Origin of the sequence: Sphingobium sp. AS12 (assembly GCF_019097845.1) — a bacterium.
Taxonomy (GTDB): domain Bacteria; phylum Pseudomonadota; class Alphaproteobacteria; order Sphingomonadales; family Sphingomonadaceae; genus Sphingobium.
On the sequence record NZ_JAHRGM010000017.1, the window covers coordinates 1 to 56,450 of the forward strand.

56 protein-coding genes (1 of these 56 running past the window's edge) are annotated in these 56,450 nt (G+C 64.3%); 24 read left to right on the forward strand and 32 right to left on the reverse strand.

Features of this window, described 5'->3' with window-relative positions; genetic code table 11:
• Positions 1-106 precede the first annotated feature (106 nt).
• On the reverse strand, positions 107-973 hold the full coding sequence (locus KRZ98_RS06505; RefSeq protein WP_217672855.1) for an IS1595 family transposase: 867 nt from the start codon (positions 971-973) through the stop codon (positions 107-109).
• 259 nt (positions 974-1,232) lie between these two features.
• Between KRZ98_RS06505 and KRZ98_RS06510 the strand changes: the two genes are divergently transcribed.
• Positions 1,233-1,856: a response regulator transcription factor gene (locus KRZ98_RS06510; protein WP_217672856.1), complete on the forward strand. Its 624-nt coding sequence runs from the start codon at positions 1,233-1,235 to the stop codon at positions 1,854-1,856.
• 103 nt (positions 1,857-1,959) lie between these two features.
• Here KRZ98_RS06510 and KRZ98_RS06515 read toward each other — a convergent pair whose 3' ends face one another.
• Genes KRZ98_RS06515 through argH form a run of 4 tightly spaced genes read right to left on the reverse strand, consistent with a single transcriptional unit; the run spans position 1,960 to position 5,638 of the window.
• Positions 1,960-2,730: a bifunctional precorrin-2 dehydrogenase/sirohydrochlorin ferrochelatase gene (locus KRZ98_RS06515; protein ID WP_217672857.1), complete on the reverse strand. Its 771-nt coding sequence runs from the start codon at positions 2,728-2,730 to the stop codon at positions 1,960-1,962.
• The gene (lysA, locus tag KRZ98_RS06520; protein WP_217672858.1) at positions 2,730-3,995 is read right to left on the reverse strand and encodes a diaminopimelate decarboxylase; all 1,266 of its coding nucleotides are present in this window, start codon (positions 3,993-3,995) and stop codon (positions 2,730-2,732) included. The genes KRZ98_RS06515 and lysA overlap by 1 nt, the downstream gene beginning before the upstream one ends.
• Before the next feature lie 21 nt (positions 3,996-4,016).
• Positions 4,017-4,274 carry a hypothetical protein gene (locus KRZ98_RS06525; RefSeq protein WP_217672859.1) on the reverse strand — a complete coding sequence of 86 codons (258 nt, stop codon included), beginning with the start codon at positions 4,272-4,274 and terminating at the stop codon, positions 4,017-4,019.
• On the reverse strand, positions 4,271-5,638 hold the full coding sequence (gene argH, locus KRZ98_RS06530; protein WP_217672860.1) for an argininosuccinate lyase: 1,368 nt from the start codon (positions 5,636-5,638) through the stop codon (positions 4,271-4,273). The genes KRZ98_RS06525 and argH overlap by 4 nt, the downstream gene beginning before the upstream one ends.
• Before the next feature lie 43 nt (positions 5,639-5,681).
• On the opposite strand from argH, the gene KRZ98_RS06535 reads away from it, so the two are divergent.
• The 3 genes from KRZ98_RS06535 (at position 5,682) to KRZ98_RS06545 (ending at position 9,567) form a co-directional block, all read left to right on the forward strand.
• Positions 5,682-6,263 carry a TlpA disulfide reductase family protein gene (locus KRZ98_RS06535; RefSeq protein WP_217672861.1) on the forward strand — a complete coding sequence of 194 codons (582 nt, stop codon included), beginning with the start codon at positions 5,682-5,684 and terminating at the stop codon, positions 6,261-6,263.
• A 190-nt stretch (positions 6,264-6,453) separates the two neighbouring features.
• Positions 6,454-9,066 carry a TonB-dependent siderophore receptor gene (locus KRZ98_RS06540; RefSeq protein ID WP_217672862.1) on the forward strand — a complete coding sequence of 871 codons (2,613 nt, stop codon included), beginning with the start codon at positions 6,454-6,456 and terminating at the stop codon, positions 9,064-9,066.
• Between the two features lie 78 nt (positions 9,067-9,144).
• Positions 9,145-9,567 carry a RidA family protein gene (locus KRZ98_RS06545; protein ID WP_217672863.1) on the forward strand — a complete coding sequence of 141 codons (423 nt, stop codon included), beginning with the start codon at positions 9,145-9,147 and terminating at the stop codon, positions 9,565-9,567.
• Positions 9,568-9,655: 88 nt separating this feature from the next.
• Here the strand turns inward: KRZ98_RS06545 and KRZ98_RS06550 are convergent, their stop codons facing one another.
• The 7 genes from KRZ98_RS06550 to KRZ98_RS06580 all read right to left on the reverse strand — a co-directional run bounded on the left by KRZ98_RS06550 (position 9,656) and on the right by KRZ98_RS06580 (position 14,575).
• Positions 9,656-9,847, reverse strand: a complete 192-nt coding sequence (locus KRZ98_RS06550; protein ID WP_217672864.1) for a Trm112 family protein — start codon at positions 9,845-9,847, stop codon at positions 9,656-9,658.
• A complete protein-coding gene (locus KRZ98_RS06555) occupies positions 9,844-10,458 on the reverse strand; it encodes an LON peptidase substrate-binding domain-containing protein (RefSeq protein WP_217672865.1) in 615 nt (204 codons plus the stop codon). The genes KRZ98_RS06550 and KRZ98_RS06555 overlap by 4 nt, the downstream gene beginning before the upstream one ends.
• Before the next feature lie 11 nt (positions 10,459-10,469).
• Positions 10,470-11,381, reverse strand: a complete 912-nt coding sequence (locus KRZ98_RS06560) for a tetratricopeptide repeat protein (protein WP_217672866.1) — start codon at positions 11,379-11,381, stop codon at positions 10,470-10,472.
• Positions 11,382-11,477: 96 nt separating this feature from the next.
• A complete protein-coding gene (locus KRZ98_RS06565) occupies positions 11,478-12,320 on the reverse strand; it encodes a MipA/OmpV family protein (RefSeq protein WP_217672867.1) in 843 nt (280 codons plus the stop codon).
• A 72-nt stretch (positions 12,321-12,392) separates the two neighbouring features.
• Positions 12,393-12,830, reverse strand: a complete 438-nt coding sequence (locus KRZ98_RS06570) for a DUF2141 domain-containing protein (RefSeq protein ID WP_217672868.1) — start codon at positions 12,828-12,830, stop codon at positions 12,393-12,395.
• On the reverse strand, positions 12,827-13,558 hold the full coding sequence (locus KRZ98_RS06575) for a sterol desaturase family protein (protein WP_217672931.1): 732 nt from the start codon (positions 13,556-13,558) through the stop codon (positions 12,827-12,829). Before KRZ98_RS06575 ends, KRZ98_RS06570 begins: the two co-directional genes overlap by 4 nt.
• A gap of 126 nt (positions 13,559-13,684) precedes the next feature.
• Positions 13,685-14,575, reverse strand: a complete 891-nt coding sequence (locus KRZ98_RS06580) for a prephenate dehydratase (RefSeq protein ID WP_217672869.1) — start codon at positions 14,573-14,575, stop codon at positions 13,685-13,687.
• A gap of 185 nt (positions 14,576-14,760) precedes the next feature.
• On the opposite strand from KRZ98_RS06580, the gene KRZ98_RS06585 reads away from it, so the two are divergent.
• From KRZ98_RS06585 to KRZ98_RS24370, 3 genes are read left to right on the forward strand one after another with little or no spacing between them, the layout of a single operon-like run.
• Complete coding sequence (locus KRZ98_RS06585; protein WP_217672870.1) at positions 14,761-15,381, forward strand: cytochrome c family protein; 621 nt, start codon at positions 14,761-14,763, stop codon at positions 15,379-15,381.
• A 33-nt stretch (positions 15,382-15,414) separates the two neighbouring features.
• A complete protein-coding gene (locus KRZ98_RS06590) occupies positions 15,415-15,987 on the forward strand; it encodes a GNAT family N-acetyltransferase (protein ID WP_217672871.1) in 573 nt (190 codons plus the stop codon).
• A gap of 12 nt (positions 15,988-15,999) precedes the next feature.
• Positions 16,000-16,128, forward strand: a complete 129-nt coding sequence (locus tag KRZ98_RS24370) for a hypothetical protein (RefSeq protein WP_302849078.1) — start codon at positions 16,000-16,002, stop codon at positions 16,126-16,128.
• 200 nt (positions 16,129-16,328) lie between these two features.
• On the opposite strand, the gene KRZ98_RS06595 is transcribed toward KRZ98_RS24370, so the two are convergent.
• Complete coding sequence (locus KRZ98_RS06595) at positions 16,329-17,663, reverse strand: hemolysin family protein (RefSeq protein WP_217672872.1); 1,335 nt, start codon at positions 17,661-17,663, stop codon at positions 16,329-16,331.
• A gap of 152 nt (positions 17,664-17,815) precedes the next feature.
• On the opposite strand from KRZ98_RS06595, the gene KRZ98_RS06600 reads away from it, so the two are divergent.
• Positions 17,816-18,496: an OmpA family protein gene (locus tag KRZ98_RS06600; protein WP_217672873.1), complete on the forward strand. Its 681-nt coding sequence runs from the start codon at positions 17,816-17,818 to the stop codon at positions 18,494-18,496.
• Positions 18,497-18,503: 7 nt separating this feature from the next.
• Here the strand turns inward: KRZ98_RS06600 and KRZ98_RS06605 are convergent, their stop codons facing one another.
• The gene (locus KRZ98_RS06605) at positions 18,504-19,052 is read right to left on the reverse strand and encodes a TetR/AcrR family transcriptional regulator (protein WP_217672874.1); all 549 of its coding nucleotides are present in this window, start codon (positions 19,050-19,052) and stop codon (positions 18,504-18,506) included.
• A 61-nt stretch (positions 19,053-19,113) separates the two neighbouring features.
• On the opposite strand from KRZ98_RS06605, the gene KRZ98_RS06610 reads away from it, so the two are divergent.
• On the forward strand, positions 19,114-19,569 hold the full coding sequence (locus tag KRZ98_RS06610) for a phenylacetaldoxime dehydratase family protein (RefSeq protein ID WP_217672875.1): 456 nt from the start codon (positions 19,114-19,116) through the stop codon (positions 19,567-19,569).
• Here the strand turns inward: KRZ98_RS06610 and KRZ98_RS06615 are convergent.
• Genes KRZ98_RS06615 through KRZ98_RS06635 form a run of 5 tightly spaced genes read right to left on the reverse strand, consistent with a single transcriptional unit; the run spans position 19,566 to position 22,318 of the window.
• Positions 19,566-20,186, reverse strand: a complete 621-nt coding sequence (locus KRZ98_RS06615; RefSeq protein ID WP_217672876.1) for a MarC family protein — start codon at positions 20,184-20,186, stop codon at positions 19,566-19,568. The genes KRZ98_RS06610 and KRZ98_RS06615 overlap by 4 nt on opposite strands.
• The gene (locus KRZ98_RS06620; protein ID WP_217672877.1) at positions 20,183-20,827 is read right to left on the reverse strand and encodes a hypothetical protein; all 645 of its coding nucleotides are present in this window, start codon (positions 20,825-20,827) and stop codon (positions 20,183-20,185) included. Before KRZ98_RS06620 ends, KRZ98_RS06615 begins: the two co-directional genes overlap by 4 nt.
• Positions 20,824-21,717: a bifunctional methylenetetrahydrofolate dehydrogenase/methenyltetrahydrofolate cyclohydrolase FolD gene (gene folD / locus KRZ98_RS06625; RefSeq protein ID WP_217672878.1), complete on the reverse strand. Its 894-nt coding sequence runs from the start codon at positions 21,715-21,717 to the stop codon at positions 20,824-20,826. The genes KRZ98_RS06620 and folD overlap by 4 nt, the downstream gene beginning before the upstream one ends.
• Positions 21,714-22,031, reverse strand: coding sequence for a DUF167 family protein (locus tag KRZ98_RS06630; protein ID WP_217672879.1), 318 nt, complete (start codon positions 22,029-22,031; stop codon positions 21,714-21,716). Before KRZ98_RS06630 ends, folD begins: the two co-directional genes overlap by 4 nt.
• Positions 22,028-22,318, reverse strand: coding sequence for a YggT family protein (locus KRZ98_RS06635; protein ID WP_119746334.1), 291 nt, complete (start codon positions 22,316-22,318; stop codon positions 22,028-22,030). Before KRZ98_RS06635 ends, KRZ98_RS06630 begins: the two co-directional genes overlap by 4 nt.
• Here KRZ98_RS06635 and KRZ98_RS06640 point away from each other — a divergent pair.
• Positions 22,317-22,829 (forward strand): hypothetical protein, encoded by a 513-nt coding sequence (locus tag KRZ98_RS06640; protein WP_217672880.1) that lies wholly within the window; start codon positions 22,317-22,319, stop codon positions 22,827-22,829. The genes KRZ98_RS06635 and KRZ98_RS06640 overlap by 2 nt on opposite strands.
• On the opposite strand, the gene KRZ98_RS06645 is transcribed toward KRZ98_RS06640, so the two are convergent.
• The 8 genes from KRZ98_RS06645 to KRZ98_RS06680 all read right to left on the reverse strand — a co-directional run bounded on the left by KRZ98_RS06645 (position 22,796) and on the right by KRZ98_RS06680 (position 31,388).
• Positions 22,796-23,359 (reverse strand): DUF1993 family protein, encoded by a 564-nt coding sequence (locus KRZ98_RS06645; protein ID WP_217672881.1) that lies wholly within the window; start codon positions 23,357-23,359, stop codon positions 22,796-22,798. The genes KRZ98_RS06640 and KRZ98_RS06645 overlap by 34 nt on opposite strands.
• A gap of 78 nt (positions 23,360-23,437) precedes the next feature.
• The gene (locus KRZ98_RS06650; protein ID WP_217672882.1) at positions 23,438-23,779 is read right to left on the reverse strand and encodes a hypothetical protein; all 342 of its coding nucleotides are present in this window, start codon (positions 23,777-23,779) and stop codon (positions 23,438-23,440) included.
• Positions 23,780-23,786: 7 nt separating this feature from the next.
• A complete protein-coding gene (gene argB / locus KRZ98_RS06655; RefSeq protein ID WP_217672883.1) occupies positions 23,787-24,704 on the reverse strand; it encodes an acetylglutamate kinase in 918 nt (305 codons plus the stop codon).
• 202 nt (positions 24,705-24,906) lie between these two features.
• Positions 24,907-25,584, reverse strand: a complete 678-nt coding sequence (locus KRZ98_RS06660; RefSeq protein ID WP_217672884.1) for a queuosine precursor transporter — start codon at positions 25,582-25,584, stop codon at positions 24,907-24,909.
• A gap of 200 nt (positions 25,585-25,784) precedes the next feature.
• Positions 25,785-27,308 carry a Ppx/GppA family phosphatase gene (locus tag KRZ98_RS06665; protein WP_217672885.1) on the reverse strand — a complete coding sequence of 508 codons (1,524 nt, stop codon included), beginning with the start codon at positions 27,306-27,308 and terminating at the stop codon, positions 25,785-25,787.
• 5 nt (positions 27,309-27,313) lie between these two features.
• A complete protein-coding gene (locus tag KRZ98_RS06670) occupies positions 27,314-29,452 on the reverse strand; it encodes an RNA degradosome polyphosphate kinase (RefSeq protein ID WP_217672932.1) in 2,139 nt (712 codons plus the stop codon).
• Positions 29,453-29,457: 5 nt separating this feature from the next.
• Positions 29,458-30,096, reverse strand: a complete 639-nt coding sequence (locus KRZ98_RS06675) for a chromosomal replication initiator DnaA (RefSeq protein WP_217672886.1) — start codon at positions 30,094-30,096, stop codon at positions 29,458-29,460.
• Positions 30,093-31,388, reverse strand: a complete 1,296-nt coding sequence (locus tag KRZ98_RS06680) for a heavy-metal-associated domain-containing protein (RefSeq protein ID WP_217672887.1) — start codon at positions 31,386-31,388, stop codon at positions 30,093-30,095. The genes KRZ98_RS06675 and KRZ98_RS06680 overlap by 4 nt, the downstream gene beginning before the upstream one ends.
• Before the next feature lie 108 nt (positions 31,389-31,496).
• Here KRZ98_RS06680 and purM point away from each other — a divergent pair, with 108 nt between their 5' ends.
• From purM to nadB, 5 genes are all read left to right on the forward strand, one after another.
• On the forward strand, positions 31,497-32,591 hold the full coding sequence (gene purM / locus KRZ98_RS06685) for a phosphoribosylformylglycinamidine cyclo-ligase (protein ID WP_217672888.1): 1,095 nt from the start codon (positions 31,497-31,499) through the stop codon (positions 32,589-32,591).
• Positions 32,592-32,678: 87 nt separating this feature from the next.
• Positions 32,679-33,629 carry a phosphoribosylglycinamide formyltransferase gene (purN, locus tag KRZ98_RS06690; protein ID WP_217672889.1) on the forward strand — a complete coding sequence of 317 codons (951 nt, stop codon included), beginning with the start codon at positions 32,679-32,681 and terminating at the stop codon, positions 33,627-33,629.
• A gap of 41 nt (positions 33,630-33,670) precedes the next feature.
• Positions 33,671-34,597, forward strand: coding sequence for an ABC transporter ATP-binding protein (locus KRZ98_RS06695; protein ID WP_217672890.1), 927 nt, complete (start codon positions 33,671-33,673; stop codon positions 34,595-34,597).
• The gene (locus KRZ98_RS06700; protein WP_217672891.1) at positions 34,594-35,016 is read left to right on the forward strand and encodes a hypothetical protein; all 423 of its coding nucleotides are present in this window, start codon (positions 34,594-34,596) and stop codon (positions 35,014-35,016) included. Before KRZ98_RS06695 ends, KRZ98_RS06700 begins: the two co-directional genes overlap by 4 nt.
• Before the next feature lie 20 nt (positions 35,017-35,036).
• Positions 35,037-36,641, forward strand: a complete 1,605-nt coding sequence (gene nadB / locus KRZ98_RS06705) for an L-aspartate oxidase (protein ID WP_217672892.1) — start codon at positions 35,037-35,039, stop codon at positions 36,639-36,641.
• Positions 36,642-36,757: 116 nt separating this feature from the next.
• On the opposite strand, the gene KRZ98_RS06710 is transcribed toward nadB, so the two are convergent.
• On the reverse strand, positions 36,758-37,603 hold the full coding sequence (locus KRZ98_RS06710) for an alpha/beta fold hydrolase (protein WP_217672893.1): 846 nt from the start codon (positions 37,601-37,603) through the stop codon (positions 36,758-36,760).
• Positions 37,604-37,773: 170 nt separating this feature from the next.
• On the opposite strand from KRZ98_RS06710, the gene KRZ98_RS06715 reads away from it, so the two are divergent.
• From KRZ98_RS06715 to polA, 3 genes are all read left to right on the forward strand, one after another.
• Positions 37,774-38,907 carry a serine hydrolase gene (locus KRZ98_RS06715; protein ID WP_217672894.1) on the forward strand — a complete coding sequence of 378 codons (1,134 nt, stop codon included), beginning with the start codon at positions 37,774-37,776 and terminating at the stop codon, positions 38,905-38,907.
• Positions 38,908-39,232: 325 nt separating this feature from the next.
• Positions 39,233-40,027: a LytTR family DNA-binding domain-containing protein gene (locus tag KRZ98_RS06720; protein WP_217672895.1), complete on the forward strand. Its 795-nt coding sequence runs from the start codon at positions 39,233-39,235 to the stop codon at positions 40,025-40,027.
• 98 nt (positions 40,028-40,125) lie between these two features.
• Positions 40,126-42,906, forward strand: a complete 2,781-nt coding sequence (gene polA / locus KRZ98_RS06725) for a DNA polymerase I (protein ID WP_217672896.1) — start codon at positions 40,126-40,128, stop codon at positions 42,904-42,906.
• 161 nt (positions 42,907-43,067) lie between these two features.
• Here polA and KRZ98_RS06730 read toward each other — a convergent pair whose 3' ends face one another.
• Positions 43,068-43,361 carry a zf-TFIIB domain-containing protein gene (locus KRZ98_RS06730; protein ID WP_217672897.1) on the reverse strand — a complete coding sequence of 98 codons (294 nt, stop codon included), beginning with the start codon at positions 43,359-43,361 and terminating at the stop codon, positions 43,068-43,070.
• 4 nt (positions 43,362-43,365) lie between these two features.
• Positions 43,366-44,076: a Bax inhibitor-1/YccA family protein gene (locus tag KRZ98_RS06735; protein WP_368389792.1), complete on the reverse strand. Its 711-nt coding sequence runs from the start codon at positions 44,074-44,076 to the stop codon at positions 43,366-43,368.
• Positions 44,077-44,369: 293 nt separating this feature from the next.
• On the opposite strand from KRZ98_RS06735, the gene KRZ98_RS06740 reads away from it, so the two are divergent.
• Entirely contained in the window at positions 44,370-45,887 is a 1,518-nt protein-coding gene (locus tag KRZ98_RS06740) for a cysteine--tRNA ligase (RefSeq protein ID WP_217672898.1), read from the forward strand.
• Between the two features lie 115 nt (positions 45,888-46,002).
• Positions 46,003-48,894 carry a CHAT domain-containing tetratricopeptide repeat protein gene (locus tag KRZ98_RS06745; RefSeq protein WP_217672934.1) on the forward strand — a complete coding sequence of 964 codons (2,892 nt, stop codon included), beginning with the start codon at positions 46,003-46,005 and terminating at the stop codon, positions 48,892-48,894.
• Positions 48,895-48,898: 4 nt separating this feature from the next.
• On the opposite strand, the gene KRZ98_RS06750 is transcribed toward KRZ98_RS06745, so the two are convergent.
• Positions 48,899-50,764: an ABC-F family ATP-binding cassette domain-containing protein gene (locus tag KRZ98_RS06750; protein ID WP_217672899.1), complete on the reverse strand. Its 1,866-nt coding sequence runs from the start codon at positions 50,762-50,764 to the stop codon at positions 48,899-48,901.
• 52 nt (positions 50,765-50,816) lie between these two features.
• Positions 50,817-52,646, reverse strand: coding sequence for a potassium transporter Kup (locus tag KRZ98_RS06755; protein WP_254798159.1), 1,830 nt, complete (start codon positions 52,644-52,646; stop codon positions 50,817-50,819).
• Between the two features lie 320 nt (positions 52,647-52,966).
• Between KRZ98_RS06755 and KRZ98_RS06760 the strand changes: the two genes are divergently transcribed.
• The 4 genes from KRZ98_RS06760 to KRZ98_RS06775 all read left to right on the forward strand — a co-directional run.
• Positions 52,967-53,251, forward strand: coding sequence for a hypothetical protein (locus tag KRZ98_RS06760; protein WP_217672901.1), 285 nt, complete (start codon positions 52,967-52,969; stop codon positions 53,249-53,251).
• Positions 53,252-53,450: 199 nt separating this feature from the next.
• Entirely contained in the window at positions 53,451-54,536 is a 1,086-nt protein-coding gene (locus KRZ98_RS06765; RefSeq protein ID WP_217672902.1) for a glycoside hydrolase family 68 protein, read from the forward strand.
• A complete protein-coding gene (locus KRZ98_RS06770) occupies positions 54,533-55,447 on the forward strand; it encodes an ROK family protein (RefSeq protein ID WP_217672903.1) in 915 nt (304 codons plus the stop codon). Before KRZ98_RS06765 ends, KRZ98_RS06770 begins: the two co-directional genes overlap by 4 nt.
• A 17-nt stretch (positions 55,448-55,464) precedes the next feature.
• A protein-coding gene (locus tag KRZ98_RS06775; RefSeq protein WP_254798149.1) for an alpha-galactosidase crosses the window boundary here: on the forward strand, positions 55,465-56,450 show its beginning. 1,216 nt of this gene lie beyond the right edge of the window; 986 of the gene's 2,202 nt are visible here — the first part of the coding sequence; it begins with the start codon at positions 55,465-55,467; its stop codon lies off the right edge, out of view.

Sequence of the window (56,450 nt, forward strand, 5' to 3'; positions counted from 1 at the left end):
GAAACGGACGGACCCGCTCCCACTGCTCGTCGCTTAATCCGTGTCGATCCAAGATGGCGCTCCCTTCGCCAGTCTTGAATCCGATCTGCGCGGAAAAGGGAATCCCCTAATTGTCCACAGGCCTTAGCATCAGGTGAGGCTCGTGACGCATGTTGTAGCGATATTCGAACTCTCCCAGATACTTTGGAAGATGCTTCGCGCTAACGTGAATGTGGGTGCCGTTGATCCCGCGCTTTAGCTGCGCCCAATAGGCTTCAATAGACTGGACGTGTGCGCCGGTGTCGCTGACATAGCGACCTGCGTTGTGGTTCACCTTGTCGTGCGTGTAACCCATGGCAGTCAGGCGGCGATAAGAGCGCATGAAGTCGGTGTTGATCGTCGCGCCCTTCACAACATGCGTCGTGATCTGCGGCATAAGCGAAGAGATTTTCCAGTTGGCGACAACGGTTGTCGTGACCCGACCACCGCGCTCCAGCATTCCCATAACAACCTTCTTTTTGGCAAGGCTGCGGCCACGCTGGCCGGGTTCGTGTCCGCCAATCTGCGTTTCGTCTATTTCCACTACTGCGCCCGAACCGCCCAGCGGCGAGTCGCCATCGACCATGCCCATGTAGGTGCGGATCATGTGGCACATGCGCCAAGCGGTCTTGTAGGTAACGCCTAGCTGGCGCTCTACTTCCTTTGCCGCAACGCCATTCCGCGACGCACAAAACTGGAACATGACAAAGAACCAATCGCGCAGCGGTGTGCGGGTTTTGTCAAAGGGCGTTCCTGCGGTCGGATAGACCTGAGCGCCACAATACTCGCAGGCAAAGGAGCGTCGAGCCTTCACACGATAGAAGTGGGCATTACGATCGCACTTCGCGCAGTCATGCCGATCGCCAAAACGAACTCGCATAAGATGGTCGAGACAACTTTCCTCCGTTGGGAAGCGGTCTTGAAACTGGCGGAGGGTAGGGGCTTTGTTGCTCATAGATATTGTATGCCATAACCGCCTACTTGTTTCAAGGGGATAATGGCCAATGAATTTAATCGTGGCTAAGGCTCTGTCTCGAAATGCGCCTTCGGCGCATCCGCAACGGCCCTCACCCCCACCCGACCGCCCACAGAGTGTATCCTGAATGGGAGGTAGGGTGGGGGTGAGGGCCGGTGCGGCAACCGACTCAAAGGCGCGTTAACCATTTCTTTGCGCGGCAATCCTATCCTTTTGAACGCAGCAAAAGGGTGGAGCCATGCAGATCTTCAAGCGCAATCGCAGCCGTCGGCCTGACGATCAGGACATGAGCGAGATCGCACGCCCACAGCGCCGCCTGCGTGTGCTGCTGATCGATGAAAACCCCACCGCGCGCGCCGTCGTCGCCCGCCGCCTGTCGCATCTCAACTATGATGTCGCGCTGGCGGAAAACGGCTTCGTCGCGGTCAACCTGCTGGTGACGCGCCCCGCCGACATCATCCTGATCGACATGGGGCTGACGATGTTGCCCGCCGTCGCGACGATGAAGAAGATCCGCGCCGCGAACCTGGCCCTGTCCGCCTGTTTCGTCATGCTCACGGGACGGCTCGACAGCCAGTCGACGGTGGAGGCGCTGGATGCCGGGGCCGACGACCATGTCGTCAAACCCTTCGACTTCGACGTGCTGGACGCCCGTATGCGCCATCTGTGCCAGCGCGCCGAAACGCTGGGCACGCTCACCCGCCACAATGCCGAACTCGACGCCCGCATCGCGCGCCGCGCCGTGGAACTGGGCGAAACTCGCGAGACTTTGCGCGAACTCCAGGCCGACCGCGCCCGCCTCGTCTCGTCCATCCAGGCGCTGCACGATGAAGTCGAACGACTGAGCGCGCAGCAGGGATAAGTCCGGTTCCTGCGGCAGAACCCCAACCTCCGTTCGTTTCGAGCGCAGTCGAGAAACGGTAGAGCGCAGGTTTCTCGACTGCGCTCGAAACGAACGGACGTGGTCAGGCTATCGCCCCATCCAGCGTCACCCAGAGCGACAGCCCCTCACCCGGATCGGCAGGCGGCGCATCAGCGACGATCCGCGCGGCATCCGCCCGCGCCCGGTCGAGAATCACCGCTGGCACCGACGCGGAATGATAGACCCGATCCGCCTCCCCCAGCAGCCGCGCCGCGCGCAAAGTCAGATCGTCGGGATCGCCCGACAGCAGCGGAATCGCGATCAGCCGCGAGCCTTCCGCCTGTCCCCGCGCCGCCAGCCATTCCGGGACCGCGTCCACCGCATCGGCGCGCAAAGGATCGATCATCCCGCCCGGCGCCAGCCCAGCGTCGATCCCCCGTCGCCGCGCGCCCGCTTCCGCCCAGCGCGCCTTGATCGCCCCGCGCCCGGCAAACAGTGCCTGTGCCAATTCACCGAGCCGCGCGGGAAATAGCGCCTCCAGCTTTTGCCGCAACGCCTTGGCCAGCCCCGCCGACGCGCCGCCCGTCCCGATCGCGATCAGCACCGGGTCACGATCCACGATCGCGGGCAGGGTGAAATCGCACAGGTCGGGATTGTCAGTCGCGTTGACCAGCACGCCCCGCGCCCGCAACCGCTCCGCCGTCGCCGCGTCGCCGTTGGACACGATCGCGATCCGCGCCGCGTCATCCTCCTCGCCCACGATGACTGCGCCCGCCCGCTCCAGCAGGCGGCGCTTGGCGTCCGCCGCCTCGCCGTCCCCGGTCAGGATCACCGGCCTGCCCGTCAGGCGCAGAAAGACGGGCAGGCTGTGCATCAGTCGGCCAGCCAGTCGGGGATGCTATCGCCCGCGATCAGCGCCTCGATCGGCGGACGCGCGCGCACCACCGCCCATTTGTCGCCCGACACCAGCACTTCAGGGGTCAGCGGGCGGCTGTTATACGTCCCCGCCATCGTCGCGCCATAAGCGCCCGCCGTCATGAAGGCGACCAGATCGCCCGCCGCCACCACATCCATGTCGCGACCCATGGCGAAAGTATCGCCCGTCTCGCACACCGGACCCACCACATTGGCCGCCGCGCGCTGGCCCACCGGGGTCACCGCACGAATATCATGCCAGGCGTCGTAAAGGCTGGGACGCAGCAGGTCGTTCATCGCCGCATCGACGATGACGAACGGAGCCTGCGCGCCCTGCTTCACCCGCACCACGCGCGACAGCAGAGCGCCCGCATTGCCCACGATCACCCGGCCCGGCTCGAACATCAGCCGCACCGGCCAGCCCTGCGTTACCCGGCACACCATCTCGCCATAGGCGGCGGGGCTTGGCGGCACGGGCAGAGCAGGGTCGTAAGGGACGCCCAGCCCGCCGCCCAGATCGGCGGTGCGAATATCATGCCCCGCCTCGCGCAATGCTGCGACCAGCGCTCCGACCTTGGTAAAGGCCGCCTCCAGCGGCGCGAGATCGGTCAGTTGGCTGCCGATATGGACGGCAACGCCCTGCACATCCAGCCCCGGCAGGTCGCGCGCGGCGGCATAGCTTTCCAGCGCGCGGTCATAAGGAATGCCGAACTTGTTTTCCGATTTGCCGGTGGAAATCTTGGCATGGGTGCCCGCGTCCACATCCGGGTTGATGCGATAGGCCACCGGCGCGCGCTTGCCCATCGACAGCGCGACTTCGGACAGCATTTCCGCCTCTGGTTCGCTTTCCAGATTGAACTGGAAAATGCCATGGTCCAGCGCCAGCCGCATTTCCTCAGCCGTCTTACCCACGCCCGAAAAGACGATGCGGTCCGCCGGAATCCCCGCCGCGATCGCGCGCAGCAATTCCCCGCCCGACACGACATCCGCGCCCAGCCCCAGTTTCGCCAGCGTCGCCAGCACCGCCGCATTGGGGTTGGCCTTGACCGCAAAGGCGATCAGCGGATTGTCTAGGCTACCCAGCGCGTCGCGAAACACGCCGACATGGCGCGTCAGCGTCGCGGTCGAATAGACATAGACCGGCGTGCCAACCGCATCGGCAATCGCCGCCATCGGCACCTGCTCCACCTGCATGGCACCGTCCACATAGTCGAAATGGTCCAAAATCGCGTCCTTAGTCTCTTGTCAGGGCTGCTTTTCGGGCGGCAGGTCGAATTCGTCCGCTGCGCGCTGTTGCGACTGGGTCAGCAATTCCACGTTGCGCTGTGGCCGCGCCTGGGTCGATGGCGTCATCAGCTGCGCGCCCGTCGGTGCGGTCGCCGCGCCCACAGGCACCGCAGGCAATTCCTGCCCTGCCACCGGCTTCAACGGTTGCCGCCCGCCGCAGGATGCCAGCGCCAGCGCCGCGCAGACCAGCCCCGCGATCGTCCGAGTGTGTCTCATCCCAATTCCTCCCGCGCCTGCGCGATCCGCGCCCGCACCTGCATGGGCGCGGTGCCGCCATGGCTCATCCGGCTGGCGACCGATGCATCGACCGTCAGCACCGCATAGATGCGATCATCGATCCGCGCGTCAATCTCTTGCAGCGTCGCGATCGGCAACTGGTCGAGCGGCACACCCGCCGCCTCCGCCGCCGCCACCGCGCGCCCGGTGATATGATGCGCCTCGCGGAACGGAATGCCCCCTTCGCGCACCAGCCAGTCGGCAAGGTCCGTCGCGGTGGCAAAGCCGCTTTCGGCCAGCCCGCGCATCCGGTCGGTGCGGAACGTCACCGTCTCGATCATGCCGGTCATCGCCGCGATCGACAGAGCGAGCAGGTCATGCGCCTCGAACACCGGCGGCTTGTCGTCCTGCATATCCTTGGAATAGGCAAGCGGCAGCCCCTTCATCGTCACGCACAATGCGGTCATGCAGCCCATGATCCGCCCGGCATGACCGCGCACCAGCTCGGCGGCATCCGGATTGCGCTTCTGCGGCATGATCGAGCTGCCGGTCGAATAGGCGTCGGGCAATTTCACGAAACCGAAGGGCTGGCTCGCCCAGATGATGAATTCCTCGGCCAGCCGCGACAGGTGCAAGGACGCCTGGGTCGCCGCCATCAGATAATCGAGCGCGAAGTCGCGATCGGATACGCTGTCCAGGCTGTTGTCGGTCGGCTTGGCAAAACCCAAAGCCGCCGCCGTCGCGTGCCGGTCGATCGGGAAACTGGTCCCCGCCAGCGCCGCCGCGCCCAGCGGACATTCATCCGCCCGCGCCCGCGCATCGGCAAAGCGGCTGCGGTCGCGGCGCACCATCTCATAATAGGCCATCAGATGATGCCCTAGCGTTACCGGCTGCGCCGACTGCAAATGGGTAAAGCCCGGCATCACCGAATCGGCATTCTCGTCCGCCCGCGCCAGCAAAGCGCGTTGCAGGCCGATCAGACCCGCCTGCACCTCGTCAATCGCGTCGCGCACCCACAGGCGGAAATCGGTCGCCACCTGATCGTTGCGCGACCGCGCCGTGTGCAAACGCCCGGCGGTCGGCCCGATCAGCTGCGCCAGCCGCGATTCGGTGACCATGTGGATATCTTCCAGGTACAGATCGACCGGCACGCCATCGGCTTCATATTCCGCCGCGATCCGGTTCAGCCCCTCGGTAATCGCCTGCGCATCCTCGCCATCGACGATGCCCTGTTTGGCCAGCATCGCGACATGCGCCTTCGATCCTGCGATGTCCTGCTTCCACAATCGCTTGTCGAACGGGATGGAGGCATTTATCTCGCGCATGATCGAAGCGGGGCCGGCCGCAAACCGGCCACCCCACATGCTGTTGGAGCCTTCCCCCTTGGAACCTGTTTCGCGCGCGCTGATGTTACTGCTCCTGACCGCCGGATTGGCGGCCTGCGATAGGCAATCGCCGCCCGCTGGGCAAGCCAATGCAAGCATGAGCGGTGAGGTTCCTGCATCAGGCAATGCGACCAAGGGGGACGGCGAATTCAGCTACCGTCTGGACCGCAGCAAGGCTGGCACCCCCGCGCCCACCTTCGCCTTCCAGAATCCCGACGGGGGGGAGGCGACCTTGCAGGATTTTGCCGGACGCCCGCTGCTCGTCAATCTGTGGGCGACATGGTGCACCCCCTGCGTTGCGGAAATGCCTACGCTGGACCGGATCGCGGAACGCTACGGTCCCAAGGGGCTGGCGGTGCTGACCATTTCGCAGGACACGCAAGGCGCTAAGGCGGTCAAACCCTTCTTCGCCAAACACCCCCTCCCCCACCTTAAAGGCTGGGCCGACCCAGACAATCATTTCGGCTTCGACTATGCCACCGGCCTGCTGCCCACCACTGTCCTCTATGATGCGCAAGGCAAGGAAATGGTCCGGGTGATCGGCGCAATGGATTGGGAAGGGGCGGAAGCCAAGGCGCTGATCGACGCGGCCATGGCATCCTGATCCGCTACCCTTTGGCGCAACTGCAAAATCCGTTTCTTGCGCCGCGATAGATCATAAACAGCGTGTTTCCGGACCAGAAACGATCTGGAAACAATTCACAAACCTATGATTTTTGTGCAGCGCAATAGAGGATAAGCGCGGCCGCTTCGTCATTCCCCCTGTCATCGATAAAGCTAAACAGGGGGCATGAATGACACGGTTGTCGGCGCTTAAACTCTCACTGATCCTCGCATCGTCCTGGTCCGCCTGCGCCATCGCGCAAGACGCGCCGCAGGAACCCCAGGTCGACGACGGCACCGCCATCATCGTCACCGGCACCCGCGCGGTCGGGATGCAGGCGACCGAAAGCGCCGCACCGGTCACCGTGCTGAGCCAGGATGCGCTCACCCATGTCGGCCAGCCGAACCTCAACCAGGTGCTGACCCAGATCGTCCCCAGCTTCACCGCGCAGACGCAGGGCACCGACCTTTCCAGCTTCTCGCTGTCGGCGCGCCTGCGCGGCCTCAGCCCCAACCACACGCTGGTGCTGGTCAACGGCAAGCGCCGCCACGGCAACGGCATCCTTCAGGTGCTGGGTGCCTTCTCCGGCTCGGCCGCGCCCAGCATTGATCTTATTCCGCCAGATTCGGTCGAGCGCGTCGAAGTGCTGCAGGAAGGTGCTGCCGCTGTGTACGGCACCGACGCGATTGCAGGCGTCATCAACTTCATCCTGAAGGATGATCCAGAGGGCGGCTCGATCAAGCTGACCGGCGGTCAATATTATGACAGCGAAGGCGAGCTATTCTCCATCTCCGGCAATTATGGCGTCAAACTGGGTGAGGACGGCTATATCAACCTGTCCCTGTTCCACCGCCGTCAGGATTATACGACGTTGGGTGAAGGGCAGGTGCAGGTCACCAAGCTGGACGGCACGCTCCAGCCCAATGCCCCTGCCCAATGGTCCAATCTCGCGGGCGACGCGCTGGCCGGGATCAATGGCGGCCAGCCCAAGACCGAACTCAACCTGCTCTTCTACAATGCCGGTTATGATTTTGGCGGTGTCGAAGTGTACAGCTTTGGCAGCCTCGCCCGTCGCGAAGGTTGGGCCAAGCAGGGCTACCGCCATCCCAAGCGCATCTGCTACGAAACCGGCAATCTGGGCGGCGGTGTCACGCCTGCGGCCTATAACCCCAATATCTGCTACAGCGACACCGGCATCAACGGCATGGTTCCGCTCCAGCATGTGATCGAGGATGAATATAGCTTCACTGTCGGTGCGCGCGGCGAAGCGGCAGGCTGGAACTATGACCTCAGCACCACTTACGGCAATCAGAAGAACGACATCTGGACCGAAAAGTCCGCCCATCGCGAAGTGTGGCAGGAAAGCTTTGCCGCATCGCTTCTGGGCGTCGGCGTACCCAACACGCCCGACAAGGCCTATGACGGCGGCTTCCGCCTGAGCCAGACCACGGTCACCGCCGACATCCGCAAGGAATTTGACCTCGGCATGGCCGCCCCGCTGACCTTCGCTTTCGGCGGCGAATATCGCAAGGACACCTATGAAATCGTCCAGGGCGATTTCTATTCGACCTACAAGACCGGGGTTCAATCCTTCCCCGGCTACAAGGCGACCGACGCCGGGCGGTTCAAGCGCAGCTCGCGCGCCGGTTACCTGAACTTCATCGCCAATCCAGTCGAAGGCTGGACGGTCGATCTGGCCGGTCGCTACGAAGATTATACCGATTTCGGCGACACTCTGATTGGCAAGATCACGACCCGCTACGATATTTCGGATGCCTTCGCGGTTCGCGCCACAGCCAGCACCGGCTTCCGCGCACCGACACTGGCCGAACAGAAATATTCGACCATCAACGTGGGGCCAACCAGCGCCGTCGCCCAGCTTCCTGCTGGTACGCCGGCCGCTGCACTGCTCGGCTTTGACTCGCTTGGCCCGGAAAAATCCAAGAATTTCTCGGCAGGCGTCGTGCTGCGCCCCGTGCCCAAGCTGGCGATTACCGTCGATGCCTATCTTATCAAGATCAAGGACCGCATCGCCGCCACCGCATCGCGTAACGCCGTCCAGGGCGGCGTGATCCAGCCTGGCGCAGCGGCGATCTTCAGCGCACTGGCTGCCGCCGGTATCGTTCTCGACACCGCGCTGCAAACGGTCGGCGTGCAAAGCTTCACCAACGGCATCGACACGGAGACCAAGGGCATCGACTTCTCCGCCAGCTATCCGGTGGCGCTCGACTTCGGCACGCTCAATCTGTCGCTGAACGGCAACTATAACAAAACCAAGATCACCAAGAACAAGGTCGGCTACCCGCTGTTCAACGCCGCGTCGGAAAGCAATATCGAGGATACGACGCCGAAATATAAGGTCGGCTTCGGCGCGCTGCTCAAGGCTGACAAGCTGACCGTCAACCTGCGCGAAACGCTTTACGCCAAGCAAAGCGTTCTGGTCCGTCCGGGCGTCGGCAGCGGCGTGATCCCCGATGGCGGCTTCCTGATCGCCGACGGCGCGCTGGTGAACGGCGTCAACGCCAACCAGCTTTACTTCAACGGCGTGGTAAAACGGGCGATCATCACCGATCTGGAAGTCGGCTATGATTTCACCGACAATGTCACCTTCTCGATCGGTGCGAACAATCTGTTCGACAAGATCCCCGAAGTTCCCAAGCTGGTGACTGGCACCGGCGTGGTCGTGAACCCCGGCGTGTCGCCCTATATCAACGGTTCCGGCTCCTATAACAGCCCATATGGCCATGGCGCCTATGGCACATCGGGGGGCTATTATTACGCCCGGATCGACTTTAAATTCTGATCAACACTTAGACTATGTCACGAAGGAAGGGCCGGTTCGGAAACGCACCGGCCCTTTTTCGTCCGACAGGAGCCGTTCATGCAGCCATTCGCTCTCCTCGCCGCGCTCGCCATGACCATCGCAGCGCCCGCCATGGCGCAGCAGGCGATGCCCGCCACCCTGCCTTTCTCCCCCGCCGTCCGCGTCGGCGACACCCTCTATATGTCCGGCCAGATCGGTCAGGTGCCGCCCGGCATGGACCCGCACAAAGAGGGTTTCGACGCCGCCGTGCGACAGGCAATGGATTCAATCAGCAAGATATTGACCGACAATGGCCTCGACTTCGGCCATGTCGTCAAATGTACGGTGATGCTGGACGACATGGCCGACTGGCCCCGCTTCAACGGGGCCTATCTGCCTTATTTCAAGGGCAAACGCCTGCCCGCGCGCAGCGCCTTTGGCGCGGACGGGCTGGCGCTGGGCGCACCGCTGGAAGTGGAATGTATCGCTGCGTACCCGTAACCACCTCCGTTCGTTTCGAGCGTAGTCGAGAAACGCGACCACTGCGCCATCGTTTCTCGACTACGCTCGAAACGAACGGGTATTTGGTTCAGATCGCCACCGCTTCGCGCACCAGCAGCACCGGCACGCCATCACGCACCGGATAGGCCAGCCCCGCTGCGTCGGACAGCAGCGCGCTGCGCTCACCATCCCAGCGCAGCGGCGTACGCGTCACCGGGCAAACCAGCTTGGCCAGCAACCACGGATCGACCGGCGCAATCTCGCCCGCCGCATCGCTCATTGCATAGTCGCGCCGCCATCGCGCTCGATCCGGCCGAAAATCTGCATCAGCTGGATGATCAGCTCCGACCGCTCGCCCAGCGTATCGGCCTCCAGCAGCGTCTGCTTGGCCGCCGCATCGAAGGGCGCGATCTGGGCGATGCCGTTGACCAGCGCCATATCATCGAGCCGCGACACCGCCGTCCAGTCCACGACATAGCCCAGCGCATCGGCAAAGCGCCGCGATTCCATCTCCAGCGCCGCGCGCTCGGCCGCGTGCAGCACTTCATCCTCCTGCGGCGCCTGCATCACGTCCGCCTCGATCTGGCGGAACTGGGTCGTCACAGGCAATTCGCGCACCACTTTGAACCGCGCCAGCCCGGTCAGGATGATGTTGAACCGCCCGTCGTCCAGCGCCTCGATATGGCTGACATGGCCCAGGCACCCCATGTCGAACAAGGGCGGCACCGGCCCTTCGCCACGCGGCTGGATCATCCCGATCCGCCGGTCGCGCGCCATCGCGTCATGGATCAGCGCGCGGTAACGCGGCTCGAAAATATGAAGCGGCAAATCCATGCCCGGCAACAGCAAAGCGCCGGAGAGCGGGAATATCGAGACGCGGGCGAGTGGCACCGGCCCGGCCGTCAGGCGAACAAGATCTGCGACAGCTTGCGACGCTGCGCCGATACCCAGGGATCTTCCAGCCCGACCGCCTCGAACAGGGTCAGCAATTGCGTGCGCGCCGCACTGTCATTCCACGCCCGGTCGCGGCGGACGATCTCCAGCAGCGCCTCTGCCGCGCCCTCGCGATCGCCATTGGCCATCAGCCCGCCCGCCAGTTCGAACCGTGCCTCATGATCGTCGGGATCCGCCGCAACCTTCGCCTCAAGACCCGAAAGGTCCGCCACCGGCTTGGCGTCCCGCACCAGCGCAATCGCCGCGCGCGCGCGATCCACCGCCTGATCCTTCGCCGCATCGGGCGACAGTGCGTCCAGCACGGCCTCAGCCTCGTCCAATTGCCCCAGCGCCACCAGCGCCCGCGCCTGACCCGACGCCACATCGGCATGGTCAGGCACCATTTCGGCAATCTGGGTGAAAATCGACAGAGCGCGCTCGGCATCGCCCGCCGCCAGCATTTCCTCACCCATCGCGATCAGCGGCGCGATTTCCTGCTCCTGCGCCTTTTCGTCCGATTCGATCGGCAACTGGCCGAGCAACTGGTCGAAATATTGCTTGAGCTGCCCCTCGGTCCGCGCCTGGGAGAGGTCGGCGACCGGCTGGCCCTGAAACACGGCATAGACGGTCGGGATCGACTGGACCCGGAACTGGCTGGCGATGAAGCCATTCTTATCGACGTTGACCTTGACCAACTTCACGCCCTTGGCCGCATAGTCGGCGCAGACCTTCTCGATGATCGGCGTCAGTTGCTTGCACGGACCGCACCATTCGGCCCAGAAATCCACGATCACCAACTGCGTGCGCGAAGGCTCCACCACATCGCGGCGAAACGCCTCCACGGCCAGCTTGTCGGCCTCGCTCATTCCCAGGGTCGCCACGCTTTCATCTCCTGCCACTGCGGTATGTCGCCGCCTCCATAGCCCGCAATATGGGGAGCGTCACCCTCTCCGCGCAAGGTCAGGAAAAGCAGGATATTAGAAGGTATAGCCGATCCCGATCGCGCCTAGAAACTGGTCCTTCGACCCGGCAATCGACACCACCGGCGAATCGGCGTAACGGCCCAGCATCCGCGAATAGCCAAGCGCGCCGACGATCACCCAGCCCTTGCGAATGTCACCCGACAGCGAATAGCCGCCCGTCAGATTGGCGTTCACCCGCCGGAACCCGGCACCGCTGCCGCCGCGCGTATAGACGGGCAGTCCGCTCGCCAGCGAACCGGCAGCATCGATATCGGAATAATAGCGGCCGAATTTCTTGCCGACATAGTCCGCTGACACGCCGATGCCCGCAAAGCTGCGGATCGACAGCGGCGTGAAATATTCGATTGCGGGGGTGACTATATAGCTTTCATGCGCGCCCGCGACATCCTTGGTTACGGCAACCCGCGCGCTCAGATTGTCATAGGCGCTGGTAATGATCCCGGTCTTGCCGATGCCGACATAGCCGCCAACCTCGATCGCCGTGTCCCGTTTGCCCAGTGCCTCGACCGCATTGTCCTTGATCTGCTTGCGACTGGTCCGGTCCAGCCGCACGCCCACGGCCGGGCCAGCCTGAAAGTCGATGCCGCTATCGTCCCGGTTGGGAACGGCATCGAAAAACAGCATGGGGCCGCGCGTGAAGAAGGCGTGGTCCTTCACCTTGCCCCGCAATTGCGGACCCACAATCATCCGGGAATCGTCGGACCCTTCATAGGTCGGGACCGAAGCAACGCCAACGCCGACGGTCAGGCTGCTGCGATCCTGTGCCTCCTGCGCCAGCGCAGGCGCGGCCACCATGAAGGGAAGGGTGAGGAGGAGTATGCGGGAAAGCTGGTTCATAAGGCCCCTGTTCAGCCAATGTCGGTCGGCCCAAGAATGTTTCACGACGGTTACAGGTTCCCCCGAACGATCCTACAGGAAATATTTGAGGCGGATGTCCTGCTCCACCGGCGCGCCTGCGACCGCAAAACTGGCCGACCGGAAGCTCGGCGCGCCAAAGCGCAGCACCGGATTGCGCGAAAAGCCGACCCCTTCGCGCGGGATGCCCGCGAACGTATCCAACTTGCCATTGCCATTTTCGTCATGGACGATCGCGATGGCATAATTGCCCGGCGTCACAGCACCGATCGTCACCGCCCCGCCCTTCGCCGGCACAGCGAAATGCCGCTTGTCGGGATCATGGCTGCAATCGGGGAAATAGCGCGGCACCCGCGTCACGCACACCAATATCTGCCCCTTGGTCGACCGTAGCCCCTCCAGCGCCATGCTGAGCAGTTGCGGCTGGCCGATCGGGGCCGCACCCAGCAGCACCGGGACCAGCGCGCACAATCTCCACAATCGACCCCTCACGCGCGCGCCTTCGCGGTAAAATCGCCAAGTCCCCGGTCGGTGCCGCACAATCGGTCCCAGACCCGGAAATAAAGGCCGTAATTGCAGCTATACAGGTCGTGATGCCGCTGATGGTGGGTCGCGGTGATCAGCCAGCCGCCCAGCGGCCCCCGGACCATCCAGCGCGGAAACATCTCCCACCCCATATGATTGCTGACCCCCATGATCGTCATGATCGTCAGCACCACGGCCAGAGCGCCGACATGGATGGGTATGATGAACACCAGTGCCGGGATCACCACCGCCCCGGTCAGCGCTTCCCAGGGATGAAAGCTCATCGCTGCCCAGGCGGTCGGCGGGCGGCTGGCATGATGGACCGCATGGGCAATGCGAAAGGGCTTGGGCCGGTGCATCCAGCGATGCGTCCAGTAAAACCATGTGTCGTGCGCGGCGAGATAGAGCAGCACCGACACCGGCAGATACCAGAGCGGCAGCGCCGCGACATCGGTATAGATGCGCGTCCATCCCCGCGCCTGCCATCCCCATGCGACGATCCCGGCGGGGATGCCGTAAATCAGCGCGGACAGCAAAGACCAGCCAACCTCGCGCCGCATCTGCCGCTCCAGCCCGCGATAGAGGCCCGGCTGCCGCACGCGCGTCGCCAGCGCAAAGCCGCCGCTCGCCAGCAGATAACGCACACCGACAATGGCGCTCATCGCCAAAGCGGACCAAAGAATAGCTGCGACCATGGACAGGCCCATAGCCCAATCCACCACCGTCATCCCAGCGAAAGCTGGGATCCCCCTTCTTTTTTCTACCTCCAGAACAAAGAGGGATTCCAGCATTCGCTGGAATGACGATGATGACGGCCGACCCTAAGTCCGTGGCCGCGCCTGCCGATAGCTGCCCAGCATCCGCACCCATTTGGTGTGGAACTCCAGTTCCGCCAGCGCCCGGTCAACCGCCGGATCGCCCGGCATCCCCTCAATATCGCAGAAAAATTCGGTGGCCGCGAAGCTCGCCCCGCGCTGATAGCTTTCCAGCTTGGTCATGTTGACGCCGTTGGTCGCAAAGCCGCCCATCGCCTTGTAGAGCGCGGCGGGGACATTCTTCACCTCGAACAGGAACGTCGTCATCACCGGCCCGACATTGGGGACCGGCATTTTGGGATCGCGCGCCAGCACCAGGAAGCGCGTCATATTATCGTCGCTATCCTCGATATTCTCGGCGATCAGGCGCAGGCCATAGAGTTCCGCCGCCAGATAGGGCGCAATCGCCCCTTCGCCGGGCAGGCGGGTTTCCGCGACCAGCGCCGCTGCGCCCGCCGTATCGGCATAGGCAACCGGCTGGATGCCCCGTTCGCGCAGATAATGGCGACACTGGCCCAGCGCCTGGGGATGGCTGATCGCGCTTTTGACCGGGCTGTTGTCGGGCGCCATCAAACAATGGCGAATCCGCAGGAAATATTCGTCGACGATGGACAGGCCCGATTCGGGCAGCAGGAAATGCATGTCCGCGACCCGCCCGTGCAGGCTGTTTTCGATCGGGATGATCGCGCGGGCCGCCTGTCCATTACGCACCGCATCGATCGCATCCTCGAACGCGAAACAGGGCAAAGGCACGCAATCGGGTGCATAACCCAGCGCCGCCAGATGCGAATTGGCCCCCGGCGCGCCCTGATAGGCGACGGCGCGGGCCGGGTCTCTAGCGGCTTTTTCAGCCAGTTGCGCGACAATCGCGCGCGCGGGAGCGGGATAGTTTTCCATGGATGGGTGCGCGCTTAAGGGCTGGGCGGCCCCCACGCAAGCATCGGCAGGACGGCAAGCTGGCCGGCTCGCGCATTTGTGGCGTCAAGCCGGGTTGCACGTTCGCGTGTCCGCCATTATGGCAACGGCCAAGAGGGGGCGCCAAGACAGCCGCCCGAACAGAAATGCAAGGGAAATCGAGCGAAATGGGCGATCGTTTCAATACCGTAGCGGGCTGGGCGCTGTTCGCGGGCATTATCGCGCTCGGCGGCGCGATCGTCAGTTCCAAATTCTTCCATGACGAACGGCCCGAAACCATGGGCTATGCGATCGAAGGCGTGGAAGCCGAGGGCGAAGGCGCTGCTGCCGGTCCCGGTCTCAACACCCTGCTGGCCAGCGCGGACGTCGCAGCCGGTGAGAAGGTGTTTGCCAAATGCGCCGCCTGCCACACCGTCACGTCGGGCGGTGCCAATGGCATTGGTCCCAACCTGTATGGCGCAGTGGGCAAGGCCCATGGCCATGTCGCAGGCTTTGCGTATTCCGAAGCGCTCAAGTCCGTGCCGGGCAACTGGACGTTCGAGGCACTGGACAAGTGGCTGAAAAGCCCGCGTGAATATGCGCCCGGCACCAAGATGACTTTTGCTGGCCTTGGCAACCCGGTCGATCGCGCCAACCTGATCGCCTGGCTGAATACGCAGGGGTCCAACCTGCCGCTGCCCGCCGCCGACGCAGCCCCGGCTGCTGAAGGCGCGAATGCAGCCGAAGCGGGCAATGCTGCCAATGTAGCGGAAGCCCCGGCAGCGAACGCCGCCAACGCCGCCGAGTAAAGCGCGATCGGTACGCCGGTCGAGATCAGCGAATTGACGGGCGCGGCACGGGTTGCCGCGCTCGATTCGTTGGCGGACCTGCGCATCGCGGTATTTCGGGCCTTTCCCTATCTGTATGACGGGGACCATGCCTATGAACGCGCCTATCTGACCGCCTATGCCAACAGCCCCGGCGCGCTGGTTGTGGGCGCGTTCGCTGGCGACAGACTGGTCGGTGCCGCCACCGCTGCACCCATGGCCGATCACGCCGCCGCCCTTGCCGCCCCCTTTCAGGCGCGCGGCATGGACATAAGCGACGTCTATTATTTCGGCGAATCCGTCCTGCTGCCCAACTGGCGCGGTCATGGCATTGGCAACGCCTTTTTCGACCGGCGCGAAGCCAAAGCGCGAGAGCTGGGCTTTTCGATCGCTGCCTTCTGCGCCGTCATCCGCCCGCCCGATCACCCCGCCCGCCCCGCCGGTTACAGCCCGCTAGACCCCTTCTGGCACAAACGCGGCTTTGCCCCGGTCGATGGGCTGATCGGCCAGTTCGGCTGGAAGGATATGGGCGAAGATGCCGACAGCGACCACCCGATGCAGTTCTGGGTGAAAAGGCTGGAGGGCTAAGGCCAACATGCGATGATCCTGACCCAAAAGGCCCTTCCCCTTGAGGGGGAGAAGAATTGCCATATGACCTTTCGTTATCCCTTCAACGTCATCCTGAACTTGTTTCAGGATCCATCGCGCCCCAAAAGCCGCCGCCCGTGACGAGAAATGGATGCTGAAACGAGTTCAGCATGACGAAGTAAAATGAGGCGCGATCCATATGCTATAGCCGTGCCCTTAATGGGGAGGTTGAGTGGGGGTGTGCTACCGCCGCGGGGACGCTCAGCTTCGCCTCGCTCCCCCTCCCCGCCGGGGAGAGGGGGATGATTCACAATCATCGCATATTGGTATGACCCGCGCCCCTAGCGCTCCGCGACCAGCACCTTGTCGATCTTGCGCCCGTCCATATCGACAATCTCGAAGCGGAAGCCCTGATCGTCCACATAATCGCCGACTTCGGGCAGTCGCTTGAGCAGCCACAGCGCATGGCCCGCCACCGTCGCATAATCGCGGTCCTCCGACAGGTCGATGCCGATCCGCTCGGCCAGCTGGTCGATCGGCATCTGCCCCGACACCAGCAGGCTGCCATCCTCGCGCTCGACCATGTCGGGCTCATCATAGGCGTCGCGGTCGGACGCGAAATGGCCCGCAATGGCGGACAACAGGTCGGCCGGGGTCACGATCCCCTCGAAATGGCCATATTCGTCATGGACCATCACCATCGGCACGTCGGACCGGCGCAGCACTTCCAGCGCGTCCATCGCATCGACCTGGTCAGGCACTACCTCCGCCTTGCGCATCAGCGCACCGACATTCAGCGTCTCGCCCCGGAACAGCGCGCTCATGATATCGCGCGCCTGGACGATGCCGATAATATCCTCCACCGACCCGCGCCCCACCGGCAGGCGGGTATGGGGCGTTTCCAGCAGCCGCGCGCGGACTGTCGCATCGTCCGCGCCAATGTCGATCCAGTCGACATCCATCCGCTGCGTCATCACCTCGCGCACCGGCCGGTCGGCCAGCCGCACCACGCCCGAAATGATCGCCCGTTCGCTTTCTTCGATCACGCCCGATTTGCTGGCTTCGGCAACGATCAGGTGCAGCTCCTCCGCCGTCACATGATGTTCCGATTCGCGGTTCATCCGCAGCAGCTTGAAGATCAGCGCGCTCGACCCGTCCAGCACCCACACGATCGGCGCGGTCGCCTTGGACAGCCACAGCATCGGCCCGGCCATGATCACCGCGATCGGTTCGGGCGCGCGCAGGGCAAACTGCTTGGGCACAAGCTCGCCGATGATCAGCGACGCATAGGTGGTAAAGCCGATGACCAGCGCAAAGCCCAGATTTTCCGACGCATTGACCGACAGGCCCAACCCCAGGCTCTCGCCCAGCGCATGAAGCCGCTCACCCACCGGCCCGCCCAGGCTCGCGCCCGAATAGGCACCGGCGATGATGCCGATCAGGGTGATGCCGATCTGCACGGTCGACAGAAATTTGCCCGGATCGCTCGCCACCTTGAGCGCGGTCGTCGCCCCCTTGCGCCCAGCCTTCTCCAGCCCCTGCAAGCGCGGCTTGCGCGCCGACACGATGGCAAGTTCCGACATCGCAAAGACGCCGTTCAGCGCCACCAGCGCAAGGATGATGAAAAGATCGGCCCAGGGAAAGGGCGTCGGATTGGGAAGGGGGATCGTGGCCATGGCGGTCAGCAACCTCCTATAGCCGCTATTCTTTCAATTTCACAACATCCCCATCATCACCGGTTCAGTTCGCTTGTGGAACAAACGCATAGCTCGATGATTTTGGGGCTATTCGGCTCGCTCGAACACTAAAAAGACAAGGGAACAGGATCATGAACATTTCTCAGCGCGTCATCGGCGCCGCAGGTCTGGCCGCCATGCTGGCCACCACCGCCTGCACCACCGATCCGACCACGGGTCAGCGCTCTATTTCCAAAGCCGCAATCGGCGGCATCGGCGGCGCGTTGGGCGGTTACCTGCTCGGCGATCTGGTCGGCGGGCGCAACGACCGGACCGAAAAGATCCTTGGCGCAGGCATTGGCGCGGTCGCCGGCGCGGGCATCGGCGCCTATATGGACGCCCAGGAACGCAAGCTGCGCGAGGAAACCGCCGGCACGGGCGTGGACGTGATTCGCGACGGCGACAATCTGCTGCTGCGGATGCCTTCGGGTATCACCTTTGGCTATGATCGCGCGGATGTGCAGCCCCAGTTCCAGCCGACCCTGAACGATGTCGCCAGTGTGCTGGCCCAATATCCCAAAACCTATATCGACGTGCTGGGCCACACCGACAGCGACGGTGCCGACGCCTATAACCAGACCCTGTCGGAACGGCGCGCGCGCTCCGTCGCCGATTATCTGATCGGTCGCGGCGTCCAGTCCGCCCGCATCGGCACCCGCGGCTATGGCGAAACCCAGCCGATCGCATCCAACGCCACCGAAGAAGGCAAGGCCGCCAACCGCCGCGTCGAAATCAAGATCGCACCCGTCACCGAAGCCGACCTGCGCGGCTGATCCCCCGTCAGGCGCGGGCGGCAAGCGCCCGCGCCATCAGGTCCAGAGCCGCCCGCTCCGCCACCGGATCGGGCGGCAAGCGACCGTCGAGCGCCAGTGTCGCCAGGCCATGGACCAGTCCCCAGCAGGCCAGCGCCCCGGCTTGCGCGTCCGAAGGCGCGAGTTCGGCAACCCGCGCAGCCATCAGCGCATAGGCGCCCCGGCACTGGTCATGTGGCAGGGTCATGCCGGCCCCGTCGGCGAACATCAGCCGGAACAGCGCAGGATGCCGCCGTGCAAAGCCTATATAGGCCAGCCCCTGCTGCGTTAGTGCATCGCCCGGATCGCCCGCCCCGTCCGCCGCCAGCGCATCCGTTTCCAGCATGGTGAAGCCGCGCAGCGCAACCGCCGCCATCAGCGCGGCTTTGTCCGCGAAATGGCGATAGGGGGCCATCGCCGATACCGCAGCCGCCCGCGCGACGGCGCGCAGGCTCACATCGGCTTCTCCCCCCTCCAGCAGCGTCAGGGCGCAATCGACCAGCCGGTCATGCAGCGAAGGTGGAGGGGCACTGATCATGATGTTTACACTGTAATCAAACTGGGGTATGTTTACATCATAAACAACACGGAGCGAGTCGATGCAATCCCGTATGACCGTTGACCTTGCCGCCTATCCCGACCTGATCGTCGTCATGCTCGGCTTTCGCGTCACGAGTTGGCGCGGCGTTGCATCGCTGTTGGGCATCGGCCGGGGGCTGCACGCGATCGAGCAGGCGCCGCCCGACGGGCTGCTTGCGCATGAGCAGTTTTTCTTTTCCCTCAATCAGGTGGGCATCCGCCAATATTGGCGCGATATCGACAGCCTGGAGCATTTCACCCGATCGCCGCCACATGCGGGCTGGTGGCGCGATTTCGCCAAATTGAGTCGTGGTGCAGGTTTCTGGCACGAAACCTATGCTCGCACCGGCGCGATGGAAGCGCTCTACGCCAACATGGCCGTACCGATGGGATTCGCCAAATTCGCACCTGCGCTCGACCCCGTCGGCTCCCTCCTGAGCGCCCGCCAACGCATGGCGCACAGTCAGGCGGGCTAAAAGCTCGCCTTCAACCCGTCGATCACGAACTGCGCCGCCAGCGCAGCGAGCAACACACCCAGCAGCCGGGTGATCACCGCCTCGATCTTGTGGCCCAGCAGCGCCATCAGCGGCCCGGCGGCGATCAGCGATCCCAGCATCAGCAGCAGCGTCACGACGACCGCGCCCAGCACCACCATCCGCTCGCCCATGCCGTCCGCCCGCGACATCAGCAGCATGACGGTCGCGATCGATCCCGGCCCGGCGATCATCGGCATCGCCATCGGGAATACCGACACATCCTCGACATGCGGCTCTTCGGCGCTGATCTTCTGCGCCCGGTCCTCGCGCCGCTGGGTGCGCTTTTCGAACACCATGTCCATCGCGATCATGAACAGCATGATGCCGCCCGCAATGCGGAAACTGTCGAGCGCAATCCCCAGCACGCCCAGCAACTGCTTGCCCCACAAGGCGAACACCAGCAGGATCGCGGCGGCAATCCCCACCGCGCGGATCGCCATCGCCTTGCGCTGCGCCGCGCTCGCCCCGCCGGTCAGACTGGCATAGATGGGGGCGCAGCCGGGCGGGTCGATCACCACGAACAGGGTGACGAAGGCGGAAATGAAGAGTTCGATCATGATGCCGCCCCTACCCTGTCGTCGATCACGCTGTCATAGCCCGTGCCGTTCCACATCTGCACCGTCACCCGGCGGCTGCCATCGGTCGCGACCTGCGCCGACCAGAGCAGACTGTCGTCAGGCGGCGGCGGTGCGTCCTTGCCCGCAGGCGGCGGGCCATCGGGGCGCGCAGGCCGCTTGCAGGTCGCGACCTTGCCGCTCAGAAATTCCGGCACGTCACGCGCCTTGGCCAGCGTATCGCCATGGTCGGCGATCCACTTCCAGACGCCCTGCTTGTCGCGCCGCCAGATCGTCGTGAAATAACCCACCGCGCCATCCGGCCGGGTCCAGTTGCCGGTGCTGGCGGCCAGATTGCCGTCGCACGAGACATAGACGATCGACGGCGACCATTTGACCGGCGCTGGGGGATCGGCGCGCCCTTTCAGCCAATCCTTGGCCAGCACCCGCTGCGGCACAAACATCACCGCATCGTCAGCGGCGGTGGCACGAAAGGCAGTCCATTGCCCCTTGTCCTGCGCCAACCGGCTGAACGCGATTTCAGCGGCGATGACGGAGCTGGGATCAGGCTGGAAACGCAGCGGCGGCTTCGCGGCGACCAAAGCCGCCGCAGCCACAGCCAGCAAAGCCAGCCGCATCCTCACAGCCCGTCAGGCTTGGCCAGCCCCGCACGGGCATGAGCCGCGACCAGCGTGTTGCGCAACAGCACCGCGATCGTCATCGGCCCGACCCCGCCCGGCACCGGGGTGATCGCGCGGACATGGGCCAGCGCCTCGGCGGTAGCGACGTCACCCACGATCCGGCCCTTGCCATCCTCGGTATCGGCCACCCGGTTGATGCCGACGTCGATCACCGTCGCGCCCGGCTTGATCCATTCGCCCTTGACCATCTCGGCGCGCCCGACGGCGGCAACGACGATGTCGGCGCGATGGACGATGCTGGCAATGTCGCGGGTGCGGCTATGTGCGATCGTCACGGTGCAGCTTTCCGCCAGCAGCAGCTGCGCCATCGGCTTGCCGACGATGTTGGACCGGCCCACCACCACGGCTTCCAGACCAGTAAGGTCGCCCAGCTCGTCCTTCAGCAACATGATGCAGCCCAGCGGCGTGCACGGGACCAGCGCCTCCTGCCCCGTTGCCAGCTTGCCGGCATTGACGACATGGAAGCCATCGACATCCTTGGCCGGGTCGATCGCGGCCAGAACCGCGCTTTCATCGATATGGGCGGGCAGCGGCAGCTGGACCAATATGCCATCGACCCGGTCGTCATGGTTCAGCTCCTCGATCAGGTCGAGCAGATCGTCCGCGCCGATGCTGGCCGGGCGCTTGAACTCATAGCTTTCCATGCCGGTCGCTACCGTCATCTTGCCCTTGTTGCGGACATAGACCGCGCTCGCCGGATCTTCACCCACCAGCACCACCGCCAGCCCCGGCTTTCGTCCCGCCTGCGCTGCGAAAGCGGCGACGCCCTCGGCCACTTTGTCGCGCAGTCCTGCTGCAAAAGCCTTGCCGTCGATGATCTTGCCGATGGTCATGTCACGTCAACCTGTTGTTCGATGATGCTTATCAGGCGCGGCTGTGCGCCGCCCCGGATGCGCAGCCGCTTTAGCCGGTTGCTGTCCCCTGATTCCAGCGAAATCGCCCCCTTGGGCAATCCAAGATATTTGCCGAGCAGGGCGACCAGCGCATCATTGGCCCGGCCCTTTTCCGGCACCGCCCGCACCCGCGCGGACAGCCATTGCGCGCCCTTCTCATCGGTCCAGACGCCGCCGACCATCTCCTTGGCCGCACCCGGCGTCAGCCGGACAGCCAGGATCAGGTCGTCACCCGCCTGAACCCAGACCGTCACACCAGCCCGAATAACGGGGGCAATACCGCCTGCCGGATGATGAGGATCGCCAGCAGCACGACCATCGGCGTCAGGTCCAGTGCGCCCAGATCGGGCATGATCTTGCGGATGGGATTATAGATAGGCGCTGTCATCCGGTCGAGCGCGGTCATGACGGTACGGACGAAATCGCTGCCCATATTGACGATGTTGAAGGCGATCAGCCAGCTCATCACCGCCTGGATGATGATGATCCACCACAGCACGTCGAGCAGGATGACGATGATCTGATAAAGCGCGTAGGCCATGAGGTCTCCGAAAAACGTTGCCTCTCTCTACCCCGTCCGATGGCCGGGGGACAAGCATCGCCGCAAGCTTTCGGAAAGCTTTTTCCTGCATGGTGTGCGGATGAGAGGCAGCTACACAATCGAGGCCGAACCGGCCCATGACCTGATCCGCATGACCCTGACGGGCTTTTTCGACATCGAAACGATCCAGGCGTTCGGCGCGGCGCGTTATCCGGTAATCGCCCGGCTTGGCTGCGCGCGCAACCAGCATGTCACGCTATGCGACATTTCCGGTTGCAGCCTGCAATCGCAGGAAGCCGTCGCCGCCTTCCAGCAGGTGCTGGGCGAAGGCGACATCAGAAGCCGCAAGCTCGCCATGGTCACGGGCAGTTCGCTGGCCTGGATGCAGGCGCGACGCATCCTCAATCGCGACGAACTGGCCTGCTTCGATACGGAGCCCGAAGCCATGCAATGGCTGCTCGCTCCCGTGATTCCCGATCAGCCCGTCGGCATCGTCCCCGGCCGGAAATAGGGGAACAAATGCGCGACATAGTCCGCCTTGCCTAATTCCACCCCATTTCCCCGCAGGATCGCATAGGCGGTCATCAGGTGGAAATAAAATTGGGACAGGCTCCAGTCCCGCGCATATTGCTCCGCGGTCAGGTCCAAAATCATCTCGTTGGGCAGGGCATGGGCGATCATCGTGCCAGCAGCAACATCCAGCGCATCGGGACCGAGCGCCTCCAGCAACGCCACGGTTTGCGCGATCCGGCCCTTGGCGTCCGCGATCGAACCGGGATGCTCCGCCCCATTGCGCCCTTCGTCGAGCAGCTCGCCAAGCGCGGCCGGAAAATCCTCCCCCTTTAGCCGATAGATCGCTTCCTGCGCCTGCACGCAGGCAAAGCGGATCTGCGTCGACAAAGGATACATGTCGGGTGCCAACCGAGCGGACAGCAGCACATCGGCATCATCACCGCCAGCAACCTGCGCTTTCTCCAGCCAGGCGGACAGACAATTGAGCATCTGCACGAAAGTCGGGACGAGAAGTTGGTTCAGCGACATGGATCGGCTCTCCAAAAGGGGGATAGTTGAAAAATGCATCATCATTCCGTCAGCGTCAGAGGCGGACAAAACGACCGCTCAGCGCTGCTTCTTGGTCATGGTCGCGGTAAAATCGGGCGCCTTGTTCGCGACCCAGTCGACAAATTTGCGCACAGCCGGGTCTGCCAGCAACCCGTCCACATCCATGCCGTGGCGCTGCAATTGCGAATTGGTGAAATTCTTGATCAACATCTGCTGGCAGATCGGATGCATCGGCACGACATCGCGCCCGCCCCGGCTCTTTGGCACGGGATGATGCCAGATGATCGTCTCGCCCGTGGGTCGGCCGCACAGCCAGCAAGGCGGAACCACCGCCGGAGCCTCATCGTCGTCCAGATGCACGTCATCATGGCGACCATGTTTGGAATGTTTGCGGGCCATATATGCTCTATTTGCGGATCAACGTGCCCGCACCGCGCTTGGTGAAGATTTCCAGCAGCATCGCGTGCGGCACCCGCCCGTCGAGGATGACCGCGGCGTCCACACCGCCCTCGACCGCCTTGACGCAGGTTTCCAGCTTCGGGATCATGCCGCCGCTGATCGTGCCATCCTGTTGCAGCACCTCGATGGCTGCCGGATCAAGATCGGTCAGCAGATTCTTGTCCTTGTCCAGTACGCCCGCGACATCGGTCAGCAGGAAAAAGCGCGACGCCCCCAGTTCCGCGGCGATCGCGCCCGCCATCGTGTCGGCATTGACGTTGTAGGTGTGGCCGTCCGCACCGATTCCCACCGGCGCGACCACGGGGATGATGCCATCCTGCGTCAGCGTGTCGAGGATGCGCCGGTCGACCTTCACCGGATCGCCGACAAAGCCCAGGTCGACATTGCGCTCGATCCCCGAATTGGGGTCCGCCTCGCGCTTGCCCAGCACCTTTTCGCAGATGACCAGCCCGCCATCCTTGCCCGAAATGCCGACCGCCCGGCCACCAGCCCCGGCGATCCAGCCGACGATTTCCTTGTTGATCGATCCCGCCAGCACCATTTCGGCAATCTTGGCGGTTTCCGCGTCAGTCACGCGCAGCCCACCGATAAATTCCGACTCGACGCCCAGCTTTTTCAGCATCGCGCCGATCTGCGGCCCGCCGCCATGGACGACGACGACATTGATGCCGACCGCCTTCATCAGCACGACATCCTCGGCAAAATCGCGCGCCGCTTCCGGGTCACCCATCGCATGGCCGCCATATTTCACCACGAACGTTTTGCCCGCATAACGCTGCATATAGGGCAGCGCCTCGACGAGGGTTTCAGCCTTGGCAAGCAGCGCCGGGACGGGATCATGCGAACTGGTCATGCGCGGGCGCATAGGGCGAAAGGACGGGTTCGGCAAGTTTTCAGGGCTGGATACACTCTGGGAAGCCAGCGCGACCGGCGCGACCCACCGGCCACCCACCGCCGGACCGCACCACCCGCCCAGCAACAGAAGTTCGATTAGTTTGCTAACTAATCATTTGAATCAAAATCGCCACATATGTCTGACTCGCTGTCGGACTAGCCGATCCGTCCGTTCAGGACTGCCTGTCCAGCCGCCGCCCCAGTCCTACCAGCAGATAGATGACCGGCGGCACCAGCAGGGCGGACAGCACGACCTTCGCCAGCATCTGCCCCAGCAGCAACTCACCGATCGGAAAGACCCCGTAAAAGGCGATCGTGACGAACAGCAATGTGTCGGCGATCTGCGACAAGATGCTGGCCACCGCCGCACGCAGCCACAGCAGGCGGCTACCCTCCCGCCCTTTGAGCAGCGCGAACAGGGTGACATTCAATGTCTGCGATACGCCATAGGCGATGATCCCGCCCGCCCAGATGCGCGGCGTGCCACCCATCATCATGGCAAAGGCCTGCGCCCGCGCCGGGTCCATGTCCCCCGCAGCAGGCGCGGCCAGGACCAGCACCGACAGCAGGATCGAGGCGATCAGCGGCAGGAAGCCGATCTGCACCAGCCGGTTGGCGACCGCGCGGCCATGAAGTTCGGCCACCGCGCTGGAAATCGTCACCAGCAGCAGGAAGGCGAAAATCCCCGCCTCCACCGCCAGCGGGCCAAGGCCGAGTGCAGGCCCGATGGCCGACACCGGCCCCAGCGTCACCTGCTTGTTGCCCAGCACGCCTGCGATGCAGACCATGCCGCCATAAAAGATCGAAAAGCCAAAAAGCGAACGGCTGAGCGGCGCGGGAGAAGATGTCATCGCCGGGGCTTAGCCACAATTACGCGGCAGGGGAAGGTGGGCGGTGCGGGATGGACGGCCTCGCCATCACATAACCTAAACTCCGTTCGCCCTGAGCCTGTCGAAGGGCTGTTCTTCTTGAGAAGAAGGACAAGGCTTCGACAAGCTCAGCCCGAACGGATGTTGGGCTGTGATATCGTCGGTCGGGCCGCGCTAACCCCCTACCCCTCACCTCGCACCAGCCGATATTTGACACCCAGCGTCTGCGCCAGATGCTTCAGCCGCCGTTCGACCACTTCGCCGCCCAGCGCCACATCGTCGCTGTCGAGTTCCAGCAGGAGCAGCCCGTCTCGCAACGCCAGCCGCGTATGGGTCAGCGGCCGCTCGACCCCGCCCGACAGGCGTTGGGCGAGCCGGATCGCCAGCCCCCACAGCATCGCCCGGCGCAGCGCGTCTGGACTTGCGAGCCGTTCCAGCCCCGGCGCGATCGCCGTGCCACCGCCAAAATGGCTGAACAGCGCCTGCCCCAGCATCGCCCGCTCCGCCGCGGTGATGCCCACCCAATTGCTGTGCAGCGCAATCTCCATCCCGCGTTCTGCCCGGAAATCGGGATTGGCGCGCCAGCCGACATCGGCCAGCAGGCAGGCGGCGCGGCGGATGCGGCGGACGGCGGCGGTATCATCGGCGAACAAAGGCGCGATCCAGCGCTCGATCCGGTCGCCATGGCCGCGAAAGCGCGACTGCGCCTCCCCCTCCGCCTCGGCCGCGACCAGCAGCGGATCATGGGCGCGAATCTCCGGCGGCAGCCCCTCGAACAGCAATCCTTCGCGCAGACCATAGGCCGACACGACCAGGCGACTCGACCGCAGCTGGCGCACCACCACCGACAGCAACGCCGCTGCATCGGTCAGCGTCGGCACGCGCGATCCGCTCATCCCCGGAATATCTTTCAGCCGCGCCCGATCGACATGGGACACGATGCGGATCAGCTGTTCGGCGCGGCTGGCAGGCATCTCATATTGATGCACCACAGGTAGCGGAAACTGGGTCAGCTGCATGTCGAACCGCGCCAGCGCCCGCCACGACCCGCCGACCATGTAGAAGGGCAGGTCAGGCTCCTGCCGCCAGCCTGCCTTGACCAGCATCTTGGTCACCTGCCGCTCCAGCAGCCTTGGCCCCTTGGCCCGAATCTGCGGCAGGCGCAGCACGCCCAGCGGCAGCGATATCGTCTCATGCACCTGCCCGTCCCTGATTCGCGCCAGTTCCAGGCTGCCACCGCCCAGATCGCCGACAATGCCATCGGCATGGGGGATGCCCGACAGCACGCCCATAGCCGCGCCGACCGCTTCCTGCCGACCCGACAGCAATTCCACGGTCAGTCCCATGGCGGCGGCACGGGCAATGAACTCCGGCCCGTTGGTCGCGTCGCGCACCGCCGCGGTGGCGACACAGCGTATGTCGGCAACCTTCATCTGCCGGCACAGATGGGCAAAGCGCTCGGCGGCGCGCAGGCCGCGTTCCATCGCCTCCGGCTCGATCCGCCCGGTCCGCGCCAGCGCCGCGCCCAGCCCGGCCATCACCTTTTCGTTGAACAGGATGAACGGAATACGGCGCGGCCCGTCATAGACGACCAGACGCACGCTGTTGGAGCCGATGTCGATGATCGCGGTGCGACCGGTCGTCGGCTGGGGTGATGTCGCCATATTATGCGCCGCCTCGCGGACCCGGCTGAGCATCGAATTCATGGGCGTCAGGCCCGCCCGCGCAGGCGCAGGGTGGGCACCGCTTCATTGTCCAGCGCCGCGCCGCGTCCCGACAGCGACGGGTTGGTCATGAAATAACGGTGCAGGTTGAACGGCTTGTCGCCGGGATCGAGCCTGGTGTAATGGCCCGTGCTATCGAGCGTCCAGCTTTGTTCGCTGTCGATCAGATTGGCGACCATCACCTGGTCCAATATCTGGTCATGCACGGTCGGATTCTCGATCGGCGCCAGAAATTCGACCCGCCGGTCGAAGTTGCGCGGCATCCAGTCGGCCGAGCTGATATAGACTTTCGCACCATTATTGGGCAGCGCCTTGCCATTGCCGAACACGGCGATGCGGCTATGTTCCAGAAAGCGGCCGACCACCGACTTGACCCGGATATTCTCCGACATGCCCGGCACGCCCGGCCGCAGGCAGCAGATACCCCGCACGATCAGGTCGATCTGCACCCCGGCATTGCTGGCGGCATAGAGCTTCTCGATCAGCGCCGGATCGACCAAGCTGTTCATCTTGGCCCAGATGGTGCCGGGGCGACCGGCGCGGACATGGTCGATTTCCTTGTCCACCATCGCGCACAGATGATCGCGCAGGCTGCGCGGCGACATGACCAGCTTTTCCAGCCCCTGCGGCTCCACATAGCCGGTGATGTAATTGAACAGCGCCGCCGCATCGCGGCTATAGGCCGGGTCGGCGGTGAAGAAGCTGAGGTCCGTATAGATGCGCGCGGTGACCGGATGATAATTGCCGGTGCCAAAATGGCAGTAGCTGCGGAACTGGTCGCCCTCGCGCCGGATGACCATCGACACCTTTGCGTGGGTTTTCCAGTCGATGAAGCCATAGACGACCTGGACCCCCGCCCGCTCCAGCGCGTCGGCCCACATCAGATTCTGTTCTTCGTCAAACCGCGCCTTCAGCTCGACCACGGCAGTCACCGACTTGCCTGCCTCCGCCGCGTCAATGAGCGCACGGATGATCGCCGACTGCTTGCCCGCGCGATAGAGCGTCTGCTTGATCGCCACGACATCGGGATCGACCGCCGCCTGTTTCAGGAAGGCGACGACGACGTCGAACGCCTCATAGGGGTGATGGACGACAATATCCTTGGCCCGGATCGCGGCGAAACAGTCGCCGCCATATTCGCGGATACGTTCGGGAAAGCGCGGCACATAAGGCTCGAATTTCAGGTCTGGCCGGTCCTCGTCCACGATGCCGGACAGGTCGCCGATGCCGATGAACCCCTCCACCTCGACCACCACCGCTTCATGGCCCTGGAGCATGTCCTGCAACATCTCCTCGACGGGTTCGGGGATGCGCTCCTCTATCTCCATGCGAATGACGCGGCCCCGGCGCCGACGCTTGATCGCGCTGCGATAGTGGCGGACCAGATCCTCGGCCTCTTCCTCAATCTCGATATCGCTATCGCGGATGATGCGGAACACGCCGCTGTTGCGCACCATGTAACCGGGGAACAGGTCCCCCGAAAAACGCCGGATCACAGCCTCCAGCGCCATATAGCGCGCCGGTTCGCCGGGGATGCGGACAAAGCGGGCCAGCGAGGCGGGGATCATCACCAGCTCGCGGATCGGCTGCTTGTCCGACAGACGTTGCAGGTCGAACACGATCGACAGGCCTTCATTGGGGATGAAGGGGAAGGGGTGCGCCGGGTCCAGCGCCTGGGGCGTCAGGATCGGGAAAATCTGATTGAGGAAATGGTCGCGCAGCCAGGCCTCGCCCAGCGGGTCGATCGGGCTGGTGGGACCAACCACCTCGATCCCCACCTGCGCCAGCTCGCCATGGACGACGCCCCACACCTTTTGCTGCGCCAGCATCAGCCGGTCTGTTTCCGCCGCGATGGCGGCCAATTGTTGCCCGGCGGTCAGCCCGTCGGCTGAACACATGTCGACATCCTGCAACTGCTGGCCTTTGAGGCCTGCAACCCGGACGGAAAAGAATTCGTCCAGATTGGCACCGGAAATCGACAGGAAACGCAGCCGTTCCAGCAGCGGATGGGCGCGGTTCATCGCCTCTTCCAGCACGCGCTGGTTGAACGCCAGCCAGGACAGTTCACGGTTGAAATAACGCCCCATGGGCAGGGTCAGGCTGGTCGCGGGATCGGCTTCGGCCACTGGGGTCACTCGCACGGATCGAGGGAAGGGTTGGACGCTATTATAGGCAGAAAGCCAGCGCCTTGCAGGCAGTCTTTTGCCATTGCGACGGAAATCTTACGGCCAGATGACAGCGCCGCCCGATCGAGCAGCCGTGTCACCGCCACGATTGCGCCATAACTGCGCTCGATCCGGCGGAGAAGCCAGTCGGGCAGATCGGCGGCAAAGCGTGCCCCCGCCGCGCCGAGCTGGCGTTCGATCAGCGCGCGCGCCAGCGCCTCGTCCGGCTCGGCGATGGCGACATGGGGCACGGCGGCCAGCCGCGATCGCAGGTCGGGCAGCGCCACGGTCCAGCTGGCGGGTGGCGCATGGCCGATCATCAGCAGGGGTCGATGACTGGTCTGTGCCTCGTTCCAGGCATGGAACAGGCCATGTTCGTCCTGTCCTTGGGCATCGTCGATCACATTACCGCCGCTCATCTGCGCGAAATGGCGTGCCAGCGTCGATCGGCCCGACAGCGGCGGCCCGGTCAGCACGCTCACCGACAGTGGCCAGCCGCGCCAGCGTTCCAGATGGGCGACGGCCTGGGCATTGGCCTCGCTGACCAGAAAATCCCCGCCGCTGGCCGCGCCATGCCAGTCGAAAGGCAGGCTGATCTGGCTCATTGCTGCGATGGGGGCGTGGGCTGCGGTGCCTGCCTGCGCGTGATGCGCAGGGTCGTGCCCGACACGGCGACACTATAGCCGCGCGCCTGCAATCCGTTGCGCAGCATATCGACCGTGCCGTCAAAGCTGACCTGCATCACCGACGTGCCGCCCAGCGCCAGGCTGCTGGTCGATGCCGATCGCACGCCGGGGATCGCCCGCACCGCCGATTCGCCCGCACCGATCGACCCGACATCGGGCGTATCGAACTGGATCGCAAAGCTGGTGGTGCCGGTGGTGGCCGTCGCCGTCGGCAGATCGGTCATTTCAACGACCGCATCGGCTGCATTCTCGATCGCCAGCGCATCGGGATCGACCGGCTCTTCGATGATCAGAGACGGGTCGGGCCGCAGGCGGCCATCGTTGAGCGCACGAATATACAACTCGTCAATCCGCCGCGCGCCTTCGTCCAGCATCTGCGCGATGCCGCTGGCGTTAGACGCGCGCAGCGTCACGCTACCGATCAGGCTGTTGTCCGGTCCATAGCGCGCGGTGAAGGTGCCGGTCACCGGCCCGCCGGGATAGGCCCGGTCCAGCCGCGCGATCGGGATCACCACGTCGGCCGCGCCATATTGGTCAAGCAGCACCCGCCACCACAGCCGCCCGCGCCGCCCGGTCTGTCCGGCGTTCAGCAATATGGGGTCAGCCACCGATCCGGCGACGCGCACATAGTCGATCGCGCTGTCCCCGGTGCGGTATCGCGCCCAGGCCTTCTGCCATTCATTGGTGCGTTCATAGGATACGGCCGATCCGCCATCCCACAGCACCGGGATCACCAGCAAGGGCGGCGATCGCATGACATTGCCCGACACGCCCAGCAACTGCCCGGTGCGCGCCCGGTCGAACAATATGCCCAGCGTCGCGACATAACGGGTCGGCCCCGCCTGCTCAAAATCAATCTCGATGCCCGACACCATCGCCTCGATCTGCGAATCGGACAAAGCAGGCGCGCCGCCGCCGCCATGAGTGCGCGTCCACAGCATCCGCCACGCCTGCCGCTGCGCCATCCGCCACCCGGCATAGCGCGCGCTGTCGGCATCCTTGGCCACGACATCGACCTTGACCCCGCGCACCTCGAAATCGCCGCCACTGGCGATCGGCGGCACGCCCCGCTCCCCTTCCATCTGCGCAAACAGCGCGGCGGCAACCAGGCCGATCGCGATAGCGAGAAGGATTTGGACCGGGCGCGACACGGCGCGCAGGATGGCACCGGACTGGAACGGCAGGCGGTTAAGGGTCTGGCTCAGGCTCACGCGCGCCCTTTTGGCGGGATTTGCCCAGGATGCCAAGCGCCAACCCCAAGTTTGTCGTTCGGGCCTTGCCCTTCCGTTTTGCGCACCTTTGCTCTAGGGCGCTCCCCCATGAGTGAGAACGAATCCTACAGCTACGCCAAGGCTGGCGTTGATATCGCCGCTGGCAACGCCCTTGTCCGCGCCATTGCGCCGCTTGCCAAGGCGACCCGTCGCCCCGGTGCCGACGCTGAACTGGGCGGCTTTGGCGGCTTTTTCGACCTCAAGGCCGCTGGCTATGACGATCCGTTGCTGGTCGCGGCCAATGACGGCGTCGGCACCAAATTGAAGCTGGCGATCGACCACAACCGCCATGACGGCGTGGGCATCGACCTGGTCGCCATGTGCGCCAACGACCTGATCGTGCAGGGGGCCGAACCGCTTTTCTTCCTCGACTATTATGCGACCGGCAAGCTGGAGAGCGGCGTCGCCGAGCGCGTCATCGCTGGAATCGCGGAGGGCTGCCGCATCGCCGGTTGCGCGCTGATCGGCGGGGAAACTGCTGAAATGCCGGGCATGTACGGTCCGGGCGACTATGATCTGGCAGGCTTCTGCGTTGGCGCGGTCGAACGGCACAAGGCGCTGACTGGCAATCGCGTGAAGGTGGGCGACGTCCTGCTGGGCCTCGCCTCATCCGGTGTCCACTCCAACGGCTTCTCGCTGGTCCGCCGCTTGGCCGCCGACAAGGGCTGGAAGCTCGACCGTCCCGCGATCTTCGATCAGGACGTGCTGCTGATCGACGCGCTGATGGCGCCTACGAAAATTTATGTGAAAAGCCTGCTGCCGCTGGTGCGCGCAGGGATGGTCAATGCGCTGGCCCATATTACCGGCGGCGGCCTGCTGGAAAACATCCCCCGCGTCCTGCCCGATGGTTGCCATGCGATGGTCGACGCCGATGCGTGGGATCAGCCACGCCTGATGGCCTTCCTCCAGGCGCAGGGCCATATCGAACCGGGCGAAATGGCGCGCACCTTCAACTGCGGCATCGGCATGGTGCTCAGCGTTGACGAAGGCCATGTCGCGGGCGTCACCACGGCGCTGGAAGCAGCGGGCGAAACCGTCCACCGCATCGGCGAAGTCCAGGCGGGCGAAAAGGGCTGCACCGTGCGCGGCTCGACCGAGACATGGAGCGCCAAGGCCGACTGGCGCGCGACGCATCTGGGCTAAAATCACCACCCTCCGTTCGTTTCGAGCGAAGTCGAGAAACGGTCGCGCCAGGGTTCTCGACTTCGCTCGAACCGAACGGATGTTGTTATGCAAAAGGCAAAAGTCGGCGTCCTGATCTCCGGTCGCGGCTCCAACATGGCGGCCCTGCTCTACGCAGCCAAGGCCGACGACTGCCCTTATGAGATCGTGCTGGTCGCCGCCAACGATCCCGACGCTGCCGGCCTGACACTGGCCGCTGCCGAGGGCATCGCGACCTTCGGCCAGAGCCATAAAGGCCATAAGCGCGCCGCGTTCGACCAGATCATGGACGCGCAGCTGCGCTCGGCGGGGGCGCAATATGTGGCGCTGGCGGGCTATATGCGCCTCCTGTCCCCGGAGTTCGTGGCGGGTTGGGAAGGCCGGATGCTCAATATCCATCCCAGCCTGCTACCCAAATATAAGGGGCTGGACACCCACCAGCGCGCCATTGACGCCGGTGACAGCCATGCCGGTTGCTCGGTCCATATCGTCACCGCGGAGCTGGACGACGGCCCGGTGCTGGGCCAGACCCCGGTGGCGATCCTGCCGGACGACACCGAAAGCAGCCTCGCCGCCCGCATCCTCATCGCCGAGCATCAGCTTTATTCCCGCACCCTCGCCGACTTCGTCACCCGTGAGCGCCAGCCCGACTGGCTGCTGAACAAGGTCCGCGAAAGCGCACTGGCCCTGCCGCAAGCGGACGAAATCGTCTCGCGCGGAATGCCCTGTTTCGGCATCGTCAAGGGCAAGAAATTCGCCTACTTCACCCGTGATCATCATGGCGACGGCATCATCGCGGTGCTGGTGAAAACAACTGCGCCCGAAGAACAGGCCAGCCTGATCGAAGCCGACCCGGACCGCTATTACCGCCCCGCCTATTTCGGCAATGACTGGGTCGGCATCCGCCTGGACCTCGGCGACACCGACTGGGATCATGTCGCACAACGCCTGCACGACAGCTGGCGGCAGGTCGCCCCGCGCAAGCTGCTGGGCCTCATGGATATTGCCGACGAGTTCTGACCCCTTCCCTTCGTCGCCGCCCATCCCCATAGAGTGGAGCCATGACCGACACCCACGCCCCCGCAATCGAGATCACCAAGCTCACCAAAGTTTATAAGGGCGGCAAGCGCGCGCTCGACGGGATCAATCTGTCGATCCCGCGCGGCCAGATTTATGGCCTCCTCGGTCCCAATGGCGCGGGCAAGTCGACCACGATCAATATCCTCGCGGGCATGGTCAACAAGACGTCGGGAACGGCCCGCATCTGGGGCTTCGACACGGACGTCAATCCGCGCAATGCGAAAAACTCGATCGGCATCGTGCCTCAGGAAATCGTGTTCGATCCCTTCTTCACCCCTTTTGAGACGCTGGAAAATCAGGCCGGCTATTATGGCGTGCCCAAGGACAAGCGCCGGTCGATGGAATTGCTGCGCGCCGTCCATCTGGAGGACAAGGCGCACGCCTACGCCCGCACGCTTTCGGGCGGCATGAAGCGCCGCCTGCTGGTGGCCAAGGCGATGGTCCACTCACCCCCGATCCTGGTGCTGGACGAACCGACCGCTGGCGTCGATGTGCAATTGCGCCAGCAGCTCTGGGCCTATGTGCGTGAATTGAACGCCTTGGGCGTCACCATCGTGCTGACGACCCATTATCTCGAAGAAGCCGAGGAGCTGTGCGACCGTATCGGCATCATCAACCATGGCCGCCTGATCGCCGACAAGCCGACCCGCGAACTGGTCGACATGGCGCTGGAAAAGGTGGTGCAGGTGACGGTGGACCGCGACATCGTGACCGCGCCTGACGCCCCCTGTTTCGAGAAGGTCGAACTATCGGGCGACCGTACGCTCACCATCACCTATCTCAAGGACCGCGCCAATGCGGGCCAGGTGCTGAGCGCCGTGCAGGCCAGCGGCCTCGCCATCGTGGACGTGGTCACGCGCGACCCGGATCTGGAGGATGTTTTCCTCAATCTGACGGCGACGGCGTGAAAAAGTCTTGGCTGCCATGCTTATTTTTTCCTCTGGCCCTTCTGACGGCTTGCGACCGAAAGACCGAATGGAAAGAAACGTGGCCGCTGATGTCGTACAGTTTCGATGATGCCAAGCACAGCTATGTCGGTCTCAATTGTATGGGTATCCCCGTTCTAGCGCTGATAGGCGGGGATTGGCCAGCGGATGCCAAGCAGTTCACACTGAATGTCGACGGGGTAGTCCGCAAAATAGAGATTTTTCGAGGACAGCATGGTCGCGCGATGATTATCGACGACCAAAAAATTGTCGCTTCTTTCACTGCCGCAAAACGAGAAATTATTTTTCGCGTCGGCAAAAACTGGGCCAGAAGCGTCCCGCCAAGTCCGCGACTTGAAGATGCCCGTCAACGCTGCCTGTCACGTAGCGCTCAGGCCTGAATTCATCGAGAGAATTAGCCATGCCCACCACAACCCACGACGTCATCATCATCGGCTCCGGCGCAGCGGGGCTGACGGCCGCCATCAACCTGGCGCAGGATCGCAAGGTGCTGGTGCTGGCCAAGGGTGCGCTGGATGGCGGGTCCACTAACTGGGCGCAGGGCGGCATTGCCGCGGTACTCGATGCCGGTGACAGTTTCGAGGCGCATGTCGAAGATACGATGGTCGCAGGCGCGGGCCTGAACGATCGCGCTACCGTCGAGTTCGTCGTGTCCGAAGCCCCCGCCGCAATCGAGCGCCTCGCCAAACTCGGCGTCCCCTTCAATGCGGGCGAGGATTTTGGTGACCGCTGGCACCTGACGCGCGAGGGCGGGCATAGCCATCGCCGCATCGTCCATGTCGATGACGCCACCGGCCATGCGGTGCAGGTCGCCCTGCTGAAGGCTGCCCGCGCCAATCCCAACATCACCCTGGTCGAGGATCTGATCGCCATCGACCTCATCACCTCCCGCCATGGCGAGCGCTATTCGGGCGATGGCCATGTCTGGGGCGTCTATGCCTTCAACAAAAAGACCAAGCATGTCGATGCGCTGCTGGGCAAGGCGACGATCCTGTGCACCGGTGGCGCGGGCCGCACCTATCTCTTCTCGACAGCGCCGCGCGGCGCGACCGGCGACGGCATCGCCATGGCCTGGCGCGCGGGGTGCCGCGTGTCGAACATGGAAATGAACCAGTTTCACCCGACCTGCCTCTATAATCTGGAGGTCAAGAATTTCCTGATCACCGAAGCGGTGCGTGGCGAGGGCGGCCATCTGAAACTCCCCCCCGGCGTGCCGGGCGGTGGCGAGCGCTTCATGCCCCGCTTCGACCCGCGTGAGGAACTGGCCCCGCGCGACGTGGTGGCCCGCGCCATCGACCATGAAATCAAGCGGCTGGGCCTTGATTATGTCCATCTCGACATCAGCCACAAGCCGCCGGAATTTGTGAAGCACCACTTTCCGACCATCTATGCCCGGCTGCTGGACCTGGACATCGACATCACCAAGGAGCCGATCCCGGTCGTCCCTGCGCAGCATTATACCTGCGGCGGGGTGGTGATCGACCTTGATGGCCGTACCGACCTGCCCGGCCTTTATGCTGCGGGCGAGGTGACCGAAAGCGGTCTCCATGGGGCCAATCGCCTGGCATCCAACTCGCTGCTCGAATGTTTCGTGTTCGGCGAAGCGGCGGCCAAACATATCCGCAATCACTGGGACGAACTGCCCGCCCCGCCACCGATCCGGCCATGGGACGAAAGCCGCGTCACCAACAGCGACGAAGAGGTCATCGTCCAGCATAACTGGAAGGAAATCCGCCGCTTCATGTGGGATTATGTCGGCATCGTCCGCACCACAAAGCGGCTGGAACGTGCCCAGCACCGCGTCGCCCTGTTGGCGCAGGAGGTCGATGATTATTACGGCAATTTCCGCGTGACCCCGGACCTGATCGAATTACGCAACCTGCTGGAGGTCGCTCGGCTGATCGTCCGGTCTGCCCTCCATCGCAAGGAAAGCCGGGGACTGCACTATACGCTCGACTATCCTGAAACGCTGGAGGCTGCGGTGGATACAGTGTTGGCGCCGTAAAAAAATGGCGCGGTCGCCGGGTCGGCGCCGCGCCTGAAGGTGGAGGAGGGAGGCGCTGAAAGCGCGTCCGGTATCTCCGCTCTAGCCTGGCCTGCCGCGACCCGCTTTGACGCGCGTCAAATATCCTTGAGGAAAGTGCCGAGCGCCGCATGAAAGCGCGCGGGCTGGTCGGCCATCACCATATGGCCGCTGGGACCGATCGCTCGCAGCACCGCATCCTTCTTGGGGGCATAGGCGGTGCGGAACCGGCTGGCGATGATAGCGGCCTGCTCCCGGTCCGCGCCGACCGCATAGACCACTTCCAGCGGGACGTTCAGCCGCGCAAGTTGCGGGCCAAGGTCGATATTGGCCAGATCGCGCAAAGCGCTGGCGATGACATCGGGGTCGCTCCCCTTCGCACCGGGTGCCTGCCCGACCATCTGCGCCAGATAGCGCCGCCCCGCCACCGTTCCAGTCAGATAGCCGCCCAGTTGATCGGCCAGAAAGCCAAGGCCACTGGCCGTGCCGCCGACCATCGCTGCCCCGGCCGGCAGCATATCGACCACCATCACCCGGCCCGCCACACCCTTCAGCCCCAGCATCATCGCCAGCGTGCCGCCCATCGAATGGCCGACGATCGCCGGGCGCTTCAAACCCGACGCTGTAATGTAGCGGGCGATCTCCTCAGCCAGCGGCTGGACCAGCGGGCCGCTGGCATTACCCTCCGCCGCCAACCCGGCATAGCCGCGCACCTGCACCAGATGAAAACGATAGCCCGGCACCGCGCCCAGTACGCCGTTCCAGATGCCCGGACCGCTGGCAAGCCCCGGAATCAGCAACACATCACGCCCCGAACCCCGCATAGTCACGGCGATCCGGCGCGAGGCAAAAGCTGCGGCCTGCGCCGTCCCGCTCCACAACAATCCGCCCGCTGCCAGCGCCCGGCCCAGCAGAGCGCGCCTGTCCATGCCTTGATCCATCATGCCGCTCTATTGCCGCTCAGACGCTTAACCGCAACTGAGCGGACGCCGCTTTGTCCCGGTTCCCCGTTCAGCCTCCTTACATCGCATTTGTGGAATCATTCGTCGCATCAGCCTTGCCCGCTTATCGGGTGGCTGCCCCTAAATGGCGCTTGCAGAGTGCGGGGAATGGAATGAGATCGAATGATAGCCGGGGCGGTTCCGCGCGCCTGGTCCTGTTGATGGTGGCACTGTCCGCCTGTGTCAGCGCCCCCGAACCGCGCCCGGCGCAGGCCGCCGCCGCCGCGCCGCAGCGGGTACAGCCCACGACCAATACATGGCCGATCCGTGAGGTCGCCAATCCGCCTCTGCCCTATCGCGAGATTGACCTGACCGAAACGCCCTCCCCCGCGCTGGTCAGCGTCGTGCGCAATCTGGGCCAGAGCTTCCGGGGCAAGGTCGGCATTGCGGTGCGGCGGGTCGGCGCCGACTGGACTGTGGCCTGGAACGGCAATGCTTTGTTCCCGCAACAAAGCGTGTCGAAACTCTGGGTAGCGATGACCTTTCTGGACGCGGTCGACCGGGGCAAGCTGCGGCTGACCGACACGACCACCATCACCCGCAACGACCTGACCCTGTTCCACCAGCCGACCGCCGCGATGGTCGGTACCAGCGGCTGGACCACCAGCTACTCCGACCTGATGCGCCGCGCGATGACCCAGAGCGACAATACCGCCAACGACACGCTGCTGCGCGCGGTCGGCGGGCCGGACGCCGTGCGTGGCTTTCTGGCGCGGCGGATGATCCGGGACATTCGCTTCGGGCCGGGCGAACGGCTGCTGCAATCAGCGACGGCGGGTCTCGACTGGCGGCAGGATTATGCAATCGGGCGCAATTTCTATGCCGCCCGCGCCAAGGTGCCGATGGCGGCGCGGGTGAAGGCGCTGGACAATTATCTCGCCAGCCCGCCCGACGGCGCGGCCCCCGCCTCGATCGTCCAGGCGCTGGCCAAGTTGAAACAGGGCGAGATGCTCTCATCCGCCTCGTCCCGCCTGTTGCTGTCGATCATGTCGGAAGCCAAGACCGGGCCACAACGGATCAAGGGCGGGGTGCCGCCGGGCTGGTCCTATCTGCACAAGACCGGCACGGGCCAAGACCTGCCACCACGCTCTACTGGCTTTAACGATATCGGCATCATGACCGCGCCCGATGGCACAAGCTATGCGGTGGCGGTGATGATCGGCAGCACTACGGTCGGCATCCCCGAACGCTGGGCGCTGATGCAGGCGGTGGCCAAGGCGGTCGCGGCGAACCACGAGCCGAAATGAGATAAGGGGCGTGCGCCGTATAGCGCCCGCCCCTTATTTGCCCGATAGCATCAGTTGAGAACCAGCGCGAACATCGCGACTTGGCCGAGGAAGGCGACGCCAAGCGCGATCAGTATATTGGCGGGCTTGAGATACTGGGTCATGAAACCATCCTTCTGATAATGTGGGTGACCGGACCATCCGGCGACACCCTGTTGCCCGACTGCTCCTGCGCCCTGGCGATTTGCGCGCAAGCCCGATTGCGTCACGCAGCGATTCCCTTTCAAAATCCCCAGAAAAGCGCGACAGTGGCGGTTCGCGCTTCGCGAACGGGAGGGGACGATCCGTGAAACGGCTGCGGCGGACGATATTGGAACTATGGGCGATGCTGCCGCTGGCGGCGATCGCAGGCTTTCTGGGACCGTTCGGCACCTATCTGGCCGGCGACTTCGTCCATCGCACCGGGCGCTGGGGCCTGTTGTTGTTGGGGGCCTATATCGTCGTGCGGCCGACGATGATCTTCTGGAGCTGGCTGGCCCGCGCGACCGCGCTGCCGCACGGCACCATCGTCTTTTGCGGATTGATGCTGTCGAGCATTCCCATGGCGCTTTTGTGGGAATGGGCGGGGATGGAGGAAGTGCGCCGGCTGGGCGGCTTTAGCGGCCTGCTACCCTTCACCGCCCTGTGCGCGGCGCTGATCATGGTCGTCGCCGCCTGGGCCGATCGGGCGGACGCGCATCTGCTGCGCTTTTACGATGGCACCATGTCCCGGCGAATCATCCCGGCTGCGACGCCCCCGCAGGGCGGCGTCCCGGCTGCCAGCCGTCCGCGCCTCTACGCCCGGCTCAGCCCGCGCTTTACCGGCGATATTGCCGCGCTGGAGAGCGAGGATCATTATGTCCGCGTCCACGGCCGGGGGCAGAGCGAATTGCTGCTCATCCGGCTGCGCGACGCCATTGCGGAAATGGACGCGACGCCGGGCGAGCAAACCCATCGCAGCTGGTGGGTCGCACGTGATGCTGTGGCGGAAACGCTGGGCAGCGGGCGCAACCGGGAAATCCGGCTGGCAAACGGTCTGCGCGTGCCGGTGGCGCGCGATTCGGTCGATCGGCTCCAGCAGTCGGGCTTTCTGTCGGCCTGACGACTGGAGGGAGACGGCATAACCGGCAATTTTATGGTCGCATCGCTGATGCAGAAAAGCGGTTCCCACTTTTCTGCGCGATGCTCTATCCCCTCCCCATGACCCAGAATCACCTCTATCTCGTCGATGGCAGCGGCTATATTTTCCGCGCCTATCACCAGCTCCCGCCGCTCACCAACCAGCATGGCCAGCCGGTGGGCGCTGTCTATGGCTATACGACCATGCTGTGGAAGCTGGCCGAGGAGTTGGGCAAGGCGGAAGGCCCCACCCATATGGCGGTGATCCTGGACAAGGGATCGCACACCTTCCGCAACGACATGTACGACCAGTATAAGGCGAACCGCCCGCCTGCGCCCGAAGATCTGGTCCCGCAATTCCCGATGATCCGCGACGCGACCCGCGCCTTCTCCCTCCCCTGTATCGAGGAAGCAGGTTATGAGGCGGACGACCTGATCGCCAGCTACACCAAGGCCGCCGTTGCAGCAGGATGGCATGTCACGATCGTCAGCTCGGACAAGGATCTGATGCAGCTGATCCAGCCCGGCGTCGATATGTATGACACGATGAAGAATGAGCGGCGCGGGGCCGATTATGTCGTCGGCAAATTCGGGGTGGAGCCGCAACTGCTCGGCGATGTGCTGGCGCTGATGGGTGACAGCGTGGATAATGTGCCGGGCGTGCCGGGCATCGGCCCCAAGACGGCGGCCAAGCTGATCGTCGAATATGGCGGGCTGGAAGCGGCGCTGGAAGCAGCGCCTGCGATGAAAAAGTCCAAGATGCAGGAAAATCTGATCGCCCATGCCGACATGGCGCGGCTGTCGCGGCGGCTGGTGGCGCTGCACGACAGCATGGATCTGCCCGAACCGCTGGAGGATCTGGCGCTCAAGGGCATTCCCAAGGAACCCTTGCAGGAATTCCTGACCCATCATGGCTTCAAGACGCTGCTCAACCGGCTCGGCGCGCCTGCTGCTGCGGTGGCGGTGGCTGCCGCTGCTTCTGGTGTGCCGGAACCCGTCGCCACCCCGGTCGCGCCGCAGGAGCCGCCGATCGACCGCAGCCTCTACGAAACAGTGGTGAGCGAGGAAGCGCTCGACCGCTGGATCGCGCTGGCGACGGCGGAGGGGATCGTCGCGGTCGACACCGAAACCGACATGCTCGATTGCGTGTCGTGCCAGCTGGTAGGCGTGAGCCTCGCCACCGGTCCCAACAAGGCCTGCTATATTCCGGTCGGCCATGGCGGGCGCGACATGTTTGCCGAAAAACCGGCGCAATTGCCGCTGGCGACAGTGCTGGCGAAACTCAAACCCCTGCTGGAGGATGATGCGGTCCTGAAGGTCGGGCAGAATCTCAAATATGACATGACCGTGCTGCGCCGGCACGACATCGCCATCACCCCTTTTGACGACACGATCGTCATGAGCTTCGACCTCGACGCCGGGCAGAGCCTGTCGGGTCATGGCATGGACGAAGCGGCGCGCACGCATCTTGACCATGAGTGCATCAGCTTCAAGGAAGTGGTCGGCACCGGCAAGAACCAGATTTCATTCGGTGAAGTGCCGCTGGACAAGGCGACCGCCTATGCCGCCGAGGATGCCGACGTCACGCTGCGTCTGTGGAAATTGTTCAAGACACGGGTGGCCAATGAAGGCGCAAACCGCGTCTATGAACTGGTCGACCGCCCGCTGGTGCCAGTGATCGCGCGGATGGAGCATCGCGGGATCAAGGTGGACCGGGAGCATCTGGCGCGATTGTCGGGGGAATTTACGGCCGGCATCGCGGCGCTGGAGACGGAGATTCACGAACTGGCCGGGCAACCCTTCGCGATCGGATCGACCCAGCAACTAGGCGCGATCCTGTTCGACAAGATGGGCTATAAGGGCGGCAAGAAGGGCAAGTCGGGTGCCTATTCGACCGACGTCACCATCCTTGAGCAACTGGCGGCGCAGGGCGCACCGATTGCCAGCAAAATATTGGAATGGCGGCAGCTTTCCAAGCTGAAGTCCACTTACACCGACGCGCTCCAGGCGCAGATCAACAAGGATACGGGTCGGGTCCACACCAGCTACTCGCTGACAGGCGCGCAGACCGGGCGGCTGTCCTCGACCGATCCCAACCTGCAAAATATCCCGATCCGCACCGAAGTCGGGCGGCAGATCCGCCATGCCTTTGTCGCCGAACCCGGCAATGTCATATTGGCGGCGGACTATAGCCAGATCGAGCTGCGGCTGGCCGCGCATATGGCCGATGTGCCTGCGCTGAAGGATGCGTTCGCGGCGGGCGAGGATATTCACGCCGCGACCGCCAAGGAGCTGTTCGGTGAGGTCAATCGCGACACGCGCGGTCGGGCCAAGACGATCAACTTCGCGATCCTCTACGGCATCTCGCGCTGGGGGCTGGCCGGGCGGCTGGAGATCAGCGCGGACGAGGCGCAGGAGATGATCGCCAAATATTATGAACGCTTCCCCGGCATCAGCATCTATATCAACGAGACGATCGAGAAGGCGCGGGAACGCGGCTATACCGAGACTCTGTTTGGACGAAAGACCTGGTTCCCGCGTATCCGCGCATCGATCCAGCACGAACGGCAGGGCGCCGAACGTGCCGCGATCAACGCGCCGATTCAGGGGACCAGCGCCGACATCATCAAACGGGCGATGGCGCGCATGGAACCGGCGCTGGAAACGGCGGGACTGCCAGGCGTCAGGATGCTGTTGCAGGTGCATGACGAGCTGGTGTTCGAGCTGCCGGAGGGCGACGTGGACGCGGCCAGCTCGGTGATCCGCAGCGTGATGGAAAGCGCCGCAGAGCCGATCGTCAAGCTGAGCGTGCCGCTTGGCGTGGAGATCGGCACGGGTCCGAGTTGGGGCGCGGCGCATTGAGGGGCTGAAACGGAGACGACCGCGACGTCCATTTCCGTCTTTCCCGCGAAAGCGGGAACCCATCTCCCGCCCGGCTACTGACGTGAGTTGGATCCCCGCCTGCGCGGGAATGACGGGTCGTGGGGACAGAAAAGGCCAGCTCCGCAGGACCGGCCTTTCCATCAATCGAACAACTCTTCCAGAAAGCTCTTCTTGCGCTTTTTCGGGTAGCCCCGCCCGTCGTCGCGATAATCGCGGTCTGGGCGGTAGCTTTGCTGGGCGAAGGGTGCTGGCCGGGCTGGCGCAACCGCGTCGCCCGCTGCCCGCTCGATGATCTTGTCCAGTTCGCCCCGGTCCAGCCACACGCCCCGGCATTGCGGGCAATAGTCTATTTCTACCCCCTGCCGGTCCGTCATTGCCAATCCGACATGACAGACCGGGCAGAGCATGGCCGATACGGCCGCTTGATCCCGCATCCGCTTACTCCCGCTCGCCGGTCAGGCTGAGGAGCATCTGGAACAGGTTGACGAAGTTCAGGTATAGCGACAGCGCGCCCATCACCTGCATCTTCGCCGCCATTTCATGGCCCGCATAGGCGAAATAGTCCGACTTGATCCGCTGCGTATCCCAGGCGGTGAGGCCCGTGAAGATCACTACGCCAAGGATCGAGATGACCATCGCCATCGCCGACGATCCGATGAAGATGTTGATCAGGCTGGCGACGATGATGCCAATCAGGCCCATGATCAGGAAGCTGCCCATCTTCGTCAGGTCACGCTGCGTGGTATAGCCCCACAGCGCCATGCCGAGGAACATGACGGCAGCCGAGAAGAAGGCCTGCGCGATGCTGCCGCCGGTGAAGACCAGGAAGATGCTGGCCAGCGACACGCCCATCACGGCGGAAAATGCCCAGAAGGCCATGCGCGCGCCCGCAGTCGTCATCTTTTCGATACGGAAGCTGAAGAAAAAGACAAAGGCCAGCGGCGCGAAGATCGCCACCCATTTAAGCGGCGTGCCGAAAATCGCGGCGGCCAGCACCGGCGTATTGCCGATGAATGCCGCGACCAGCCCGGTGATCACCAGACCCAGGCCCATATTGCGGAAAACGCCCAGCATGTGCGCGCGCAGTCCGGCGTCGGTCTGCGCCGTGCGGCTCGCACCATAGCCCGGCAAAGGAACGCGATTATTCACTTGGGGTCACTCCATCCATCACATTGTGGTTCGAGTGGCCCGGTGCGGTCTCCTGCGGCATTTAGGGGGAAATTGCCGCAAAACCTGCACCGGGCGCACCCGATGCGGTCCGACATCACGGCTGGACAAGGGGGGAAGTCCAGCGCGTCAGAGGGGCCCGGCCCGCGTCGATCATATTGGGGGAGGAACGCACAGGTGCAAGGGGCGGACCCCAACGCAACATTTTATTACAAATGGGTGGGTCGCACAGGGAGGATTGACCCCTGCGCCGCTTCGCGCCATCGCTTTGCGCCATGTCCGATGACCAGCATATCACCGCGCCGCTGCGCCTGTTCAACAGCCTGACCCGCACGATCGAGCCTTTCGCGCCGATCGAGGAAGCCCATGCGCGCGTCTATAGCTGCGGCCCGACCGTCTATAATTATGCGCATCTGGGCAATTTGCGCGCTTATGTCTTTACCGACACGCTGCGGCGGACCTTGCTGTGGAAAGGGCTGTCGGTGACCCATATCATCAACATCACCGATGTCGGCCACCTGACCAGCGACGCGGACGCTGGCGATGACAAGATGGAGGCTGCGGCGCGGGCCAGCGCCAGGAGCATCTGGGACATTGCCGCCCATTATACGCAAGCGTTCAAACAGAATATCGCCGAGCTCAACATCATCGCGCCGAGCGAATGGACGGTCGCCACCGACTATGTACCGCAGATGATCGCATTTGCTGAGAAAATCGCTCCTGATCATTGTTACGAACTGGACAGTGGGCTCTATTTCGACAGCGCGACCGTGCCCGATTATGGCGCGCTGGCCGGTGGGCGGGACGATGCCGCGCACGCCCGGATCGACCCGGTGGCGGGCAAGCGCAACCCGTCCGACTTCGCGATCTGGCGCAAGTCGCCGCCCGGCGAACAGCGGCAGATGGAATGGGACAGTCCATGGGGCAAAGGCGCGCCGGGCTGGCATCTGGAATGTTCGGTGATGAGCCAGGCAGTGCTGGGCCACCCGTTCGATATCCATACCGGCGGCATCGACCATCGCGAAATCCATCATCCCAACGAGATTGCCCAGAATCAGGCCTTCCATGCCTGCTGCGGCCCGGATGTCGGTGCGGCGGAAGCCGGGTTCACCGGCGCGCGCTGGTGGATGCACAATAATTTTCTGGTCGATCGCAGCGGCAAGATGAGCAAGTCGAAGGGCGGTTTCACCACCCTCTTTTCGCTGATCGACGCAGGCGTGCATCCGCTGGCCTATCGGCTGCTGTGCCTGGGCGCTCATTATCGCAGCGAACTGGAATTCAGCGCGGAGGGTGTCGGCGCGGCGCTCACCCGTCTGAAGCGACTGGTCATGGGCGTCGAGGGTTTGAAGGCCCGCGCCGAAGGGGTGACGTGGCAATCGCCCCGGCTCGACTATCTGCGCGCCAACATGCATCCGAAGCTGGCGCCATTGCTGGAACAGTTTGATGCCGCGATCAGCGACGACCTGATGACGCCGCGTGCGCTGCCGCTGCTGGAAGAGGCGATTGCGCTCAAGAAGGTGCCGGTGGATGAGAAACTCTGCCTGATCGCGGCCTTCGACGCGGCGCTGGGCCTTAACCTCATGACCTTGACCCGCGCCGACCTGCGCGTCCAGCCCAAGGATGCGCTGATCACGCCGGACGAGATTGACGCGCAGCTCGAACGCCGTGCTGCGGCCCGCGCCGACAAGGATTTCGCCCTGTCGGATGAGATACGCGATGCCCTGATCGCGCGCGGGGTTGATGTGATGGATGGCGATCCGCTGCGCTGGGACTGGCGTCTAACCCTGGCGTGACATCCCGGCGCAAACGCTTGTAACTTGACGCCAAAGCCTCCGCGCCCGCAAAGCATGTCGCAGGGGCAGAGTCGGGGGACGGGCGATGGGGCTTTGGGCAGGCAGGATAGCCATGATGCTGGCGCTGGCGGCGGTGCCTTCGCTGCCTGCCGACGCCCAGACGGTCGCGGGCTTCAGTGCCACCGATCCGCGCCACGCCCATTTGCGCGCGCTCGACCAAAAAGCGACAACCCTGTTCGAAAATGACGATTTCGCCCTGTCGATGTCGCAAAAGACCCGCGACGCCTGGGCCGCGCTGCGCGATGCGGGGATGAAGGTCAGGGTCGCGGGCCATCCGCACCCGATGGCGGGCGTCGGGCTGATCAAGCTGGGGTCGATGGACCAGATCGAGGGGAAAAATCCGTCCGCTCTGGCCAATGTCGACAAGGGGCTGGCGCTGATCGCCCCGTTCCGCGACGCCTATCCCATCCCCTGGCTGGAGGGCATGTCGGTCAAGGGCTATGTCCAGTCGATGATTGGCGATGTCGCCGCCGGTGCGGAAACACTGGCGCAGGCAAGCGCCTATGCCGACGGTTATTTCGCCCGTGTCGGACCAAAGGCGCTCAGCGAAGCGGACTATATGCTCAAGTCCAACATCGCCTTTTCCCACGCGCAGGCGCTCTCGCGGCTGGGGCGCAATGGCGAAGCGGTCGATGCCCAGCGCGCCAGTCTGGAGGCGCGAACAACCAGCCTTGGTCCCAACCATCCCGACACGGTTGCCTCTACCTACACCTATGCGCAGATGCTCTATCGCGCGGCACGGCTGGTCGAGGCGGAAAAATATGCGCGGCTGGCGGTCAACACCGCGACCGACCATGTCGATCGCAAGCATCCCAGCTATCATCGGTCACTGGAAATGCTGGGGCTGCTGCTGGCGCGGACCGGGCGGCGGGTCGAGAGCATCGACTATATGGAGCGCGCCATCGCCATCAAGCGCGAGACGATGGGGACCAAAAGCCTCTTCTACCATTTCGGCCTCTATAATATGGCTGGCGTGCTGTTGCCGATGGAACGCTATAGCGACGCCGAACCGCTGTTTCTGGAGGCGGAGCGCGGCTTTCGGGCGGTGGAGGGGGAGAATAGCCCGCAAAGCGCCCGTGCGCTGGCCTTCGCGGCACTCGCCAGCGCGGCTTCGGGACGGCCGGACGAAGCGATCGAGCGCGCGCGCACGGCCATGGCCCGTGTCCGCACCCCCACGGCCAGCGATCGCGACATGGGCCAGCGGGTCTATCCGCTGCTCGTCCCGGCTCTGATCGCGACTGGGCAGGGGGATGCTGCGCGGGTCGCCGCCGCCGATTATTTGCGCGAAACCCGGCAGATCGACAATGCGCCCGCCTTCGCACTGGCCAATGCCGCGATGCTGGCGGCTTGGGCGCAAGGGGGCGATGCCGTCGCGGCGGCGCGCCAAATGGCCGGACTGCTGCGCGAAAGCCAGTCGCTCGACGATGATGGTGACCTGAACGAAGATCAGCGCGCCGCGCTCGACACGATCCTCAAGATCGCGGTGCAGGCGCATGACCCCGCGCTGGCGCTGGACGCGATGGCAATCCTGGCGGGATCGCGCATTGCCCAAGCTAACCGGCTGGTCGCGGAACGTCTGGTTGCGGATCCCGCCCTCGCCGCGCGGGTCCGCACCTTGCAAGATAAGCTGAAGGCGCTGGCCAGCGCGGACAGCGTGCTGCTCAAGGCACTGGCCACCGACAAAGATGTCGAGGCCGCCCGCGTGGCCCGCGCCACGGTGGAGAGTGTTGCTGAGGCCGAACGCGCCGCCATCGCCCGCGACTATCCCCGCTGGGTCGAGGCGCGCGGCGGCGTCCGGCCCGACCTTGCGACGCTGCGCGCGGGATTGGCGCAGAACGAGGCGCTGCTGGCGGTGATGCCGGCCTTTGACGGGGTCTATCTGCTGGCGGTCAATGCCGATGGCGCGACCGTCGAGCGCACGGGGCTGGCGCGCGCCGCCATGGTCGCACTGGTCGATCGGCTGCGCGGCGCGATGACCCCCAACGGGTTCGACCGGACTGCGGCGCATGATCTTTATACCCAGATTTTCACGCCCACGATCCTCGCTCGGCTGGGCAAGGCAAAGGCATTGCGGATCGTGCCCACCGGTGCCTTCGCCTCGCTGCCCTTTGCGATGCTGCCGCAGCGGCCCGTCGTGGCGGTAGGCCGGGACACGCCCTGGCTGATCCGCCGCTTCGCGATCGAGGTGCAGCCCGGCTTTGCCACCAGCACTGCGGCACCGCAGCGGATCGCGATGCGCAACCAGAGCTTTCTGGGCGTAGGCGCGCCCGACGCCTTTGCAGCCGCAACCAGACCCGCCGCGCCGGTGCTGCTCGCCGCCAACCATTATTTTCGCGGCGGCACGGCGGACGCGACCGCGCTGTCGCAACTGCCGTCGCTGCCCGGATCGCTGGCCGAACTGCGCGCTGTGGCGGATCGCTTCGGCACCGACCGCGCCACACTGCTGGTCGGCGCGCAGGCGAGCGAGGCGGCACTGCGCGGACAGGATCTGGCCCCCTATTCCGTCATCCTGTTTGCGACCCACGGTCTGGTCAGCGGCCAGATGGAGGGGGTGACCGAACCGGCGCTGGTCCTGTCCCCGCCCGCCCCCGGCACCGGCGACGACGGGCTGCTGACCGCTTCGGAGGTCGCGGCGATGCGGATCGGCGCGGACTGGGTGATCCTGTCGGCCTGCAACACAGCGGCAGGCGACAGCGCGCAGGCCCCCGCCTATTCGGGACTGGCGCAGGCGTTCCGCTATGCCGGGGCAGGATCGCTGCTGGTGTCGCACTGGCCGGTGCGCGACGATGCCAGCGCCTTCGTCACGCTGGAGACGGTGAAAGCCGCCAATGCGGGAACGCCACGCGCGGTTGCCCTGCAAAAGGCGATGCTGAAACTGATGCGGTCAGACCGCCCAGACGCAGCGCAACCCTATATCTGGGCACCGTTCATTCTGGTCGGGCGCTGACGGCTCAGCCTGCCTCCAGCGCTGCGCCTGCTTCCATCCAGACTTCTTCGGCGGCTTCCAGTTTCTTTTCCACCGCGGCGCGCTTCACCATCAGTTCGCTGGTCGTCATCTTTGCTTCCGCTCCGGTGGCGGCCTTGGGATCGAACAGCACCGCGTCGATCCGTTTGCGCTCTGCGATCAGCGCCGCCATTTCCTTTTCGGCGCGCGAAACGGCGTTTTTGAGCGCCTTCTGCTTTTCGCGCCATTCCGCCGCCGCCTTCTTGTCGGCCTTGCGATCCACCTTGGGCGCGTCGCTGCTGCTATTGCCGTCAGCCTTGCGCAAGACGATGTCGGTATAATCCTCCAAACTGCCGTCGAACGGCTGGGCGGTGCCGCCATCGACGAGCACCAGCCGGTCAGCGACCAGTTCGATCATGTGCCGGTCATGGCTGACGATCACCACCGCGCCGTTATAATCGTTGAGCGCCTGCACCAGCGCCTCGCGACTGTCGACGTCCAGATGGTTGGTCGGTTCGTCGAGGATCAGCAGATGCGGCGCATCGCGGGTGATGAGCGCCAGCGCCAGCCGAGCCCGCTCGCCGCCCGACATGGAGCCGACCTTCTGGATCGCCCGCTCGCCCGAAAAGCCAAAGCGGCCGAGCTGTGCCCGCACCGCGCCGGGGGTTGCCCCCTTCATCACGCGGGTCATATGTTCCAGCGGCGTGTCGGTAACGTCGAGTTCCTCCACCTGATATTGGGTGAAGTAGCCGACCTGCATCTTGGACGAGCTTTGCATCTGCCCTTCCATCGGGGCGAGTTGCGCCGCGATCAGGCGGGCCAGCGTCGTCTTGCCATTGCCGTTGCGGCCTAGCAGCGCCAGCCGGTCGTCCGGGTCGATGCGCAGATTGACCCGGCGCAGGATCGGCGTGTCGCCATAGCCGACCGCCGCCATATCCATGGTGATGAGCGGCGGGCGCAATTCGGGCGGGCTGGGAAAGCTGAACGCCAGCGTCGGATCCTCGATTGCCGCGGCAATCGGCTGCATCCGCGCCAGTGCCTTGGCACGCGACTGCGCCTGCTTGGCGGTCGATGCACGGGCGGAGTTGCGCGCGACATAGTCCTGCAATTTCTCGCGCTCGGCCTGCTGCTTGACCCGTGCCGATTCAAGCTGGGCCAGGCGCTCGGCCCGCTGCCGCTCGAACGCATCATAGCCGCCGGGATAGAGGGTCACCTTGCCGCCCTCCAGATGGAGGATATAATCGACGACATTGTTGAGCAGGTCGCGCTCATGGCTGATGACGACCACCGTGCCGCGATAGGCTTTGAGGAAATTTTCCAGCCACATCGTCGCTTCAAGGTCGAGATGGTTCGAGGGTTCGTCGAGCAGCAGCAGGTCGGGGTTGGAGAAGAGCAGCGAGGCAAGCGCCACGCGCATCTTCCAGCCGCCCGAATAGCTGTCGAGCGGGCGACCCTGCATCTCCTCGTCAAAGCCGAGGCCCACCAATATGCGCGCGGCGCGGGCGGGCGCGGTATAGGCGTCGATGCTGGTCAGCCGCTCATAGATATGGCCCAAGCGATCGGGATCTTCGGTATGCTCTGCCTCCGCCATCAGCGCGGCGCGTTCCTTGTCCGCCTCCAGCACCGTTTCGAAAGGGGTCGCCGTGCCGCTGGGGGCTTCCTGCGCGATATAGCCCAGCCGCGTGTCGCGCGGCATGTCGCAACTCCCATCGTCAGGATCGAGCTGGCCGATCATGACCTTCATCAGCGTGGACTTGCCCGCGCCGTTGCGACCGATCAGGCCGACCCGGCTGCGCGGGGGGAGCGCCGCGCTGGCGCGGTCGAGGATGATGCGGCCACCAAGGCGCACGGTGATACCGTTAAGATTGAGCATGGGCGCGCTTTAGCAGGAAGCCGCGCGCAGGGAAGGGGGTTGCGCCCCTATCTCAAATCTCCACCTGCGATCCCAATTCGACGATGCGGTTGGTGGGCAGCTTGAAGAAATCCATCGGGCTTTCCGCGTTGCGGATCATCCAGGCGAACAGCTTTTCCCGCCAGATCGCCATGCCCGGCCGTTGCGACGCGATCAGCGTCTGGCGGCTGAGGAAATAGCTGCTGTCCGCCACCCTGATCGGCCCGCCACAGTCGCCGACCGCCTTGAGCGAGGCAGGAATATCCACCTCCTCCATGAAACCATGGCGCAGGATCAGGCGGTAAAAGCCATCGCCGTGATCCGTCACCTGCACCCGGCCATCGAGCGGCAGATGCGGCACGCCAAGCGTCCGCACGGTCAGGATGATGTTGCGTTCATGCAGGATACGATTGTGCTTCACATTGTGGAGCAAGGCCGGCGGGACGCCGTCGGGCGTGGACGACAGGAAGATCGCGGTGCCCGGCACCCGCGGCAGCGACGCGCGCGTCGATCTGATAAACAGCTCCAGCTCCATCGCCCCGTCGCGTAGCCGTTCCCGCATGATCCGGCGCCCGGTCGCCCAGGTCGTCAGGATCAGGAAAGCGATTGCCGCAACCAGCAGCGGGAACCAGCCGCCATCGGGGATCTTGGTCGCATTGGACGCGAAATAGAGACCATCAATGACCAGGAACAGGCCGGTGAGGCCGCCCGCGAGCAAGGGATGCCAACGCCATACGGCGAAGGTCAGCACCCCCATCATGGCGGTGGTGATGACCATCGTGCCGGTCACCGCGATACCATAGGCGGCGGCCAGATCGGTCGAGCTGCCAAAGCCCAGCACCAGCAGGATGACCAGGATCAGCAACACGCGGTTGACCAGCGGCAGGTAGATTTGCCCCGCCGCGCTGGCGCTGGTGTGCAGGATGCGCAGGCGCGGCAGGAAGCCCAACTGCACCGCCTGTTGCGTCACTGAAAATGCCCCGGATATCACAGCCTGGCTGGCAATGATCGTCGCCAGCGTGGCCAGGATCACCAGCGGCAGCCGCGCCCAGTCCGGCGCCATCAGGAAGAAGGGGTTGGCCGCCGTCGCGGGATCGTCCAGCATCAGCGCGCCCTGCCCCATATAGTTGAGCAGCAGGCACGGGAGGGCAGCATAGAGCCAGGCGAGGCTGATCGCCTTGCGCCCGAAATGGCCCATATCGGCATAGAGCGCTTCGGCCCCGGTCACCGCCAGCACCACCGATCCGAGCGCCAGAAAGGCCAGCTTCGGATCGAGCGCGAAAAAATGCACGGCGTAGAGCGGATTGACGATCCCGATAATTTCCGGGTGCCGCCACAAATTGGTGATGCCCAGCACCGCCAGTACAACAAAATAGATGACCATCACCGGCCCGAACAGCGCGCCGACTTTCGCCGTGCCATGGCGCTGGATGAGGAACAGGCCGATCAGGATCAGGATGGCGATGGGCAGCACCAGCGGTGTCAGGCTGGCCTGCACCACGGTCAACCCTTCCACTGCCGACAGCACTGAAATGGCGGGGGTGATGATCGCGTCGCCATAGAAAAGCGCGGTCGCCAGCACGCCCAACATCGCGATCGCCGGGGTCCAGCGCGTCTCTCCCATGCGCCGCCCGATCAGCGCCAGCAGCGCCATGCTGCCACCCTCGCCATGATTGTCGGCACGCATGACGATGAACACATATTTGACCGTGACGACCAGCATCATGGTCCAGAAGATCAGCGACAGGACGCCATAAATATGCAGCGGATCGACAGCGAGCGGATGATGGCCGACGAAACTTTCCTTGAGCGCATAGAGCGGCGATGTGCCGATATCGCCGAACACCACGCCCAGCGCCCCCAGCGCCAGCGTGGGCAGGCCAGCCTGCGGTCCGCTATGCTCGGCCGATGCCGCCTCGGCCAATATCCCGTCCGCTTGCGATTGCATCGCCATATGTCCCTGTTCCGCCCTTCACCGCCGACATGACATGGAAATGCATTCGATCTCCATGGCAGGAACGGCGCTTTGGCATAGTATCTGCGTATGATTTTGCGACATAGCATGGCTATACGTACCAATTCCTACGCAATTTCAACGCGGCCTGCCCTTTCCCGCTCTCGTTTTGCTATGCGGTCATCGGTAAATGGGATGCCTCCTGTTCGACATTGCAGAGGCTGGTTTTCATGTCCCATTGGCATCCCCATCCCGCCGCGCGGATCGGCCTGCGCCTGCTTGGTCTAGGCCTGATCGCCAGCCTTGGCCCGCAGGGGCGGCTGCTGCACCAGCTGGTCGACCGGTCGGTTGGCGTCACATTGGCGCAGTTGGCGGTCGCAGCCACCGCCTTTCTCAGCGCCAGCCTGGGTGTGACGCTGCTTTTGCTGGGACCGGATCTATGGAAGCCGGTTCGGGTCGCCCCGCGCTGGACCCGTCGTGATCCGCCGACGCGAGCGCCGGGAAAGCGTGCCTGAACAACGCGGCCATTTTCTTCTTGCAAACGTTTGCCTAATCGCTGTATGCATCCTTCACGGCCTGAAACCACCGACAGGTTTGGGTCCAAAAGAGCATTTCGGCCAGATGCCCATCTGGCTGGAATTGGGGAGGAAGGCGCCGGCAGGACTGCACGCTTGAGGGCGCCTTCCTTCTCGCCCTGAGAGGAAGCCTGAGAGAATGAGCAGCTGGACCGCGGCACATGTCGCCGCCATCGCGCCCGACGCGCCGACCGCGCCGATGATCGGCGCGCATCATGTCCGTCCTGTTGCCGACAATCTCGATATTTGGGACGCTTGGCCGGTTCAGCAGCGTGACGGGACGCCAATCGCACTGGCGGACGGGGCGCAGCTGTGGATGGCGCTGGCCGCCCCGCATTTCTCCGACCCAGACGAACGCCATGGTCATGCGCGGATCCATCTGTTTCATTTTCTGGGCGATCGCTGGTCGCATGTCGGCGCGGCGATGCCCGATGGGTTTTCGCCTGGCAGCCGCGAATGGTCCGGTTCGGCGATATGGGATGAGGCCAGCGGCGACATAATCCTTTATTTCACCGCAGCGGGTCGCAGGGGCGAAGCCGCACCCAGTTTCGAGCAGCGGATGTTCAGCGCCTGCGCCCGTCTTACGGAGACTGATGGACTGACGGACTGGCATGATCTGCGGGAGATCGTCACGATCAACCCGGTTCATTATATGTCGACCCGCGAGGGGGGTGGCATCGGCACGATCAAGGCGTTCCGCGATCCTGCCTATTTCTGCGATCCCGCCGATGGCCGCCATTATCTGTTCTTCGCCGCGTCGCAGGCCGGATCGGCCAGCGCCTATAATGGCGTAGTCGGCCTTGCGAGCGCCGATCCGGCGACCCCCGACGACTGGACCATTGCGCCGCCACTGCTGTCGGCGGATGGCGTGAACAATGAGCTGGAACGGCCGCATATGGTTGCTTACGATGGACGCTATTACCTCTTCTGGTCGACCCAGCGCCATGTGTTCAATCCTGACGGTCCGACCGGTCCCACCGGTCTATATGCCATGGTAGCCCCGGCGGTGAGCGGTCCCTGGCGGCCGGTCAATGGCAGCGGGCTGGTGTTCGCCAACCCTGCCGAAGCCCCGGCGCAAAGCTATAGCTGGATGGTGCTGCCGGACCTGTCGGTCACCAGCTTCATCGACAATTGGGGGGATGGCGAGGATCGCCGCTTCGGCGGCACTTTTGCGCCCTTCCAGCGCCTCTGGCTGGACGGCGATCGCGCCGGAATTGTGGCATGAGCGGGCCGCTGATCGCGGGCGTGGAACTGGGCGGGACCAAGATGGTCGTGCTGCGGGCGCGGGGGCGGGAGATTGTCGAGCGGGTGACGATACCGACCAGTAGCCCGGCGGAAACGCTGGGTACGGGGGTCGATCTGCTGACCCGATGGCAGGCGGAGGAGCCGTTCGCGGCGCTGGGCATAGCCTCGTTCGGCCCGTTGCGGCTGGACCGGGCTGCGCCTGATTTCGGTCATATGCTGCCGACCCCCAAACCCGGCTGGACCGGCGCGAATATTTACGGCGTGCTGAGCTCTGCCCTGCCCTGCCCCGCGGCGATTGATACCGACGTCAACGGCGCGGCGCTGGCCGAGGCGCGCTGGGGGGCGGGCGCGCAGGGGAACGCGCCATCCGATTGCCTATGCTACCTGACGATCGGCACTGGCCTGGGCGGCGGTTTTGCGCTGCACCGCAGGCCGCTGCATGGCGCGATGCACCCGGAAATAGGACATATACTGATCCGCCGGGCGCCGGGCGACGGCTTCGCGGGTGCCTGCCCCTTCCATGGTGATTGTATCGAGGGGCTGGTGAGCGGCCCGGCGCTGGCGGCGCGCTTTGGCGTGCCGGGCGACAGAATTGCGGCGGACGATCCGCGCTGGGACGATGTGGCGCATGACATCGCCCAACTGGTCGGCACGATATTGCTGACGACGGCGGCACGGCAAGTGCTGATCGGTGGTGGCGTGGGCATGGGCCGGGCCGACCTGCTCGACCGGGTGCGGGCGAAGGTGGTCGCGCAGCTTGGCGGCTATCTGCCCTTTGTCGATGCCAGCAGCATTGCGACGATCGTTCGGACGCCGGCGCTGGGCGAGCAGGCCGGGCCGCTGGGCGCTGTGGCGCTGGCGATGGACATGATAAACCCGACAGTGACTTAGACATAGGAGAGCGAAAAATGCGGCTATTGGCGACCTTTACTGCAATCGTTTGCCTGACGTCTCCCGCTGTGTTGCTGGCCAAGGTCAGCGCGAGCGCCGACGGCAAGCTGCTGCGGCTCGACGGCGGCGATGTCACCTATGCGATGGGGGTGGATGAGAAAGGCTATCTCCAGCCGCTTTATTGGGGCGCGGCGCTGGATGCGGCGGCCCCGCTCGTGGCGAAGGTGTCCGGCGAACTGTCTGGATTCGATCCCGCAGGATCGATCACGCCGCAGGAATATGCCGGGCAAGGCGAGGGGCTGGTGAGCGAGCCGGGGGTCAAGGCAGTGTTTGCCGACGGCAATCGCGACCTGGTGCTGAAATATCGGCGCCATAGCGTGTCGGGTGAGACGCTGATCGTCGAACTGGCGGATATCAGCCGACCATTGACGGTCACGCTGCGCTATACGATCGACCCGGACACCGGCGTCATCGCGCGATCAGCCAGCGTACGCAATGGCGACGCCCAGCCGGTACGGATCGACCAGATTGCAGCGGCGACCTTCACCCTGCCGGTAGGCGACGATTATCGCCTCCATTATTTGACCGGGCGCCATGCAGCCGAATGGTCGCAGGTGGACACCCCGGTCACTCCGGCGCTCACGGTGCTGGAAAGCCGCCGCGGATCGACCGGCCATGGCAACCAGCCCTGGTTCGCGATTGGCAAGGAAGGCCAGACCAGCGAAACGGACGGACCGGTCTGGTATGGCGCGCTCGGCTGGTCCGGCTCTTTCCGCCTGTCGGTGGGCGCGGACAATCTGGGCCGGGTGCGGATCAGCGGCGGCTATAATCCCTATGATTTCAGCTGGTCCCTGAAGCCCGGCGAAACGCTGGACACGCCGGTTTTTTATGCTGGCTATGCGGCCAAGGGAATGGGCGATGCGTCGCGCCGCTTCCACGCCTTCCAGCGCACCAGCATCATCCCCGGCGGGACCAAGGCAAAGATCCGCCCGGTGCTTTACAA

Bases quoted from the DNA above. Each gene is read 5' to 3' on its own strand.
- purM (WP_217672888.1), top strand. From the start codon at position 31,497: ATGAGTGAGAACGAATCCTACAGCTACGCCAAGGCTGGCGTTGATATC.
- KRZ98_RS06695 (WP_217672890.1), top strand. From the start codon at position 33,671: ATGACCGACACCCACGCCCCCGCAATCGAGATCACCAAGCTCACCAAA.
- KRZ98_RS06580 (WP_217672869.1), bottom strand. From the start codon at position 14,575: ATGGAAAACTATCCCGCTCCCGCGCGCGCGATTGTCGCGCAACTGGCT.
- KRZ98_RS24370 (WP_302849078.1), top strand. From the start codon at position 16,000: ATGATCCTGACCCAAAAGGCCCTTCCCCTTGAGGGGGAGAAGAATTGC.
- KRZ98_RS06740 (WP_217672898.1), top strand. From the start codon at position 44,370: ATGTCCGATGACCAGCATATCACCGCGCCGCTGCGCCTGTTCAACAGC.
- purN (WP_217672889.1), top strand. From the start codon at position 32,679: ATGCAAAAGGCAAAAGTCGGCGTCCTGATCTCCGGTCGCGGCTCCAAC.
- KRZ98_RS06710 (WP_217672893.1), bottom strand. From the start codon at position 37,603: ATGATGGATCAAGGCATGGACAGGCGCGCTCTGCTGGGCCGGGCGCTG.
- KRZ98_RS06615 (WP_217672876.1), bottom strand. From the start codon at position 20,186: ATGATCGAACTCTTCATTTCCGCCTTCGTCACCCTGTTCGTGGTGATC.
- KRZ98_RS06675 (WP_217672886.1), bottom strand. From the start codon at position 30,096: ATGAGCCAGATCAGCCTGCCTTTCGACTGGCATGGCGCGGCCAGCGGC.
- KRZ98_RS06600 (WP_217672873.1), top strand. From the start codon at position 17,816: ATGAACATTTCTCAGCGCGTCATCGGCGCCGCAGGTCTGGCCGCCATG.
- KRZ98_RS06510 (WP_217672856.1), top strand. From the start codon at position 1,233: ATGCAGATCTTCAAGCGCAATCGCAGCCGTCGGCCTGACGATCAGGAC.
- KRZ98_RS06515 (WP_217672857.1), bottom strand. From the start codon at position 2,730: ATGCACAGCCTGCCCGTCTTTCTGCGCCTGACGGGCAGGCCGGTGATC.
- KRZ98_RS06575 (WP_217672931.1), bottom strand. From the start codon at position 13,558: ATGGTCGCAGCTATTCTTTGGTCCGCTTTGGCGATGAGCGCCATTGTC.
- nadB (WP_217672892.1), top strand. From the start codon at position 35,037: ATGCCCACCACAACCCACGACGTCATCATCATCGGCTCCGGCGCAGCG.
- KRZ98_RS06770 (WP_217672903.1), top strand. From the start codon at position 54,533: ATGAGCGGGCCGCTGATCGCGGGCGTGGAACTGGGCGGGACCAAGATG.
- KRZ98_RS06605 (WP_217672874.1), bottom strand. From the start codon at position 19,052: ATGATCAGTGCCCCTCCACCTTCGCTGCATGACCGGCTGGTCGATTGC.
- KRZ98_RS06760 (WP_217672901.1), top strand. From the start codon at position 52,967: ATGTCCCATTGGCATCCCCATCCCGCCGCGCGGATCGGCCTGCGCCTG.
- KRZ98_RS06540 (WP_217672862.1), top strand. From the start codon at position 6,454: ATGACACGGTTGTCGGCGCTTAAACTCTCACTGATCCTCGCATCGTCC.
- KRZ98_RS06750 (WP_217672899.1), bottom strand. From the start codon at position 50,764: ATGCTCAATCTTAACGGTATCACCGTGCGCCTTGGTGGCCGCATCATC.
- folD (WP_217672878.1), bottom strand. From the start codon at position 21,717: ATGACCATCGGCAAGATCATCGACGGCAAGGCTTTTGCAGCAGGACTG.
- KRZ98_RS06765 (WP_217672902.1), top strand. From the start codon at position 53,451: ATGAGCAGCTGGACCGCGGCACATGTCGCCGCCATCGCGCCCGACGCG.
- KRZ98_RS06525 (WP_217672859.1), bottom strand. From the start codon at position 4,274: ATGAGACACACTCGGACGATCGCGGGGCTGGTCTGCGCGGCGCTGGCG.
- KRZ98_RS06505 (WP_217672855.1), bottom strand. From the start codon at position 973: ATGAGCAACAAAGCCCCTACCCTCCGCCAGTTTCAAGACCGCTTCCCA.
- argB (WP_217672883.1), bottom strand. From the start codon at position 24,704: ATGCGCCCGCGCATGACCAGTTCGCATGATCCCGTCCCGGCGCTGCTT.
- KRZ98_RS06610 (WP_217672875.1), top strand. From the start codon at position 19,114: ATGCAATCCCGTATGACCGTTGACCTTGCCGCCTATCCCGACCTGATC.
- KRZ98_RS06715 (WP_217672894.1), top strand. From the start codon at position 37,774: ATGAGATCGAATGATAGCCGGGGCGGTTCCGCGCGCCTGGTCCTGTTG.
- KRZ98_RS06565 (WP_217672867.1), bottom strand. From the start codon at position 12,320: ATGAACCAGCTTTCCCGCATACTCCTCCTCACCCTTCCCTTCATGGTG.
- KRZ98_RS06545 (WP_217672863.1), top strand. From the start codon at position 9,145: ATGCAGCCATTCGCTCTCCTCGCCGCGCTCGCCATGACCATCGCAGCG.
- KRZ98_RS06645 (WP_217672881.1), bottom strand. From the start codon at position 23,359: ATGTCGCTGAACCAACTTCTCGTCCCGACTTTCGTGCAGATGCTCAAT.
- KRZ98_RS06550 (WP_217672864.1), bottom strand. From the start codon at position 9,847: ATGAGCGATGCGGCGGGCGAGATTGCGCCGGTCGATCCGTGGTTGCTG.
- KRZ98_RS06535 (WP_217672861.1), top strand. From the start codon at position 5,682: ATGTTACTGCTCCTGACCGCCGGATTGGCGGCCTGCGATAGGCAATCG.
- KRZ98_RS06745 (WP_217672934.1), top strand. From the start codon at position 46,003: ATGCTGGCGCTGGCGGCGGTGCCTTCGCTGCCTGCCGACGCCCAGACG.
- KRZ98_RS06640 (WP_217672880.1), top strand. From the start codon at position 22,317: ATGAGGTCTCCGAAAAACGTTGCCTCTCTCTACCCCGTCCGATGGCCG.
- KRZ98_RS06660 (WP_217672884.1), bottom strand. From the start codon at position 25,584: ATGACATCTTCTCCCGCGCCGCTCAGCCGTTCGCTTTTTGGCTTTTCG.
- KRZ98_RS06595 (WP_217672872.1), bottom strand. From the start codon at position 17,663: ATGGCCACGATCCCCCTTCCCAATCCGACGCCCTTTCCCTGGGCCGAT.
- KRZ98_RS06665 (WP_217672885.1), bottom strand. From the start codon at position 27,308: ATGAATTCGATGCTCAGCCGGGTCCGCGAGGCGGCGCATAATATGGCG.
- KRZ98_RS06730 (WP_217672897.1), bottom strand. From the start codon at position 43,361: ATGCGGGATCAAGCGGCCGTATCGGCCATGCTCTGCCCGGTCTGTCAT.
- KRZ98_RS06635 (WP_119746334.1), bottom strand. From the start codon at position 22,318: ATGGCCTACGCGCTTTATCAGATCATCGTCATCCTGCTCGACGTGCTG.
- argH (WP_217672860.1), bottom strand. From the start codon at position 5,638: ATGTGGGGTGGCCGGTTTGCGGCCGGCCCCGCTTCGATCATGCGCGAG.
- KRZ98_RS06585 (WP_217672870.1), top strand. From the start codon at position 14,761: ATGGGCGATCGTTTCAATACCGTAGCGGGCTGGGCGCTGTTCGCGGGC.
- KRZ98_RS06650 (WP_217672882.1), bottom strand. From the start codon at position 23,779: ATGGCCCGCAAACATTCCAAACATGGTCGCCATGATGACGTGCATCTG.
- polA (WP_217672896.1), top strand. From the start codon at position 40,126: ATGACCCAGAATCACCTCTATCTCGTCGATGGCAGCGGCTATATTTTC.